The following is a 57671-nucleotide window of genomic DNA, read 5'->3' on the forward strand; positions in this document are numbered from 1 at the left end:
CCGCGGGATGGAGCAGTAGGTAGCTCGTCGGGCTCATAACCCGAAGGTCATCGGTTCGAGTCCGGTTCCCGCTACTAATATTTCTAAAATGTAAAAATCGGTTTAACAACAAGTTACACCGATTTTTTTGTCTTTACTTGAAATTTTAAAGACCGAATACAGTATTGAAATGCCCAGCGTACCCTATAAACTACCGAAGATGTATCACGGCGGAAAGGATTATAACCTTTCTCAAAGATGGTACGTTTACTACTCTTACGCAGATCCGAAAACAGGTAAAATGAAAAGGCAACCTCCAATTTACATGAATGTAAATAGAGATTATACAACTGTAAAAGAAAGGTTGGCCAGACTGAAAACAATCAGAAAAATTTTAGCAGAATTATTGAAAAAAGGTTATTCTTCATATCCGAGAGAAGATGTGAAAGATAAATCTACGATCAAAAGTGCTATTGAATGGGCATATAAAATAAAAGAAGCTACTTTATCAAAAACTTATATTCCATATTTCCGCTCAAAGAAAAACCAATTTATTAAATATATTGAGAAAAACGGATATGATGTTATTGCTGCAGATGAATTTCCCAAAAAGTATGTTTTGAATTATCTGAACGAAATAATATTGAAAAATTCCGGAAAAACACATAATAATCATAAATAGCATTATCTTCTCTTTTCAATGTCCTAAAAAGAAACGAAATGACTAAGAATAATTTTATTAAAGAAATTGGAAATCAAAGCTCTACGCCTAAAAAAAACAAATCTTATTCAAGCGGGTAGTTAGAAACTCTTTTGAAGAAATTTCAAAGGATGAAAATTTGTTATTATTCATTCAATTTGTGAGCTATAATTTTTTACGTTCCATTGAAGTGGTGAGGCTAAAAAATTCAAAGATCTCAAAATAAATGAACAACCGCACCTTACTTTCAGGTCAAAGCTAAAAATAAACTACTTAAAACGAAGTTGATTCCGAGTATTTTATTAAAAGACCTGGAGAAAATGAAATTTGGTGATCCTGATGAATTAATTTTTAAAACAAATGAAAAAGGGATTTTGACGAAAGAAGTAAATTGAAGAAATAATTTTTCTACAAAATTCAAAGAAATTAAGGATAAACTCAATTTAGGCGAGGAATATAAAATTTATTCATTCAGACGTACATTTATTACAAAGTTATTCCGGGAATTGAGAAAGGAAGGAACGGAGTTGGAAACTTATGATTTATTGATGAAAGTTACCGGACACACAACATTGAAGGCCTTGAAAGTATATTTACGTGATATTGATGCAGAACTGACGGAAGACTACTCAAAATTTTAGAAGAAAAAGAAGATGCAGAAACCGAAACTTAAACTGTTTTATGCTCCAACAGAGCAGGAGTAGTATATTTATTATTTATAAAGTGGAAAATATTAATCCTTTAAATATTTTACCTATTGATTATATTGGTGCTTCACATACAAGTGATAGAGAAATTGTAAAAGCAGTAGAAGAATTTGCAAAAGAAGAATTCAAAAGTTAGACAATGGGTAGTGTCTAAAAACGCCCTCAACTGAGAGCGTTTTTCTTTTTGGTAAGTCCTATAAGCCAAAATCAGCTTTATACTTACATCCTTGCGAAACACCGCTATTCACAGCATTTGCTAAATCATCAATAAAACCTTGATTTCCTGCCTGGTTTGGATAATCACTTGCGAAAGTTACAGTCATGTGACCACCACCACAAGGTAATTCAAATTCCACTGTGTAGAAATTTCTAAAAAGCATTGTAACTTTAAGATTCTGAACATTTGTTAACAGTTCAATCTTAGCAAAAGTTTCCTTTTTAGTTGTTTCCTTTTTTACTTCAGATGTGTTTGCAAATGTCAGAGAAGCAAATGCTAAAGCTCCGACTAAAAATAATTTTTTCATAGTTAAAAGTTATATTAATAAAAGTTTTTCATCAGTCTAAGAAAACATTTTGAGAATTCAATTCCTCCTTTCTCCTTTTGGTATAATCAGTTCCTCGATCATCTTTAATTATAATGTCGTCGCCGAAGGTATTAATGTTTGGATTTTCATAATATGTCTTACGAGCTTTTAAAAACTCCTCTTTAGATTTTAATTTAATGACTTTCCCAAGAGATATAGGTTCAATTATTTCAGAAGACTTTTTAATTTCAGCAGCATCGATTGTAATTGTATTGTTTTTATTATAAAGTTTTATAATCAGTCCAGGTAATCCTTTAAACCTGAACGGCCCTTCTGAAAATGGGTATTGTTGAGTGTACCAAGCAAAAAAAGTATCTCCCGTATCAGTTGTAGTTTTGGCTAAATTACACTTCATTCCATCAATGGTTTTTGTATCTTTCAACAATTCCCACTTGAGTTGAGGTTCTTCAAATGAATAGTTATATTTACTAACTGGTAGAGTAGCTGTTACCATATTGCCATTTTTATAAACATTTCCCCTTACTTTTGGATATGCCGGAAGTGAACCTAATTCAATTTTATGTCCTATCATTTCACTTGTTTTCTTGTATAAATAGTCATAATACTTCTTAGCATCCTCACTATAATAAAGTGATTCATTTTCATTACACAACAAAGTTACATTAGCATAAGATGCGTTATCTTTTTTAGTACTGTCAGGAACAAACTTCATATTATAACGAACTTCTAATTTTGCCGCACTTTGAGCAGAAAAAAAAAAGATATTAGTAATAAATAGTAAAGAGGTTAATTTGAAATTCATAATATTTTTGCAAAATGTGATACAATATTACAATTATTTTTTATTCACTGCTACAGGAAGTCATAATTTGTAAGACTTTTTTTTTATGTTAAATACAAAGTGTTTTACCAGGAAGCATAACCCGAAGGTCATCGGTTCGAGTCCGGTTCCCGCTACTAAACGAGAGAAGCAATACACTATTGCTTCTCTTTTTTGTTTTGGTAAATAAGATTCCAAATTTTGGAAGATTTTAATTATACTATTTTTATATAATTATAAAAAACGATCTTAAAAGGTAGTTTTTTGTAGCGTCTTTAATTCAGTTTGTCATATTTCTATTAAAGGCAAAGAGAGAGTAGATTATTCCAGAGTTATTTTTGTACAAAAATACTGTGCGGAATAAGAATGTCATCTCCTTCTCTACCATACTGTGGTACAATAAATCCTTTAGGTTCATATCGGTTGGTGCCGGAATTATAATACCAATTTGCACAGCCGCTTATCTGTAATTTTATGTGATGGATATGGTCATATGCCGCTTCCTGAAATTCTCCAAAATCGGGAAGAGATTGATGCAGATCGTCCAACTCCTGCCCATATGCATCATGTAATCTCATAGCTTCTATGCATGCTTCCTGATAAGATAATTTATACTGGTGACTTAGAATAAAGATGATGTTCAGACTTTCAGTCTCTATTTCAAGTTCTTTTTTTAAAGAGGCGAAATCATTCTGAATCACAATAATTAAGGACAGCAATTCTCTGCACCGTTGTATAATAGGATGGTTGTAAATATGAACAGGCAGTGCAAAATTAATGGCGGGATCTATCAGGTCGCCGTATGGCCACATTCCGATTGAATATTTCCGGAAACTAAGATAATGGGGAAGCAGAGGATAGCTTCTGGTTTCAGATTGTTTGAAAGGGATCTCTTCCGCCATTCCATACATGATAAATTCATAAAAATTGATAGAAACACGATCGATCCAGAATTGAGGCATTCCATTGGTAATCCATTCTTTTCTTGCCTGTGCCATTTGTCGCAAAATTCCGATTTCGTCAGGACGCGGCTCATCACCCATCATAACTTCATACACCCGATCAGCCATTATTTTTAGTTCTTTTGCAGGGGTCAGTCCAAAATAGTCATCGAAAATTGTGATATAGATCATTAGTCTGGCACAGGGGCGCATCCGTTCTATACTATCACAAGTTGGGTTCATATAAGTCGCTACCCGGGATAAGAACTGAGGTTTGCATCTTTTTATTCCCTCTTCAGAAATAAAAGTATAATCTTCATCATACCATTTTTTTTCTTCCTCATCAAAGGCATTAGCAATAGGACTGTTTACTGTTGGCCATGGGTAATGGCATTGAGGTACTATTAATTCTTCTCTCATGAATTTGACTTTTAATAAATTATTAATAATATTATAGCTGATTTAGTTTTTCTTTCAGTTCTTTTGCTTCCGGAAACTCCATAGCATTGTAACGATCCAGTTTTGTAGATATGTTTTTCCAGCCACTAAGTACCATACTCATATAATGGACCCAGTTGACGACAGCATCGTGCCATATCCCAAAATCTGGAAGAGAAGCTTGTAATTCTAAGAATTCTTTCAGGTCTTCATTGTGAAGCCGCAAATCTTCGAGGCAGGCCTCCTTCAGTGACATTTGATGTTCATGTTGAATGACCTTTACTATATTGTAATAAATACTATCGGTTGCCTCGTCTTTCAGTACAGACTGTACTTCATTGAAAAAAGTAACCAGGTGGCAAGCAAGTGTTTGTAAACGAATGATTACCGGATGATTATGTATTTCCGGAGGTAAAATGACTCCCGTTTCCAATTCTGTAAGCTGTAGGAAAGGATAGAGGCAGATAGAGTTTTCACGAAGAGCGATACATTCGGTCACACTGGGATAAACTTTGTGTTTCTTGTATTTTAATTCAGTTTCTAATCCTGTGAAATATCTGCTGATCATTTGCGTAAAGCGAGAAATTGATTCTTCTGGAATAAATTGTAGTAATTCCTGTCTTAAAGAAGCTAGCATTTTCCCTAATGGTATTCCTGAGTCTTCTGCACTTATCTCACCATTGAGTATGGCAACGGATTGAATACGTACATGTTCAATATCTTCGGGTTTGCTTTCTTCATAAAGGTCATCATTGTACAAGGTCCACAGCATTAGCCGGCAAATCGGTTTGAATCTTTCCGGTGGTGCGGTGGGAAACCATTGAGCGGCAATATGCGCTGTTTTAGTTTTTTTGTACTTTTTGCGAAGAGCAGGATTTTGCTCATAAATCCATAGATAATCACCATCTATCCATTGATTCTCAGTAATCTCCTGCAACTGTTCTGCATTCGGGTTTTTTAGGGTTGGGAAAGGATACCTGAATTGTTTGTGAAGGAGTTCAAGGGTGTTAAAATTTTCATTGTTCATGGTATTGAGTTTTGGTCTAAGACTAATATATCATTTTATTTAACATAATATATTATATTTCACATAATGTTGATATTTTATTTTACATATCCCGATATGATAATGGCAATAGTCACTTAAAAGCAGGAACGCTTCGAATTATAGTATGAAATTGACGATATCTCCACTTATTTTGAATAATTTTTGTATTTTTTATCTCCTTTTTTGACTGCAGAAATCTTCAGATAATAAAAATTTCAAAAAAATATGTGAAAATTTAAAATTCATTATCTGGGTTTAATTATCTCATTGATAAAATAGTAGATTGGTTTTTATTGAAAAATAAGACACCTCTGATTAATAATAATAGAGTAGTATAGCAGATATACAATAAAGCTGCTTAAACTTTTTTATTACACCACAAAATGCACAAAAGATTGAAATACTTAAGGGAGTATCCTGGCGCAGAATAAGTCCACATAATTTTCAAAAAATCTTTGATATTTTTTCTTTAGTGTACTTTTATGCTGTATTATTTTAAACTTTCTAAAGTGTACTGAAGTGTTTAAAAAAATAAAAACTTTTGTAACTAGTTTAAACAGAATTAATAAGAATATTCATACCATTTCTATTGGGAATGAAATGGTATGAATGGCAATAAGTCCGTACTATAATATTTTGAGATTTGTATAGTTTTAGTCATCTGATAGTATTCAGAAGAAATTACTTTTCCATCTTTTATACTCTTCTCTCATGCAATGTCCACAGGGACGATAATTGTTTTGCAGTGCTTCTTTTTCATCTATGAAGAAAACCCTGTTTTCCTTTTTCATTCTTTTTCCTGACCGGCATCTGAGTAATCCATAGATCTTCAGTTTTTTATTGCCTCCAAAACGAATTTCTCCGCTGTGAACTTTACTTCTTAGGCTTTCGGGTGATATTTGAGAATGCTGGAACATTATAATGAAAAGTTGATACTTAAAGGGTTAAAGTTATTGATAGAAACAATTCAGGTTCGTTATATGACTAGCTTACTGCATCATGGAAGATAATTCCTAAAGCATAACGGCTGCCTTCTTTTACCTCACTTACTCCATGTTTCATATTGACTCTATAGTAGCCTTTGGTTCCTTTTTCGGGTTTAAATTGAGTCGTAAAAATAAGTGCATCTCCTTTTTTAGGTTGTAAGACAATAGCTTTAGACTGCGCTCTTGGAATCTGCTGGGTAAGAACAAATTCTCCTCCTGTGAAATCCTGATCAGGCTCACTGAGCATTAATACGATTTGGATAGGGAAGTACAGATCACCATATAAGTCCTGGTGTAAAGTATTGAACCCTTTTTCTTTATATTTTAAAACCAAAACAGTGGCTTTATGCTGACCGTTCTCATGGCATTGCTGTAAAAATTCCTGATGATCTGATGGAAATTGGGTGTCAATATGCAAAGCTTTGAACCATGAATTAGCTATAGGAGCCAAATATGGATATATATTTTTTCGTACAGTCTGAATGATTTCAGGTAATGGATAGTTAAAGTATTTATATTTACCCAGGCCAAAACGATGCCGGGCCATGATAACCGTTTTGCGGTAAAGGGCAGGGGCATCATAATTTGACTTTATGATTTCACATTCTTCATCTGATAATAGATTGGGAATAAGAGCATACCCGTTTTCATGCATCATTTCTGAAATATGCTGCCAGTCTGTATTTTTAATTGTATGGATGATATTTTTCATTGTTTTGACTTTATACAACAAAAATCCGAAGTTGTTCAGATTGATAAAATCCAAAACATGCGGTATTTATCTTTTGTGAGTTGAAAATCGCCCAGTTTCCATTCTGGACTATGGAGATAAGATTAATCTGGATGACAATACTGGTCCTGTTTAAGGCTATTTTTGCCCTGTTAATCAAAATAAATAACGATGAATTACATTATTAAAAAGGCAAGCCTTGAGGATCTTAATGAAACGGCAGAATTATTTGATCTTTACCGTGTTTTTTACAGGCAGGAATCTGATATTGAAAAAGGAAAGGCTTTTCTGAAAGAACGATTTTTAAACAGCGAATCAGATATCTTTCTTGTCATAGCCGATGAAAAAGCTGTAGGATTTGTACAGCTTTACAAATTATTTCATTATACCAAATTAGAAAAGCAATGGCTGTTAAGTGATTTGTTTGTTCACCCCGATTATAGAGGAAAAGGACTTTCTGTAGCGTTAATCGACCGTAGTAAGCAATGGTGTGAAGAAACAGGAGCATGTGGACTAATGCTTGAAACAGAAAAGACAAATGACATTGGAAATACATTGTATCCGCGTTGTGGATTTGAGTATGATGGGCAGCACAATTATTACCATTGGTGGAAATAGGTTAAAAATATTTCAGCCCTAAATGTTGTCATAATAAATAATAAAGCACCTGAAAAACAGGTGCTTATTTAGTTTGTGTGCTAAAAAGTAGTATTAGTTCTACAACTATAAATACTTAATTCTACATGCATTTCCTATCATTAGTGGCGTATAGTCCTATTTTTGTAATGCTCTTACAGATCATGGGTAGGACAGTTGATCTGTAGAGTGTATGCAAAAAAATCTCTGCCTCATTTTCTACTTTTTCCCCAAGAGTTTTATGATTAGTACCACAAAACTGCTTTTTCCGGCGGAGATTTTTTGCTTTAAATAAAAAAGAGAACTGCAAATAGCGGTTCTCTTTTTTATGTGGTAAGGATCGTTTTATATTATTGAGCCAGTTGAGCGTAAGGAGTCAGTTTGTTATCATCAGACATGGTCTGTCCTAAAAACTCTCTTTTCTGATCGGCTTTCATTCTTCCTGCAGCGTCATTGGCATTAAAATAAGCTTCACTTAGTTTTGTAGCAATATCAGCAGGTTTAAAATCAAATTTTGTATCTCCTTCAACTCCTAAATATCCGTTCTTTCTTGTAAGATTAGAAATATAGTTGTTGTAATTGATGAATGTATTTCTCAGATACTGTGTGTGGTATTCCATACATTTTTTAGCTTTTTTAGAAGAATTGTTCAGTATACAATTTTTCATATTGTTTCTGTATAAGAACCATTCGGATTCTAAAATGCCATATTCTTTACCTAGAGCAATTTTCCCGTTGTTGACAATATTATTATCCCCTTCTTTTGTAGAAATAGTCTGAAGATGCTGGATAACTAATGGAACGGTAGCTTCGATTTTTGATTTTGTATCTTTTAACAAGCTAAGATCGGCAGCAGGAGAACCCTTCTTTTGAGCTGTAGTAACATTGAAAATAAGCAGTAATAGTACAATCAATAAATTATATCTTTTCATGAGAAATTTTTAAAGCACTAAAATAAATATAATTTCCCAGTTAAAACAAATACATTTTAATATTATTTAATAAAATTTAACAATTCTTTAATGTATGGTATTCATTGTTGTATAAATGGTGCGGTTAGGGTCTTTATTGAAGCGATTTTTATAATTGAATGTATAGATGAAATGCAATTTTAACTACTTACAATGCTCTTTTCCTGAAAATATCATTCTGAACGTTTCATCAGGATAGTTTGGGTGTTGTAGTAAAGCAATAATAATAAGGGTTAAAAAAAATCCACTACTATCATTTCGAAAGTAGTGGATTTTTAATTGATTGATCAATTTATTTAAAATAATGAGTAATCTTATCACTTTCAGGAACTACTTTAGAATCAAAATGTTCCAATAGTTTTCCTTCCGGGCTGATCAGAAATTTGTTGAAGTTCCAGCTTATCGCAGCATCCAGTACTCCATTTTGGGACTTGTGGGTAAGGTAGTCAAATACAGGCGTTATTTTTGAACCTTTTACGTTCACAGAAGTGGTAAGTGGAAAAGTTACGCCATAGTTTTTTTCACAAAAAGACTTGATCTCAACATTGTCATGAAATTCCTGGTCTGCGAAATTATCTGACGGGAAACCGATCACAACCAACTTATCTCCGTAATCTTTATATAGCTGCTCCAATCCTTTGTACTGAGGAGTATATCCACATTTGGATGCTGTATTGACGATAAGGATGTATTTACCTTTGTAATCAGAGAAATTGATTTTTCCTCCGTCAATGGATTCAATCTTAAAATCATAAATTGATTTTGCTGGTTTTGGACCTGTAGAATTATTTGATTTGATAAATGATGAAAGGCTTATAATTCCTATAAGTACCATTCCGATAAAAAGTATTTTTTTCATTTGAAAAAAGATTTTAATATTAATTTATAAAACTTAGATTATTTATTTAGGAGTATAGTTTGATCTGCAGCAAATACTTTGCCTTCTTCATCTTTAAAAATTTTTCCTTCATTTTCCATTTTTTTCAGCACTCTGCTTACATATACAGTATGAGTCTTGATTTCTTCCAGAAAGTCTTCACCCAAAAGCCAAATTTACGGTTAATAAACTTGCTAACGATATTATTTCTTGATCCATTTTATATTTCTAAATAAGACCAAACGTTACCTTTCTCCGATTATAATCAGAGAGTTGTTTTAATGAATATTTTTATAAGGATTGCTGTCTCTTTTACCGTTCTTCAAGCCATTGAAGGAATCGGGAAGCTTTATCTTTTGTGACGATTGGTTTTTCAGGAGTGGTAATCTTCAAACTGACAAGAAGCTTGCGGGAAAAATAATGTTCCCCCTCCACAATTGCTGTAAAGTTGATCAGATATTGTCTGTTGATTCTAAAGAACTGAATTCCTGAAATGAGCTGTCCAACCTCACCTAGAGATTGTGATATTGAATACGCTCTCTGATTGAAAGTTACCAGTACTGTACTTCCAAACTGACTATAAAAACAGACAATTCTGTGGATAGGAATATTATTGTATTTATTATTAGAAAACACCAGAAATTGGGTCTTAGCTCTGCCAGAAGTCAGATTATCCAGTATATCTTCAAGTTTCCGGTCCGGTGAAGGGAGTGCTGGAAGAAATTTTTAAGATTGTTGATCTTTTCAAAAGCCGACTGAATAGCTTTTTTCGCAAAAGGGTTTAATATATAATCTACTCCGTAACTTTTAAATGCTTCTATCGCGTATTTATCAAATGAGTACAGAAAACAACAGGAGCTTTTATACTGATCTGGCTGAATATCTCAAAACAGTTTCCATCTGCCATCTGGATGTCCATACATATAATATCCGAAGGTTCATTTTCTGAAAGATATTTCACTGTCATGACAACACTCTCAATATATTGCACTACAGTAGCTTCCGGTTGTACGGCAACAATCTAAAGCCTTTGCGGTTTTTATCCCATCTTCTATTACTAAAACTTTCATCCTACTATTGGTAATTTGACTGTGAAATTCATATCATTTTGCCGTAAAGTCAATTCTTTTTCAGCAATGTGCTTGTAACGCTCCCGAATATTTTCAATTCCTATGTCTGCGGAATATTTTTTGGCTGAAAATTGTTTTCAATAATAATATATTCTTGATCACTGTATAACTTTATGATTAATGGATGCGCCATTGATACGATATTATGTTTCATACAGTTCTCACACAACAGCTGCAGGGTAAATGGTGGGATATAAGAATTTAATATCTCTTCCTGAATGTCTATTTTAAACTCAATACCGTCTTCAAATCTTGATATCAGGAAAAGGGTATATGCATCCAGTATGGCCAGTTCTTTTTTAAAGGAATAAGATCCAGCTTTCTGTGATCTAAAGTAAAACGGCAGAAATCAGTGAGCCTGACAACAAAATCCCCAGAATTATCATCTTTTATATCAATCATAGACTTCAACGTATTGAGGCTGTTGAACAAAAAATCAGAATGAATCTGTTGTTTCAACAGTTCATTCTGAGTATGGAGATTATCTGTCCTGTTCTGTTCTGTTCTGTCCTGTTCTGTTCTGTTCTGTTCTGTTCTGTTCTGTTCTGTTCTGTTCTGCTCGAGCTCAAACTTGATCTGCTGAGAATTATAAGTCTATATAAAAGATACAAAAACATATAAATAGTCAGATTAATCAGTATTCCTCTGAATTCGTGCATCAATACCATGATATTGAACTCATATTTTGGAAAGATAATATGATGAATGAGTACTATTGCCGCCATCACTACAATTCCTATGGACAGACTGATTACAAACTTTTTATTGAAAAAAACGGGTTGATCTGGATAGAAAACTTGGGCAGACTATAAATATTAAAATACCATACAAACAAGGAGAATAGAAATGAGAGAGAAAAATAGATCATCAGTTCTCCTAATGTAATATGGATACGGAGTATTTTAGGTACCGAAGCCAGAATCCCCCATAAAAAGGGAGCTGAAAAGGATGATTTTCGCATCAATCCTGAATACCTTTCTTCCGTTTGTGTTTATATATTTAGGATAGACCATAAATAAAAATCAGGTGACAAATATACAAAAGCTAAATAACGGCATGGCAGCATGTCCGTTATTTAGCACAGAGATTTCTATAAAAACAAAAATTAAGGCATAGCTGCTGCCATATTCTTCACAGGAACAGGCCAGATACCGGGAGCAGGGAAGGAAACTCCTTTATTGGATCCCATCACCATATTATCCTGACCAAAGCGGTAAAGCGGCCATCCTTTATAAGTAAGCTGTTTTCTTCCAAATACAGTAATCGATCCGAAAAGTGATTTTTCCAAACCGGATGGAACCACTATTTTATCCGTTTCATAAATAGGCCATACTCCATTATTCGAAAAATCAGAAGCTGTAAAATTGTTTTTATTCTGCTTGTCATTTTTAAAAGCGTATAATGTTACCCCTTTAGCATCAGTAAAATATAATGTCTTTCCTGTGCCTTCTGTATAGGTTGAGGTATAGTTTTTCCCGTCATGTCCTACAAGCTGGGCATTGGTAAGCATAATTGTATAATCTGGTTTTGCTACAAACCATACGCCTCCGATATTTTCACCTCCGGTTTTTCCCGCATCTTCTTTTACATTGGTTCCGTTTACCAAAGGGGCATAGTAATAAAGAGGTCTTCCTTTGTAGGTTACCTGCTTTTTCCCGGAACCGGTTGTTATTGTTGTAAAATCAGAAAGTTCCAACCCTGTTCCCAGTTTTTTAGCAGAAAGATTATCTATATTGAAAATGGGCCATATTGGTTCACATCCTCCTGTACAGGTATTGGTAGCGGTAGCATCATTAGCAAAATAATAAAGAGTACGTCCTTCTTTATCTGTCAGAACAGTTCCAAAACTGGCATTATTCCTCAATTGAACTTCCTTTACAGTAGAATCGGAGTTTTCATCCTGATTATCTTTTGAACATGCAACGGAAGTAAAAAGTAGTAACGCCGCCGAAATGCATCCCGTTACTATGCTTGAAATGAATTTAACTTTTTTCATTTTTTAAATAGTTTAATGAATATTATTATTATTATTATTATATGTGATTTTGAAAATCGAACTTCTCTAAAGTTTTCTGATTAAAATACAGCTAAAAGCAATTAATTGAATACCTTAAATCCAAATAAGGGCTAAACTCTTTTTATTATACTTTTGCCTAACACAACTTTTTTGAAAGAATGATACCACTTTTTAGGAAATATCATTCTTTCTTTACTTTAGACAAGTTCAACTTTTAAATAAAGGAGATTTTTGAATATAATAGTCTTTCTGAGGAATTTTATAAGCTGGTATTTCCAATGTATAATCCAGAAAGAATTCTTTGAGAGATCTTGAGTTAAAAGATAGCTTAATGTCCTCACATCTACTTTTTTTTGTTAAAGTAGACGTTACATTATGATATATACTGCTTGCTTTTCAGAAGAAATACATCATCTTGTTTAAAATAGTATCTCTCTCCTGCCGCGTTTAAGGAAGTCTTTCCATCTATGATAAATACCAACTGATAATCTGTTATGTATTCTTCTGCTGGCTTAGCTGCCCTGGCTGTGAGGTAAAAAAAAGGATAAAATGCAATTTCCATATGCTTTGTGTTTTGTGAGGCTAATATCTTGGTATTACCAGAATTTTAGGTTTTCTATAAGGCTCAAATACATTCTATTATTTATTTCTAAACACCCACAAAAAAAAAAATCATAGATTATCCTCTAAAATCAATTATTAGAGGATAATCTATGATTTTTTTCAGATAAGTAGATAAGAGCCTTTCCGAAAAATTCGCTTTCCTTCCTTCTTACAACCTTTACTAAAGAATGATTATAGGGGGATATGTTTTAATTTTCGATACATCAATATCAACTTTTCAATTATTTTTTGAATACCCTAAATCCAAATAAGGGCTAAACTCTTTTTTATTATATCTTTGTCTAGCACAACTTGTTTGAAAGAATGACACAACGTTTTAAGAAATGTCATTCTTTCTTTTACTTTAGACGAGTTCTATAAAATAACAACCCTATTGAATGATTCTCTATAAAATAAACAGCAAATAATCTCATTCATTAAAAATTTAATAAATTTTAACTATTTTTATATCATTGATTTTCAAGTAATTATATTTTAGTATTGTTTATCACTAAAAAAATAGTTGTTTGATTCAATTTTATTTCTACATTTGTATAACTAATTTCTTAGTGATATAGAATTGGATACTTTATATCACAATAATGATAAAATGAACAGGATATGAAAATTCAGACTTTAACAAAAGCAGAAGAACAGGTAATGCAGTATGTATGGAAAATAGAAAGAGGATTTCTAAAGGATGTTCTTGATCTTTTTCCGGAACCCAAGCCGCATACCAATACGGTTTCTACCATTTTAAAAGTATTGAAAGATAAAGAGTTTGTGGACTTTCATGTTCATGGAAGACAGCATGAGTATTTTCCGCTTGTTTCACAAGAACAATATTCCGGGAAAACCATGAAAAGTCTTGTGAAAAATTATTTTAAGGGATCTTATAAAAGTGCTGTTTCGTTTCTGGTAGAAAAAAATGAAATGACCGTAGAAGATCTTGAGATGTTATTGGATGAACTCAAAAAGAAAGATTAATACTATGGAAGCAATACTTTTATACTTTGGAAAAACTATTTTATGTTCGGGTGTAACGTTTTTGTACTATCAGTTGTCTTTAAAAGACAAGACATTCCATCATTATAACAGATTTTATCTGTTGGCAGCGATTGTACTATCACTGTTATTACCGCTCATCAGAGTAGACGATTTTACAATAGAGGTAAATAATGATATGTACATGCTTCTTGACAAGATTCAGAATTTTAAAACAGAAAAAAACATAGACAATGGTAACCTTTATTTTAACATTATTTTTTCAGCTCTGGGACTGGTTTCTCTCTATTTTTTAGGGAAACTTATCTATGGGATTTTTAAAATCCAGCAGTTTAAAAAGCAGTTTCAGAAAGAGAGTTTTGACGGGATCAATTTTTACCGTACAGACCTTACCGAAGCTCCATTTTCTTACTTTAAAAACCTTTTCTGGAAGAATGCTATCACACTGCATTCGGATATCGGGAAACAGATTTTAAAGCATGAGATGGTACATATTGAACAGAAACATTCCTTTGATAAAATTTTTATCGAGATTATTACGTCTGTTTTCTGGTTCAACCCGTTCTTTCATATTATCAAAAAAGAAATTAGTTTAATCCACGAATACCTGGCTGATAAAAAAGCCGTCAAACAATCGGACACCAAAGCATTTGCGCAGATGCTTTTAGCAAGCCACTTTTCCGGAACACAGTTGGCCGTTGCCAGTCCGTTTCTAAGTTCAAACCTTAAAAAAAGACTTAAGATGTTACAAAAACCAAAAACCAAGTTCGGATATGCGCGAAGAATTTTTGCATTACCGGTTTTATTTTCAGTAGCCTTTGCTTATCTGGTAAATGCTAAAAACAGAGAAATTGAAGAAACAAACCTTTCTATTAAAAAAGTCGTTTCAGAAATCAAGAAAGATACCGTAAGACCTGAGAAATCTGGGCAGGAAAAAATTACAGAACTTAAACCTACATCACCGGAAGATCAAACAAAACTGACTGAACTTGATAAAAAGATGAAGGAAAAGGAGAAGGAGCTGAAGGGTCTGGACCCTGAAAGTGATGCCTTCGATAAAAAAATTGAGGAAATAAGTGCCTTGGCATCTGAGATAGGAGAGATTGCAGCAAACGTTGAAGTTAATGAATATTTCAATTCTGCTGAATGGAAAAATCAGATGAAGGAACTTGAAAATATGGACCCTCTTGATAAAAAAGAACTTCGTAAAATTGAAAGAGCGGCAAGAAAAGCAGCAAGGGCGGCTGCCAGAATAGAAAAATTGCCAGTTCCTCCTGCTCCTCCCAAAGAACCGAAAATAACGTATTTCAAAACTAATAAAACGGTCTACTATAAAGACCTAAGCGCTAAAGAAAAAGAAGAAGTACGCAAAGCAATGGCAGAAGCTAAAAATGCTATGAAAGAAGCAGCAAAGGCCAGAGTGGAAGGAGAAAAAGCAAGATTAGAAGGTGACAAAGCAAGAGCAGAAGGTGCTATAGCCCGAGCAGAAGGAGACAGAGCGAGAGCAGAAGGAGATCGCATCAGAAAAGAGGGTGCACTCATCAGAATTGATGGAGAGAGGATAAGAAGAGAGACTGAAAAAGCCCGCGCAGAAGCCGAGAAAAGATCAATCAGCTTTAAGGACGGAGCTTTTATCAAAGTTACCAGTGGTTCACCTGATATTATTGTAATGAATGCTGACTTTATCAAAAAAGACGGCAACGGAAACATCGCGATGAATGGGGTGAAAAAGTTCAGAATCAATGGTAGTGATGACGTAAAATACAAGTATTATATTGATGGGAGAGAAGTTTCTCAGAATGATGTAAACTCATTAGATTCAAATAATATATCGAGAGTCAATGTTAACACTCAGAAAAAAGGAGATTCTAAACAGGGAGAAGTAAGAATAGAGACAAAGAAATAAAGTTCCATCAGGCTTTGTCAATATAATTGGCAAAGCCTTTTTATTAATATTTAAATAAATTATGAGGAAAAAATATTTGATTTTATTAGCATTTTTGGGTGTGTTTGTAAACGCACAGGTCAACAGATTCTTTTATGACTATAAATATATCTCTGATTCTACCAATAAAGCAGATGTGAAAAGTGATGTTATGTTTCTGGATATTGATAAAAACGGATCCAAATATTACAGCCGCGAAAAATTTGCTTCAGATTCTGCAACAAGAGCAGATATTGCTAAGCAGATGAAAGGAGGATTCGGAGGCAGTATCAATATCAAAAGAAATATAAAGCCAGGAACAATTTCCTCAACTGTTATAAAAAAGTACCCGGATTATAGTGTTTCATTCTCTGAAAATATTGGCAATACTGCCTATAAAATGGCAGAAGATCAAAAGCCAGAATGGAAAATTCTTCCTGAAAAACAGAAGATCGGAGAGTATAATACCCAGAAAGCAACCACAAATTATGGAGGAAGAAACTGGATAGCATGGTTTTCTACAGATATTCCACTTCAGGATGGTCCTTATAAATTCTATGGATTACCAGGCCTTATTGTTAAAATTGAGGATACAACAGGCTCTCATATCATGACTCTAATTGGTAATAAGAAAACGGAAGCTACATCGCAAGAGGATATTCAAATACCTGGCCTCACTACAATAGGTTTAGGAGGTAAAGAAATAGAGATCAGCAAAAAGCAGTTTAAAAAAGCATGGAAAGATTATCTGCTTGACCCTACAAAAGATATGAAGCAGACGATGAGTACTCTTCCTGCAGGAGCTGTTGTAAATATGAGAAACCAGGATGGGAAAAGTATTGATATGAATGAAATGTATAGAAATATTGAAAAAAGAGCAAAAGAAGAGCAGCTAAAAAATAACAATAAAATAGAACCGGAATTATATAAATAATAACCAGTTTCTATTTGATTAAAATACAGCAAGATTAGTACTAATCTTGCTGTATTTTTTTGTATTATGTATCTTTAGTCCCAGAACTTACAATTCCAGATTATGACAGAAAAGGAAAAATGTGCGGCCGGACTTTTGTACGATGCCAATTATGATAAAGAGCTGATTCAGGAACGTATTGCCTGCAAAGATTTGTGCCAGGAATATAATGGACTGAAAAATTCTGATACAGAAAATAGATACAGGTTACTCAAAAAAATAATTGGAAGTATCAAAGAAAATATCTGCATAGAACCCAGCTTCTGGTGTGATTACGGGTATAACATACAAGTAGGCGAGAATTTCTATGCCAATCATAACCTTGTCATTTTAGACTGTGCAAATGTAGAGTTTGGAGATAACGTGTTCATTGGGCCGAACTGCAGCTTTTATACTGCAGGTCATCCGCTGGATGCAAAACAGAGAAATGAAGGCCTGGAGTATGCACACCCTATCAAAGTAGGAGATAATGTGTGGTTGGGGGGCAATGTCGTAGTACTTCCCGGAGTTTCTATTGGAAGTAACTCTGTGATTGGTGCAGGAAGTGTAGTAACGAAAGATATTCCTGAAAATGTAGTGGCGGTGGGAAACCCCTGCAAAATTGTTAAAAATATAAAAGAAGAAAACTAAAACTATATCAAAAACTAACCATGAAAAAAATTATCATTTTATTCAGTCTCGTAATGGCTATGATAACGAATGCCCAAAATCAAAGATTTATTTATGAATATAAATTTATCATCGATTCTACGGCTAAAGACAAACAGGAAACCGAAACTATGCTATTGGATATTGCTCCAAAAGGTTCCAAATTTTACAGTAAAGATTATTTTGAATCAGATTCCATCATGAGAGCGATGATTGACAAACAATCTCAGAGCTTAGATATTAATCTTTCAGGATTTAAATTTAAAGGTAAAATACGGTATAGTATAGAAAAAATGTACCCGGAATATTCCCTTAACTTCTTTACCACGCTTGCTTCTGATGAATATCAGGTACAGGAAAGCAGAAAACAGGACTGGAAAATTCTTCCTGAAAAAGAAAAAATTGGAGAATTCAATGCACAAAAAGCTATTTGTGATTTCGCTGGCAGAAAATGGACGGCATGGTTTACAACAGATCTTCCCATTCAGGACGGGCCCTATAAATTTCATGGACTTCCGGGGCTGATTGTAAAAGTTGAAGACAACACTCATTCTCATTCATTCGAATTAAAAGGAAGTAAAAAACTTCAGGCCGGATATGAATGGAAAAGTACAAAAGATAAAGAACGCTATAACCCTCTCATCACAATCAATGAGACAAAATATAAAAAAGCTTTTAGTGATTACCGTAAAGATCCCATGAAGAGCCATAGACAAATGCTGGCACAGGGAGTTATCATGGAAATGAGAGACAATTCCGGGAAAGTGTTGGATCCGGTAAAGGCAAACAGAGATCAGGAAGCTGTGGCCAAAGCCAATATTAAAAAGCAAAATAACATCCTTGAACTGGATATGTTGAAATAACATTCCAATACATCATACAATGTCTGAAACATAATTTCAGACATTTTTTATTTTAAAATCTTATCCCAGAGTTCTCTGTGGAATTTTATCATATTGCTGTATACATTCGGATTTTCCCCCATTCTTACAATAATAAGATTCTTGCTGGGAACAATATCGAGGATTTGCCCGTTTTTACCCAATGCACAAAACATATCTTTAGGAGCACCAGGAACCAGTGACTGATGGAACGATTGTTCAAATCCGGGAACCCTTGCTTCGTCTTTTCCGTTAAGCCACCAAAGGTAGCCATAAGAAGGGTTGAGGTCCTGCGAAGTATCAGTCATTTGTTGAAAATAGCTGTCGTACTTGTAATAGATCTTTTCATTCAGTTTCCCCTTATTTAAAACAAGTTTTCCGAATTGTAAAAAACTCTTTGCAGTACTTGAAAATACAAGCCCGTTCTCATAAGGAATCCATTTTCCTGAAATACCCGAGCCTGAAAGCTTTTCAGAAGTATACTCATCCATGCTTTTATGACTTGCCTTTTCAATCACTTTTGCCAGCTGGGAATAGGCTGAAGTATCATAATACCAAAAATTCCCAGCCGGATTTTTAAAAACAAAGCAGTTTCCATATTCACAGACCTGATCTTTAGAATAATCAAGACCGGAAGTCATGGTCAGAAGATTTCTGATGGTAATTTTATCTTCAGCACTTTTATCCATTCCGGTCCATTTTCCAAGGTATTTTGATACCGGATCATTGATATTGAGCAAATTTTCCTGTTGAGCAATTCCGATAAGAACAGCGGTCAGGGATTTTCCGGCAGAAGCCCAGTACCAATTGGAATTTGCATCGAAAGACTGTTTGTCAATCATCTTTGTTCCAAAATATTTTTCATTAATGATTTCTCCATTCTGAAAAATGATAAAAGCCCGGCTCTTATTTTCAAGATTAAACTGATTAAGCTGTTCCAGTTTTTCCTTTGAAAAAATGATGTTTTGAGAGAACCCGAAAACAAAAGAAAATAGGGTGAATAGAATGATATTTTTTTTCATGGCTCTTTTTGTTTTTGGATTCAGATATTGTAAAGTAGTTAAATCAAGAAATCCCGAAACTTTGTTTCGGGATTTTTATATCTGAATAAGAGTCAGTTATTATGCTAGTTTCTGAGAATCTGCAATAAACTGAGCCAAACCACTGTCTGTTAATGGGTGCTTCAATAAGCTCAAGATCGGAGGAAGTGGAGATGTAATTACATCAGCTCCGATTTTAGCACAATCGATGATGTGCATAGAATGACGGATAGAAGCTGCTAAGATCTCAGTTTCGAACATATAGTTATCGAAAATCAATCTGATTTCTTCAATAAGGTTCAGACCGTCTGTAGAAATATCATCTAATCTTCCTAAGAATGGAGAAACATAATTAGCTCCTGCTTTAGCTGCTAAAAGAGCCTGTCCAGCAGAGAAGATCAATGTACAGTTCGTTTTGATTCCTTTATCAGAAAAATATTTTAAAGCTTTGATACCGTCCTTGATCATAGGGATCTTTACAACGATATTTGGGTGAATAGCGGCCAATTCATCTCCTTCTTTAATCATTTCTTCATAGGTTGTAGAAAGAACTTCAGCAGAAATGTCTCCATCTACAAGCTCGCAGATCGTTTTATAATGGTTTTTGATTGCTTCAGCTCCCTGAATACCTTCTTTTGCCATTAATGAAGGATTGGTGGTTACACCATCTAAAATTCCAAGGTCTCTTGCTTCCTTGATTTGCTCTAAATTAGCTGTGTCAATAAAAAATTTCATTTTGTATAAATAGATTTATTGATACAAAGATAGGGAATTAATTGGGTTCTGAAGTATGAATTTTGAGTTACGAGGTTCTGTATTTTGGGGTAAACAGGTTTGAATGCAGGTGAGTTTCGGAGCAAAAGGGGGGGGAGGGTTTGAGGTGAGAGGGTTTTAGAGAATGAAAGAATAATTTTATGCTGATCTTAAATCAAATAGTTATTTTTGCTTCTAGCTTCTAGCTTCTAGCTTCTAGCTTCTAGCTTTTAAATTTGTTATCCATGAAAGACAACCGCTTCACCGCCACATTAGACATTATAGGAATTAATCCTTTTGTATTTGTTCCGGAAGAGATTTTGGACAAAATTTTTGACGAATCAGGGAGAAATAAAAGCCCGATTCCTGTAAAAGGAACTGTAAATGGAAAGAAATTTACACAAAATCTAATGAAATATCTGGGTGAATGGAGGTTGTATATTAATCTGACGATGTTGAAAAATTCCCCAAAGAGAATCGGCGAAGTCATAGAAGTTGTCTTGGAATATGATGATTCTGACAGAAGTATTCCTATTCACCCCCAATTGGAAAAGTCAATCAGAGAAAGTGCCTTAGCAGCGAAAAACTTCGAAAACCTGATTCCATCAAGAAGACATGAGCTGATTCGATACATCAATAATCTAAAAACTGAAGCCAGTATCCAACGGAATATTGAGAAAATAATGAAGCATCTGCATGGGGAAACAGATTTTTATGGAAAGAAGATTGAGTAGATGGGAAAGAATCAAGATGTTGCATTTCAAGCTTTTATAATAAAAAAAAAAGACCGGAAAAGTTTCCGGTCTTTTTTTTATGAATTTAAAGCTTTGCTAAGCTTTACAGCATCCTGGTTGGTTGGGTCATACTGTATTGACTTGGCGATATGCTCTTTCGCTTTATTAGGATCAGTTTGCTGTTCTGAAAAGGCAAGATAGAAATAAGCATAAGCAAGATTCTTCTTATTTTGCTCTACTTCTTCTGGTTTTACAGTTGCAATGTACTTTTCATAGGCAATTTTTGCATTGGCATCATCTTTTGAAGCCTGATACACATAGGCCTGACTGTAATAAGAAGGTGCCCAGTCTGGCAATAAAACGGAAATTTTCTTCCAGGTATCAATGGCATTAGTCCAGTCTGATGCTTCCTGATAGGCATTAGCCAATTTTGCTAATGATTCTGTATCCTTTGGATTGGCCTCAATTTGTTTTTTAAGACCTTCAATCGTTGGGTTGGTCGATTGACTCGTTGAAGCCGATGTTTCCGGCTGAGTCGTCTGTGCATTTACAAGACTTACGCTTCCTGCTAATATTAAACCTAAAAACAGGTTTCTACTATTAATTTTACTCATTTTCATAATCTTATATTTTAAATTCATAATCTAAAATTCAATAATAATTCCACAAAAGCATAAATTTTAGAGGCTTTAAGGTTTTTTAGAAAATATTAACGGGATTGAGGTTTTTTTTAGATTAATTTTTGATTCCTTACTGTTTGAGGTTATCTTTGTGATTCACTTTTTTAATAATAAATATAATTTCGTGGTATGAATATCATATTAGCCTCAACATCCACAATTTTTGGTGGAGAATATCTGGAATATTTAAGAGAAGAATTAATCCAACTATACAAAGGAATTGACGAAATTGTGTTTATCCCTTTTGCAAGACCAGGGGGAATTTCCCACGATGATTATACTGCAAAAGCACGTTCTTTTTTTGAAACCATCAATATAAAAGTAAAAGGACTTCATGAATTTGAAGATAAAACAGAAGCCCTAAATCAGGCAAAAGGTTACTTTACCGGAGGGGGTAATACTTTTTTATTGGTTAAAACATTACACGAAGAAGGTCTGATGTCTGTATTAAAAGAAAATGTATTGAACGGAAAAGCATATCTTGGATGCAGTGCAGGAAGCAATATCGGAGGACAGAATATGAAAACGACCAATGATATGCCGATTGTATATCCGCCAAGTTTCGACTGTATGGGACTGGTTCCTTTTAATATCAATCCTCATTACCTTGATCCTAATCCGGATTTGAAACACAACGGAGAAACCAGAGAAACCCGTATTCAGGAGTTTCTTACTCAGAATGATATCAAGGTGGTAGGTCTTAGAGAAGGAAACTGGATCAGAAGAACAGATGATTCAATTACTGTAGAGGGAAGCGAACTGACAAGGATTTTTGAAAAAGGTAAAGAACCTTACGAAATAGAAGCAGGCAGCAGACTTTAATGAACAAAGAAGAAATCAATCATTTTATAGAAAGAAATCTGACCAATTTTTCAGTGAACAGTACCGGATGGGATGACCTGATCCGGAAATTACTGTTTGAATTTGCCATTGCAGGCTGGAATATAGAAAATAGTGTCTTTGGAAAGGAAAAATTTGGCCAACTGAGATGTTACACTTATTCTGAGGACGAAATCCTCAATACTCAACTTAAAAATATCAAAGACAAATATTCAGAATTGTCTGTGAAGATTTGTGAGATCTGTGGCAGTGAAGGTAAAATGAGGACCATAGGTTCCTGGCAAACTACCTTATGCTTAAATCATTTTCTTGAACAACATCATATTATTGAAGTTGATGCAGATCAGAATATCAGACTTAATAACAAAACTGTTCTGAATATTAAAGACATCTGTAAAGCGGAACTTGAATATGATCTTCAGGAATTGTGGATTTCCAGAAAGGGATATGACGATCTGGAAGAAAAAAAATATTTTTCATGGAGGGATCCTAATTACTATCTGCTTTTAAAAATGATTCCACTCACCCTTTTTCCGGAAGACAGGCAAAATGAAATTTCAATGTTGTTTCAAAATTTGCAATATTGTGAGATATGCGGTCATAAAGCTGTTCATGAAAGAAGCTGTCTACGCTGTCATCAGGAGCCCTGGAATGATTCAGGCTATTTTATTGAGGACTACGGCGAAAAATCAAATTATATAAAAGAATGCCAGATGGATATTTTTATAGATGAAGATGATTACGAGAAATATTTTAAATATGACCGTTCATTTGAAAAGTCTCCTGACCATCAGATTCTTTTCAGCCCCGATGACCTCAGGGAGTATGAAAAGCTTTTATTTTAACTATATTTGATTAGAATTTAAATAAATGAAAAGGTAAGCTGTTACCGGTCAGTATTACTATTGCTGTGGTGAGTGATACTTGAAACCTATCCATTTAAAACAATAATGCAATGAAAAAAACACTTGCTGTTCTCACACTTTCTGTACAGATGGTTGCTGCGCAGAATATGGCCCAGAAATTAGATAAAGTAACCAAGGATCTTATGGATTCTTCGGGAGCAGTTTCTTCGAGTTTATCATTTTATGTTTCAGATGAAAACGGCAACTTTATATATGAATATCAGGGAAGCAAAGGACTATCCACTGCTTCTACACAGAAAATTTTTACCGCAGCTGCTGCGTTGGAAACGTTAGGAAAGAATTATACGTATACAACAACTTCCAGCTATTCCGGAAATATATCAGGAGGAACGCTTAGCGGAAACCTTTTCATTAGTTCCAATGGTGACCCTACATTGGGAAGCTGGAGATATGATGCTTATAAACCTGAAAATTTTAAAAAGAAGCTGATTGATGCCATTAAAAATTCGGGGATTACAAAAATATCCGGAGATCTGGTCATTGATGATTCTTATTTTGACCATCAAACCATTCCGGGAGGCTGGCCGTGGGATGACCTTGGAAATTACTATGGAGCCGGTGTATGGGGAATCAACTGGAAAGAAAATCAGTTTGATATCAATATTAACGGAACAGATTTTAAAAGCTTTTCTTATCCTTTAGAGGGTGTACAGTGGCTGAATGATCTGAAAACGGGTGGAAGTTCAGATCAAAGTCTGATTTTCACTGCTCCCCATTCAAATGTTGCATTGATCAACGGAATGCTTCCGGCAGGGAAAACGGTAATGGTTTCCGGTTCTACTCCAAATCCACCTTTACAGCTGGCGGTAGAAGTAAAACAATGGCTGAAAGAATCAGGAATTGAATTTTCAGGAAAAGCTGTTACCAATTCACAGCTTGAAATAGAAGGAAAAAAAGCTTTAGAAGCTCCGAAAAATACGATTATTCTGACGTACCAATCTCCAACGCTGGATAAAATGGTGTACTGGTTTCTGAGAAAAAGTGTTAATCTATATGGAGAAACATTTATTAAAACCCTGGGGAAAGAGAAAAAGGGAAATCCAGGTTTCAAAAGTGGAGTTGCCTACCTGAAAGAGTTCTGGAAATCAAAAGGAATCAATCCTAATATGATCAATTTTGCTGACGGAAGCGGACTTTCCCCACAAAATTATGTAGCGGCAAAAGCAGAAGTACAGGCTCTTTTATATGCTAAAAAGCAATCATGGTTTGAAGCATACTACGATGGATTCCCGGTTCAGGATAATGGAATGAAAATGAAAAGCGGAACCATGAGAGATACCAAATCTTTTGCAGGATATCACACCGCGAAAGATGGTAAAAAATATGTATTTTCGATTATTATCAACAACTATCAGGGAAGTGGAAGTGCAGAGCTGCAGAAAATCCTGAATGTTTTAAAATAAAATACCTTTGAGAAAATCCATACTCACCAGGCTGAATAACTGGATCATTTTTGTTGTTATGACTACTTTGGTTATTGCCATTGTAGCGGCTTCAACATCGCTTATTAATTTTCTCAGAAAAGAGGAAATCAAAAGGATAAGCCTTCTTTCCAAAGCGATAAGAATACAGCAGGAAGTAAAAACTCCGGATACAGATGTTCTGGATCTGCTGCCGGATATCCTTAATATCAATAATACCATTCCGTTCATTGTAACAGATAAATATAAAAACCCGATTCTTGATCTTGGATACTACCGGAATATTCCTGAAAGTACCATAAAAGATCCTGAAAAACTTCAGGGCGTGATCCTGAAGATGGAGAAGAATTATGATCCTATTGAAATCAAAGTACCCGATGGAAATAATCAGTTTGTGTACTATGATAACTCGCGTATGCTTAATAATCTTCAGTATTCGCCTTATATTTTAGGCCTGTTTATTCTGCTGTATTTTGGTTTTTCGTTTTGGTTTTTCAGGACCATCAAAAAGACCGATGAAGGTTATCTTTGGGCAGGTTTGGCTAAAGAAACGGCCCATCAGATCGGAACTCCTTTATCTTCCATGATTGGCTGGATAGAAATAATGAAGTTGGATGATCCGAATTCGGAGGGGGTACATGAGATTGAAAAAGATATTGAAAGGCTTAGAACCATCTCTGAAAGATTCTCAAAAATAGGTTCTGTTCCTGAGCTGAATGATAGAAATTTCAATGAAACGATTCAGCAGAATTATGATTATTTAAAGACCCGTATTTCAAGGAAAATCAATTTTACGCTGAATCTTCCTACTTATACTGTTTTGGTTCCTCACAATAAAATTCTGATGAGCTGGGTGATTGAAAATCTGGTGAAAAATGCTGTAGATGCCATGAAAGGTGAAGGCGCTATTACCATGTCAATTTTTGAAAGAAACAAAAATATTCTGGTCGAAGTAAAAGATAATGGAAGTGGAATGACAAAGCAGCAGGCGAGAAATGCTTTTAATCCTGGATATTCTACCAAAAAAAGAGGATGGGGACTGGGACTGTCGTTAGCAAGAAGGGTAATCCATGAGTACCATAACGGCGATATCAAGATTTCTCAGACTGAAGTAGGAAAGGGAAGTACCTTTAGGATAACTATTAAGAAAGAATAAAACCTTAACTGGAAATTAGTTTTATAAACAATAAACCTTATAGGTTTTTAAAACCTATAAGGTTTAAATATATGAGAATACAAGATCAACTTGAAATAAATAGAAAAGCGGGGAAAATTTCCCCGCTTTTCTATTTATTTTTTACCCGTAAGCCACTGTGTTTGTAGTTTCAGTTCTTCCGGCGTTGGATTCGCCTTAAATGAAGGTGTTTCCAATATCATTTTATCCAGAATAGCCTTTCCTTTCAGGTTCATTTTCTCTTTCTTACCGGCATTGTCTCTTAAAATAGTTACCGTAACGTCTTGTCCGTCTTTGATGGTTCTTGTATAGGCAATAAAATCCTGTACCTTTTTGATGTCTACTGTTTTTCCATCTATAGCAAGTACCTGGTCGGTGATTTTAAATCCTATGCTTTTTGCAAATGGAGACAGGGCAGAATGGTCATCAAAAGCAAATGCATTGTTCTTTTCATCAAAACCGGTTTGGTTCGGGTCTTTGATAAACCAGAAAACGGGCTGGCTTTCCTGCTTTTTGATATCCACGCCTACCATGCTTAGATATTTTGCATAAGGAGTTGGCTGGTTTCCTGCAATATATTGATTATAAAAATCTTTCACCTGAGGATATCCGGTTACTGTTACCAATTCATCAATCAGTTTATCATCTTTGAAAGGTTTGTTTTCTCCAAATCTTTGAGACAATTTTCTGATCATATCACGGTATCCCATTTCTCCGTTAGAAAGCTTTCTAAGCTCAATATCAAGACACATTGCCAAAAGAGCACCTTTCTCATAAACATTTCTGTATTGGTCCTTATAAGGCTCCACCAATACATTCTTACTCATTACCGTAAATGGCATCGTATCATCGTAGCTCTTGGAATTAGCAATTTTCTCTGCCATTCTTTGAAGGAACTGATCTTTATTGATCAAACCTTCCTGAATCTGGAATAGATTGGCAAAATATTCTGTACCCCCTTCATACATCCATAAGTGCTGAGACATTTTAGGATCTGCATAGTCGAAATAATGGATCTCTTCCGAGTGGGTTTTCAGAGGGTTTACCGTGTGGAAAAACTCGTGAGAGACCACGTCTGTAATAGTATTATCAATAGCCTCTTTCGGCATTCCTTCCGGAAGCACTACACTTGTAGATTCATGGTGTTCCAGAGCTCCGAAACCTTTCACTTTAGGTCCGTCACCACCAGAAAGATAAAGCATGATTGCATACTTTTTATTGGTATTCATATCCCCCAGGAATTTCTTCTGAGCGACAACCATTTTTTCCAGATTTTCTTTGAAGTCTGCTGCTTTGTATTTTCCTGTTGGAGAATATACGCCCAGTACAAGATCCATTCCTCCTGCATTGAAGGTAATATAATCCGGTTTTGTGTACATTAACGGAGAATCGGTTACCTTAGCATAATTAGCAAGAGTATACGTATCTGTAGATTCAGATTTATCCTGATCTACCAAAGCTGTTGTTCCGTAGAAGTCAGTGGGTTTCTGAACTATCAGCTGATAAGGAACATCCTGCATATTTTCAATATATCCGATAAACCCATGGGTATTGATCATATATACTTTTCCTGCTTCAATGTCAGTTCCTGACGGAGAAAATACCGCTTTATGCTTTGACGTATCATTTTCTTCATCAAAGCTGTCATTCACAAGATAAGAGATTTTGGAAAGGCTCTGGGCATTTTTCAATGAATAGGTGTTGTCATTTACTTTGGTATAAGTAAGTTCTTTGCCTTTATTATCATAAAATTTGATCCCTTCGATGAATCTTCCATAGTCGTCTACAGAATAAGTACCGGGAACCGTTTTGGGGAAATGAAATTTGATATCCCCGGATTTCATTTTCGGAAAATCCATGGTAACGGCTACTTTATCATCTTTTACATTGACAAGATCAATGGTTGTTTTTATAGACTGAGCATTTGCTAAAAAAGCAGCAAAAATACTTAGACTAAATACTGTTTTTCTCATTAGGTTTATATTAATAGTTAAATAGTTGCTTTTTTTGTCACTTTGTTACGGAAGAAGTATTAAACTTTTCTTAAAATTTTAAATTTAAAAAGCGAAAAGGCAAATTTGCTTGATCTGCGAATTTGCCTTTTTCTTTATGTAGTGCTGTAAAAATTAATATAATAGTTGGGGTTAAACTCAACCGGAGTATTCTTTTTAAGCTTTACTGTCTGCCAGTTTTCTGTAGGATTTATAGTCTGGTCACCGTTAATAATGATAGGTAATTTAAGGTTTTTTACCCCATCTGCATATCGGAACTTTAAAGTATCACCATTTTGAGTATACTCAAGGGTTGGGATTTTTATTGTTCTCAGATATTGATCAAAAACTGTTGAGAAATCGATTCCTGATTTTGATGAAATATATTTTTCGATCTGTTGGGTGGTAACGGTCTGATGGTAAAAATCTTCGTTCAGTCCTCTCAGAATCTGTCTGAATTTTTCATCATTATTGATCACTTGTCTTATCGTATGAAGCATATTGGCTCCTTTTGGATACATATCTCCGCTGCCTTCATTTCTTACTCCATACTGTCCAATAATAGGGATGTCGTTATTAATAGTATTTCTAAGGCCTATAATATAAGTTTCTGCCGATTTTTTATCCAGATATTTTTCTGTGAAAAGAACTTCAGAATACATGGTGAAACTTTCATGAATCCACATGTCGGCCTGATCTTTTGCCGTAATATTATTAGCAAACCACTCGTGACCACTTTCATGAATGATGATGTAGTCCCACTTCATCCCAACTCCAGTTCCGGAAAGATCTTTTCCACGATAGCCATTCTGATAGCCGTTTCCGTAAGCAACATTGCTTTGATGTTCCATTCCTAAGTAGGGTGAATCAACCAGTTTATAAGAATCCTCATAGAAAGGATAAGGTCCAAACCAGTACTCAAAAGCAGAAAGCATAGGTTTTACCTGCTGAAACTGTTTCTTTGCTTTATCCAGATTATAGTCAAGTACCCAGTAATCTAAATCAAGTTTACCTTTTTCTCCATCATAAGTATCCTTGAAATTCACATATTTACCAATATTGGGAATAATAGAGTAGGCATTGATAGGGTTTTTTACTTCCCATGTATATGTCGTTTTATTCCCCTCCGTTTTTTGGTTGGTAAGTCTTCCATTTCCAACTCCTACAAGATTGCTGGGAGTAATGATGTTCATAACGATGCCATTATCAGGTTCGTCACTCCAGATATCTTTTGTAGGAAGCCAGATTGAAGCACCTATTCCTTCATCAGCAACGCTCATCCATGGATTTCCGTTTCTATCTTTAGTGAAAACCCAGCCTCCATCCCATGGAGCATTTTTAGCAATGGTAGGTTTTCCGGAATACATAACGTTGATGGTATATTTTTCTCCTTTTTTGAATTTTTTATTGGTTGTAATTAAAATAAAGTCTCCATCTTGCTTGTAATTTACAATAGGAAGGCTTCCTTCTATTTTATCAGCTTTCATGGGCTGCTGAAGGTCAATCTGGAAAACAGGATTGGTAACATCTTTGATGATCTCAAAGCTGATTGTATTATTTCCTTTAATGCTTTTTTGTTCAAAATCAGGCTCTACAGAAAGATCATATTTTTTGACATCCCAGAAATTTCTGAATTCAGTATTGGAACCTTTTAAAATATCCTGCTTAGTGAAAGTCTTATCTTTCTCAAAGAACTGCCCGAAAACGATCCCTGATGCAAATAAGAGTGTATATGATAATTTTTTCATTACAATTTTTATTAATACTTCTCAAAAGTATAAAATTAAATTAATAGGCACATGTCGGAGTTCAAATTAAATATAAATTTTTGGAAGGCATAAAAAAGCCCGGTTATTGCCGGGCTGTAAATACTGATAGGTTTTATTTTTTGATGAATTTCAGATTTGAAGTAGTTCCTTTATCTTCAATTGAAATGATATAAGCTCCTGTAATCAGTTTTGATACAGAAATTTTATTGTCATTAATCTGGCCACTCATTACAATTTGTCCTGCTGCATTAGTAATGATAAACTGAGCTTTAGAGGAAACTTTAAGCACATTCAGAACATCAGTTGCCGGGTTAGGGAAAATCTGAATGGTACTGTTATTTTGTGTTACATCTTTTGTACTAAGTGCATCCTGTATAAGGATAGGGTAGTCTTCAGTTTCTCCATATTCCGGGCTGGTACATGCATCCAGAGGCTGGCTGTTGTAAGCCATCATTACTCTCATGATAATATTTCCTCCGGTATATGCATCATTAGGAACAGAGAATGATCCTGAAACAGGAGTTGTTTTATTAGGAGCACTGGTGTAGATCTGTTCAGAACTTGAGAATACTCCGTCTTTATTAAAATCTATCCATGCAGTTACCCCTTCATTGTATTTGGCGCCCGACCATTGTTTTGCTATACTGATGGTGTTACCCGAAGAACCTTTTTTAAGAGTAATTAGTTTTGTAGGATCTGTAGTGTAATTGGTGTAAGCTGATGCGGCACTGTTGTTCGAAACAGCTGCCATACCAGTAGGAGTTACAGTAACGTTCGATATAAACTCATCCGAAGAATCTGAAGAAACAGCACATACACTAAATGAAAGTGTTGTGAAATTAGTAAATGTGGAATAGGTTCCGGTTGTGGATGCGCATACGTTGGCTACTTGTACTTCATACTGTGTGGCTTCTTCTAGTCCTGTAATAGCATAAGAATTTGTAGTGACCGGAGTGGTAGTCCATGCAGAGCTTCCTGTTTTTCTATATTGTAAAGAATAAGTAGCTCCCTGTACACCCGGCCAGCTTACAGTAGCAGAAGATTTGGTTATTCCTGAAACAGAAACTCCCGTTGGTGCTGTTGAAGAACAGGTAGAAGCAGCTGAAACAGTAGCATTTCCAATAGCATAAAATACATTGTCAATAGCACTTACCCTTATCTTTACATTGGCACCAGCAGCAAGTGTCGAAAATGAATACGGCTCTACTCCGTCATTAGGTGTTGATGGTGTGATAACGGTCCATGTATTTCCATTATCAGTTGTATAATCTATCTTAACATTTGCTACGTTATAAATAGTATTATTTGTATTGGCTACGTCCCAGGTAATAGCCCCTGACGTGTTATTATATACTGTAGATGATGATAGTTTAAATGGTCCGTCATTTCCTACGTTTATTTTGACCAGGCTGCTCTGAGTTTGTTGTTGGGCAATATCAGGATTATTATCTCTTACAGTAACTTTAAAGTTCATTTCCCTGCTCACATTAGACACTGTTTCCCAGTCCTGAGCATTGGTAAGATTTCCATTAAGAACACTGGATAGCTTCGGGAAATAACGTGTTGGAGAATTTGTAGGAAGCAGTGACCTGAAGTTAGCTCCATTAGTACGATTGGCATCCACATTATTAAATTTAGCAGTTGCGATGTCATATTGCTCCCAGGTATACGTCATAGGATCGTTTTGGGCATCTGCAGCGCTTGCAGTCAGTACGAAAGCTGTTCCTTTGGGAATAGTTTTCGTAGGAATTGGCTGTATTACCGGTGGAGTATTGGCAACCGGAATAGTAATACCACAGTTTTGAGAATTTACATATTGTTGTATTTGTTCAATATTGAGTACGTGGAAATAGGCATCAGAATGCATTTGAACATTTGCTGCAGTAATTCCGGCATAGCCCATAATCGTAGATCCTGATCCTGGTTCTATTGGACGATCGGTCTGAGGATGAACGACAGACATCGTATGGCGCCCTCCAAACTGATGTCCCAGCTCATGAGCTACATAATCAATATCAAAGGCATCACCAAAAGGTTGATCATTGACACTAGGAGAAGTGATTCCTGCCCCTTTTGAAGTATCATCACTATTATTGGCGGGGTTTCTACATACATTTCCGATATCACCGGCTGATCCACCACCCCCTCTGTGTCCGAAAAAATGGCCAACATCATAAGCCCCATTCCCTACACCGGCAGTATTCGTTAAAGTTTGTTGAACTTCCAGATTCCATGCATCAGGTGCAGAATAAGAACCGTTAGGATTTTGAACAACATTTGAGTAGGGGTCCGTTGCGGGATCTGTAAAAATCAGTTGTGGTAAATCCTGTACCACCATATGAATTCCTAAATCCTTTTCATAGACACCGTTTACCCTGTTTATAGTAGCGTTAATGCGGGCGGCGGCTCCGGGAACTCCTCCTGCTAATTGGGTATATTCACCATTTACAGAAACAGCTAACCTATACGTTCTGTATTTTTGATCATTACTTTTTTTTTGACTTCCGGCTTTTTCCAAAGTAGTTTTTGAATTGAGCAGCTTTTTCATCTGCTTTTTTGACTGCTCGGTTTCAGATACTTTACATTCAAAAGGATTGCCGTCTGATGTTTTGTTGGATTTAAAGAAAACCCCGAATACATCCTTTTCTTTATTAATTGGCTCTATGAATTCATATTGACCTGTTCGAGTATCAAAAAGCATCGATTGGAAATCATTTGGTGCTGTACTGAATCTTACCTGCTTGCTGGGATTATCCAGACCTACACCAGAGTAAGCGCCCAATTGATATCTTTCTGCCATTGATTTTTCAACAACAGGCGAGCTGTACACAGAGAATCTTTCAACTCTTCCATCAGTAGTAGGTAAAGAGACGACTACCGGACTTCCTTTTCCTGCTTCCGGAGCATTTCTTAAAAGTTCTCTTAGTGAATTAAGATCAAATTTGTAAGCGTAAATAACATTAACTTCTTTCCTGATCGGAATGATTTTTTGGGATACAGGTTCCCAACGCTGTGCTTGTAAACTTGTCAGCCCAATTGCTAACGCAAAAACGAAAATAATTTTCTTTTTCATGAAATAATGTAGTTGTTTTGGTTTGTTTGTGAATTTTTTGTAAATCTAATAAATTAAATAGGAATAATGAATCAAATGTATTTATTTATTGATTTTAATTTAAAAAACGAAATGAAATCTTTAATTAGTCTTATTTGTGAAAAAAAATTTAACGAATGGCGATATTTTAAGAAAAATATACATGGTTTTTTTGAAGGGAACAATAAAAAAGCGCTGGTTTTGCATTGCAAAACCAGCGCTTTTTTATTGTTTATTTATTAATTTATTTCTGTACTACCGGAAGGTTTCCGTTATTTTTCTGTGCTTTTTTATAAGTGAATGTACACATCATAATACTGAATTCATATAGGACAAGCAGCGGTAACGCAGCCATTATCATACTTAAAACGTCTGCCGGAGTAATGATTGCAGCAACTACCATAATCAAAACAATAGCATGACGGCGATAGGTTTTCATAAATGCAGGGGTCAGAATTCCAATGCTGGTAAGGAAATAGATCAAAATAGGGAAAAGGAAAATAATTCCCATACCTAAAACCACCTGTAAAAATAGAGTCGTATAATCACTTAAGTCATACAGCGGAACGATAATATCTGAGATTTTAAAAATAACCCCAAAATTAACCGCAAATGGAAGGATTAAAAAATACCCGCATAATACTCCGGTCATGAAAAGCATCCATACCGCATTGATGATATAAATAGAATTTTTTCTCTCTTTGGGATGTAAAGCCGGACCAATAAAACGCCATAATTCCCATACAATATATGGAAATGCAGCCACCATTCCTCCAAAAATAGAAACAGCCATCATCACATTGAACTGCTGATACAATCTCTGTACACGCACAGGGAATTCTTTTGGAAGGTGAATACTATCTTCCCCCAAAATCATTCTTGAAAAATGATTGACAACTCTGAATGTAGGGAAGTCATTTCTGGTAGGCCCAAAAAAGATGTGGTCCATAATCCAGTTGATATTAAAGCCCACCACAAATGCCGCAATTATGATAGCAATAATCGAACGGATCAGGTGTCCTCTTAATTCTCCTATATGCCCAAGAAAGGACATGTCTTTACCATCACTCACAGAATAAAATTTTTAATGCGCAAATTTATATAAAAAAATGATAGAAGTGAGAGTCTGTACATCATTAGTTAGATTTTACTTTTAATCCAAACATTATATAACCATACTTTTCCATCTCCTTCCGGTCTTTAGTATCTAGTTAATCCCTTCGTCCAGAAGTTTATGCAGATCAATAATTCCGAAATACTTCCCGTTTTCCGTTACAATCAGCTGGCCGATATTATTTTCTTTCAGAACTTTCATAGCTTCTTTGGCAAGAGCTTCCTTTTCAATCGTTCTTGGATGGGAAGACATAATATCTTTAGCCAAAACTTTATTGATGTCTTCTCCTTTCATCAGCATTCTTCTCAAATCTCCATCTGTGATGACCCCGATGATCTGATCTCCATTGGTGACCACTGTAATTCCGTGGCTTGAAGCACTGATCGAGATGATCACATCCCTTATCGAAGCATCTTCTGCAACCTGAGGCTTTTGAGAAGAAAGGAACTGCTCTACGGTGGATGTAAGGTTCTTTCCTAAGCTTCCTCCCGGATGGAATTTGGCAAAATCATTGGCCTTGAAATCGTTCAGTTCCATTAAAGCAACCGCCAATGCATCTCCCAATGCCATCTGAATTGTAGTAGAGCTGGTAGGAGCGAGTTTATTGGGGCATGCTTCAACGTCAACATGTGTATCTAAAATAACTTCAGAGAATTCAGCCAGTTTGCTGGTTTTATTTCCGGTCATTCCGATTAAAGCTGAAGAATAACCTTTTAAATAAGGAACCAGATTGGCGATTTCGGGAGAATTTCCAGAATTGGAAATACACAAGACCACATCCTGCTTCTGAATAACCCCAAGATCTCCATGGATCGCTTCTGAAGCATGTAAAAATTGAGAAGGAGTACCTGTAGAATTCAATGTAGCTACAATTTTGTTTCCTACATGGGCAGATTTCCCTATTCCTACTACGATGAGCTTTCCTTTTGCCGAGTGGATGATTTCTACGGCCTGGGCAAATTGATCGCCAATTCTATTTTTTAATTTTTCGAGCTCAGAAATCTCTATTTCTAAAGTGTTTTTTGCAATTGATATAATGTTGGTTCTATCCATTTTACGATAATAAGGTATACAAAAAAGTTCTTAAAAAACGTTATATTTTAAAAAGAATATTTAATATAAATTTTATTTTTATAAATTCGTTCGCTTTTATTTTAAGCAGAATTTTTATAACTTTGGGTGAGTTGCAAATTTAGCAATAGAAAATTAGATGAGCGCAAAAAAAGCCAATTTATCAGGCGAATTGAAAAAGTATTTTGGGTTTTCTACATTTAAGGGCCAGCAGGAACAAATTATAGAGAACCTATTGAATGGGAAGGATATATTTGTTTTAATGCCTACAGGAGGTGGAAAATCATTATGTTATCAACTTCCGGCACTTATTTCGGAAGGCACAGCAATAGTTGTTTCGCCCTTAATAGCGTTGATGAAAAATCAGGTAGATGCAGTGAACGGCCTTTCATCTGAAGACGGGGTAGCACATGTATTGAATTCATCATTGAACAAAACGCAGACCAAACAGGTTTTTGACGATATCAAAAGCGGCAAAACCAAACTTCTGTATGTAGCTCCTGAATCATTGATTAAAGATGATTATCTGGAATTTTTGAAAGATGTGAAAATTTCTTTCTTTGCTATTGACGAAGCCCACTGTATTTCAGAGTGGGGACATGATTTCAGGCCTGAATACAGGAATCTGAAACAGATTATAGACAAAATTGCCAATGTACCGGTGATTGCTTTGACAGCTACTGCCACTCCTAAGGTTCAGGATGATATCCAGAAAACGTTGGGAATGACCAATGCATTGGTATTTAAGGAAAGTTTCAACCGTCCTAATCTATACTATGAAGTATGTCCGAAAATCAACGTAGATAGGGAGATTGTTAAATTTATCAATCAGCATAAAGGGAAATCAGGGATTGTATATTGCCTGAGCCGAAGAAAAGTTGAAGAATTTGCCCAGCTTCTGCAGGTAAACGGAATCAATGCACTTCCTTACCACGCCGGTCTTGATCAGAAAGTCAGGGTGACCAATCAGGATAAGTTTCTGATGGAGGACGTGGATGTAATTGTGGCAACCATTGCCTTTGGGATGGGAATTGATAAACCGGATGTCCGTTTTGTGATCCACTATGATTTTCCAAAATCACTGGAAAGCTATTATCAGGAAACCGGAAGGGCAGGAAGAGATGGTGGTGAAGGCCATTGTCTGGCATTCTACGATCCGAAAGATATTGAAAAATTAGAAAAATTCCTGGCGCAAAAACCTGTTTCTGAAAGAGAAATCGGATTACAACTTTTAAATGAAGTGGTAGGCTATGCCGAAACTTCTATGAGCAGGAGACAATACATTCTGTATTATTTTGGAGAAACTTTTGATCCGATAAAAGGAGATGGTGCCAATATGTGTGACAACTCTTCCAATCCGCCAAAATTAAAGGATGCAACTGCTGACTTGAAAAAAGCGCTGGAACTGATTAATGATACAGGAGAAAAATTCAAATCCAAAGATTTGATTTCTGTCATCGTAGGAAAAGAAACTGCAGTGACGAAATCATACAAACTAGAGCAAACTTCTCATTTTGGTTTTGGAAAAGATGAAAAAGATAATTATTGGAAAACAATCCTTAGACAAGCTACTGTTCAGAACTTTTTACAGAAAGATATTGAAACCTATGGTGTTTTAAAGCTTACAGAAAAGGGAAAAACGGTTCTGAATGGAAAATCTAAAGATCTCTTTTTAATTGCTGAAGACAAAGAATTTGATCTTACCCAGGCAAAAGCTGAGAGCGATCAGATACAGCAGCAAGCTGGAGGAGGGTTGGATCAAAAACTTTTTAACCTGTTAAAAGAACTTAGAAAGAAAGTAGCCAAGAAACATGGGATTCCACCGTATACTGTATTTATGGATCCTAGCTTGGAGGATATGACGGTTCAGTATCCGATTACAGTAGATGAGATCACTAAAATTTATGGAGTAGGAGAAGGAAAAGCCAAAAAGTACGGTAAAGAATTTGCGGATTACATCAAAACATATGTAGAAGATAATAATATAGAACGTACTCAGGATATGGTATTGAAGCAGGTGGCCAACAAATCGAGCCATAAAGTTTTCATTATCCAGAGCACTGATAAAAAAATTGATCTTGAAGACATAGCAAGAGCTAAAAATCTTTCTATGGATGAACTTTTGAAAGAAATGGAAAGGATTGTCTATCAGGGAACAAAACTGAATATCGATTACTATATTGAAGATAATTTTGACGAAGATATTGTAGACGGCTTCATGGAATTTATGAACGAATCTGAAAGTGACAGCATGAAAGTATTGCTGGACGAGTTCGGAGATGAATTGTCTGATGAGGAGGTGAGGATGCTGAGGATAAAATTTATCAGTGACGTAGCGAATTAAAATTTCATTATAATAAAAAATACATTAAGCCCATCAATTGATGGGCTTAATGTATTTTTTCGTTTGTTATGTTTAGAATAAATACAAAATAAATTCCTCTTTTAAAGTTTAGTTAATTTCTGTTAATAAGTATCGATACACGCTGGCTTCATTTTAAACATAACCAAACTTTTTATTAACTTTACAGTGATGAAAAAGATATCTGTCATATTTATTCTGCCGGACTTAGAAACCGGGGGAGCAGAAAGGATTGTTACTACTATAGCAAATCATCTCTCAAGAGATCGGTTTGAACCTAAGATTTTGCTGTTACGTAAACAAGGCGGATATCTGAATTTTCTGAAAAAAGACGTTGAAATTATCGACATCAATACTGAAAGAATAAGGCATTCATTAAAGCCTATTTTAGGAGAAATCTACAGAAGAAAACCCGATATTGTATTCTCCGGTTTTGGGGAAGTAAATGCTTATTTGTCTCTATTTATAAAGCTTTTTCCAAGAACAAAATTCATTGCCCGTGAAACCAATGTGGTGACGCAGCATGTCACACGGAAAGAAATTAAATTTTTCTATAATTTTTACAATAACTATCAAAAAATCATTGCTCAAAGTGATGATATGATGAAAGATCTTGTCGATAATTTTAATATTAAAAAGAAAAGAATTGTTAAGATCAATAATCCTGTAGACTTTGATTTTATTGAAGATAAAATGGCATTATCCTTAAAGCCTGAATGTTTCAAATACAACTATAAGAATGTAGTAGCAATTGGCAATTTATCATCCAGAAAGGGATTCGATAACCTGTTGAAAGTTTTTTCAAGACTGAAAAATGAAAATATTATGCTTCATATTTTAGGTGATGGAAAAGATAAAGATCTTCTGCTTCAGACAAAAGAACTTTTAGGACTGAAAAAAGTCATCTTCCATGGGAGACAGGAAAATCCTTATCAATATCTGAAATATGCAGATTTATTTGTCCTTTCTTCAAGGTATGAAGGTTTTCCAAATGTCCTTCTGGAAGCAGGTGCATGTGGAATTTATTCTCTGGCCAATAACTGTCCGGGCGGGATTAATGAGATTATCCAGCACAATGTAAACGGTGAAGTTTCAAATATTGAAAACTATGATGGGTTTGCCCATCAGATTGTAAGAGTGCTGCACAGCAATTATAATCGGGATGCTATAAAAAACTCGATTAAATCCAGGTTTTCGAAGAATATTATATTAGACAAATATGAGCAGGTTTTGCTGGATTTAATGAAATAGTATTGTCCTATTGTTTGTCTGATGGGGTTTTATTTTCTTAGATTTGGCCCCGTATAAAATAAATGTCAATGAATAAAATTCCCAAAATAGGATGCTCTTGTGAAAAACCCGATTCTAATTATACTGAATATAGAAGTTCAGAATTGGGTATAGATCATACTAACGGAAGATATGGAGAAGTAAGCATTCAACAGTGTAAATTGTGCCAAAGAATATGGATTCGTTATTTTGTTGAATATGAAAGTTTTTCAAAATCAGGAAGATGGTACAAAGGAATTGTTTCGAAAAAAGATCGTTTACAGATAACCCCGGAAAATGCAGTGGAGTATTTGGAAAACCTTGAATGGTATGTGTATGGAGGGTCATTTTTTGAAAGCACAGGTGAATTTGGGCAAGGAAAATTAAATATATAGTATTTGATGCTGATTTAATAAGTAAAACAGTACAATTAAATATCATATCAATGAAACCATTTATAACTGCTATTTTGATACTGAATGCTGTTGTAATAATGGCTCAGCAGAAGACGATCTCCAGAAAAGAATTATTAAAAACGGCTATTGATCAGACCATTAGATCTGCAGAAATTCAGGAAATAACAATGGCTGCAGGTCAGGGAGCTCCCGAACATCTGCATCCTTGTCCCGTTTTAGGAATGATAAAATCAGGGGAAGCTGTTTTTCAGATAGAAGGACAGCAGAAAGTGATACTTCATGAAGGCGATGCTTTTTATGAGCCTAAAAATGTAAAAATTCTTCATTTTGACAATACCTCAGCAGAAAAGCCACTTGTCTTCACCGCAATTTATCTGAAAGAAGGGAATGAAGAAAATATCAAGTTCATAAAATAATATTTTTCATAAAACTAAAGCATATAATTATCATTTTTAAAATTGATAAAACTCACTTTGGTGCTTGGTAATTTATATGTAAATTTGTGAGAATTAAGATAGATAATAATAAACAAATTCATACAATAACATGAGTCAATTCGATGTTACCGTAATAGGTTCTGGTCCCGGTGGTTATGTTGCTGCAATCCGTGCCGCACAGTTAGGTTTCAAAACAGCAATTATTGAAAAATATTCAACTTTAGGCGGAACTTGTCTTAACGTTGGATGTATTCCGTCAAAAGCACTTCTTGACAGCTCTGAGCATTTCGAAAATGCAAAACACAATTTTGCAGGTCACGGAATTATCATTAATGAGCCGCAAGCAGATATCGCAAGAATGATTGCGAGAAAAAATGAAGTAGTAGAGCAGACTACAAAAGGAATCAACTTCTTGATGGACAAAAACAAAATTACTGTTTTTGAAGGTCTTGGAAGTTTTGAATCTGCGACTCAGATTAAAGTTACAAAAAACGACGGTTCTACTGAAACCATCGATTCTAAATATACAATCATTGCAACAGGTTCTAAACCTTCATCTTTGCCTTTCATCACTTTAGATAAAGAAAGAGTGATCACTTCTACGGAAGCTTTAAATTTAAAAGAAATTCCTAAGCATTTAGTAGTAATCGGAGGTGGAGTAATCGGACTTGAATTAGGTTCAGTTTATCTGAGACTTGGAGCTCAGGTTACTGTTGTTGAATTTATGGATAAAATCATCCCTACAATGGATGGAGCTTTAAGCAAAGAATTGACTAAAGTTCTGAAAAAGCAAGGTATGAAATTCATGCTTTCTACAGCAGTTTCTGCAGTGGAAAGAAATGGAGATACAGTAAAAGTAACTGCAAAAGACAAAAAAGGAGAAGAAGTTTCTGTTGAAGGAGACTACTGTTTAGTTTCTGTAGGTAGAAAACCTTATACAGACGGTCTTGGATTGGAGAAAGCTGGTGTAGAACTTGACGAAAGAGGAAGAGTAAAAACAAATGATCATTTACAGACCAATGTTGCAAACATTTATGCAATCGGTGATGTAATTAAAGGAGCGATGTTGGCTCACAAAGCTGAAGAAGAAGGAGTTTTTGTTGCTGAAACTTTGGCTGGACAAAAACCTCACATCAATTATAATTTAATTCCTGGAGTGGTATACACATGGCCGGAAGTTGCTGGAGTTGGTAAAACTGAAGAGCAATTGAAAGAAGAAGGTGTAGCTTACAAAGTTGGGTCTTTTCCGATGAGAGCTTTAGGAAGAAGCCGTGCAAGTGGCGATATCGATGGTTTGGTGAAAATCATCGCTGACGAAAAAACTGATGAAGTTCTTGGTTTCCATATGATTGGAGCAAGAGCTGCAGATTTAGTTGCTGAAGGTGTAATTGCAATGGAATTCCGTGCAAGTGCAGAAGATATCGCAAGAAGTTCTCACGCCCACCCTACGTATGCAGAAGCGATTAAAGAAGCTGCATTGGATGCTACGGGAAAAAGACCAATCCATATGTAATATTTGATTAAAGATTTAATCATTTAAATATTTAAAAATAATAGGCTGTTTCTTTTGAGACAGCCTATTTTGCGCTATTTATGGCATGAAAATGGAGATAGATTTTTGAAAATTTAATAGATGAAAAAGATTTTTATCAGTTGGATGCTTTTGGCAGGGATCAGCTCATTGGCCCAGGAAGCAGGAAAGGCAGGAGAATTATTAAAAAATGAAGCTTCTACCACAGAAATGAGAGCTTCTAAAAGCCCGGATGAAAAAAATAGAACTTTTGATCAGTCGAGATCAGGAAATACTCCGATTCCTCAGAGAAATAGAAATGAAAACAGAATAAAAAGCCCTAACTATCAATGGAACAGAAATTACGGTTATGCCGAAGTTTTTCTGAGAATTCCTGAACAGGGCTTTTTTACAGTTGAGGTTGGTGATCAGATGATGGCAAACGGCTCCGGAAAATACAGATTTTTTGATTTGTCTTCAGGAAGAATGCCTATCTCCATCTACGAGAATGGTTTTCTGATTTACAGAACCACCTTGATGCTTCGCAATAACAGTAGAGTGGTACTCGATTTCTTCACCAATGAAGGTTTGTATCTTCTGGATTCTTATCCTGTTCAGGGCCAGTATGGCTTTAATGACTGGAATGATGTATGGAATAATCCGTACGGAAATCAGTCAGGAGACTGGTCTCATCAGGGAAATGTAATGGATAATAATTCTTTCCGTCAGTTTTTTGATATGATGATGAGGAATGAGAAGTTTGACGATGGGAAAGTTGCCATGATCAATCAGCAGATGCGGACTTCTATGTTTACTTCTGCACAGATCAGGGACCTTGTAAAAGCGATCAGTTTTGATGATAAAAAACTGGCATTAGCAAAATCTATGTACCGCAGTTGTGCTGATAAAAATAATTATTTCGTGGTCTATGATGCTTTTGATTTTGAAAGCAGCAAGCGGGAACTGATGGATTATATTTCTAAATTATAGTATCGAATAGGAACGGGCTTTTAGCCCGTTTTATTTTTTACATAAGTTTCATTTTGTCATAAAACTTTGAATATTTCGGGGTAATGTTGAATTGTATTCCAAAAGTTACTCCTTTAAAATACTTTTCTTTATGAATAGGGAAAGCGTATCCTGTATTGAGAAAGATTGCATTAAATAATGAAAATCCCACCCTTGGTTCCAATGAATACGGATTGCCTGATATTCCAAACAATAGTCCGGCGCGGATAAAATTAATATTCACCTCCGGAATGAATTTGTCCGTCTGATTGACATGGGTGTAGAGTAAGGAAGGTCCCCAAATAATAGATCCATCATAGGTTTCACCGAATCTATATTCTAATCCTGCCTGCAGGACATTTCTTCCGGTATACCGGTACGAAAGGTTAATTGCTGTTTTTTCCAATAATTGAGCTTTTGAAAAGGCAGCAGAGAGAAGGAGGAGTAGAATGAAATGTTTTTTCATGTTTTGTTTTTTGTTCAAATGTACAGGTTTTACAACCTTTATTAAAGATTAAAAAAGATCTTCAAAAGATTATAGTTGTATTGACTAGGTTGGCATCTTCAAATTTCCGTACCTTTGTCAGCTAATTTTATCATCAATGCAACTCGGAAAAACTCAAACTTTAACAATTTCAGAAAAAATTAATTCAGGATGGTTCCTCGCGGACGAATCCGGTGAAAGAGCCTTTCTGCCTAAAATTTTCATTCAGAATGAAAAAGAAATAGGCGAGGAGGTTGAAGTTTTTGTGTATCAGGATGATGATAAATTGAAGGCAACTACTGAAATTCCATTGGCAGAAGTAGGAGAATTTGCAGTAATGAGCTGCGTACAAAGTCTTCCGAGCGGAGCATTTATGGATTGGGGAATCATTAAAGATTTATTTATCCCTTACAAACAGCAGAAAACCAAAATTTTAGAAGGAAAAAGGTATCTGGTTTATCTTTATGTAGATGAAGATATGGAGCTGATCACAGGAACTACAAAATTCAAGAGAAACCCGCAATATGAGGATCTTGAGTTCAAAAAAGGAGATAAGGTAGACCTGATCATGATGAATGAAAGTGAGTTGGGCTGGAACGTTATCATCAACAAACAGTACATTGGTTTGATATACGCTTCAGATGTTTTCAAAAAACTATATCCTTTATCGGAAGAAAACGGGTATATCAAAACAATACGTGAGGACGGGAAAATAGATATTTCCTTACAGCCGGAAGGGTTTGAAAATATTGACGAGTTCAAGCAGAAAATCCTGAACAAGCTGGAAGAAAATTATGGACTTCTGTATGTTTCAGATAAATCTTCTCCTGAGGATATTCAGGCTGAACTTCAGATGAGTAAGAAAAACTTCAAAAAGGCGATCGGTGGACTATATAGAGATAAGGTTATCGATATTTTGGAAGATAAGATCAAATTATTATAAAATAAAAAACGAGCAGAAATTTCTGCTCGTTTTTTTGTTACTCTCTGTTTTTAATCAGAAGCCATCCGTTGTAGATTCTTCCGTCAGAAACTTTTATAGTATACCAGTAATTTCCTGTAGAGATGGGTTGAGATTCATATCTTCCGTCCCATTGGAAAGGTTTCTTTTTAATGACTTCTTTATAGATTATAGCTCCTTTCCTGTCATATAAATATACTTCTGTTCCAGGATAGTTTTCCAGTCCGGCTATTCTCCATGTATCATTAATTCCGTCGCCGTTAGGACTGATTGCATTAGGGATATTGAATATCGAGAAGTTTTTCTGCCCGATAATACATCCGGATTTTGTTCTTACATACACCGTATATTCTCCCATATTTAGATTGGTGAAAATATTAGAATCCTGCCATGTGAAATTATTTAAAGAGAATTCGTAGTTTCCACTCTGAGAAAGAATAACTGTTGCTGTATTATTGGTAATATTCACAGAAACAATATGGGCTAAAACAGAATAGCTTACCTGAGTAGAACTGGTACTTTCACATCCGAAAACATTGGTTACTTTCACGGTGTAAGTTCCCGGAGTAGATACTGTAATAGTTGGGGTGGTTGCTCCGGTATTCCATTCATAAGATTTGAACCCAGGTCCTGCATCCAGAATGACCGATTTTCCTTCACAGAAATCAAGTTGATTAGGAAGCTGAACAAAAGGTTTGGGATTAAGGGTAAGATTGAGTCTGACAACTTTAAAACATCCGTCTGGAGTTGCTACTTTAACGTGGAGAAGGGTTGTTCCGACATTTAACACATACGCTGAAGGATTGGCAATAGGATTTCCTGACGTATCCGTATAGGTGAAAATATAACCGCCAGGATTATTAATAATACCCGCTTCATACGAATGAAGGTTGACTACCATTGAAGTGGCAGTAGTAGTATTACACTGTACATGTGTAACATCTTTAGCGGGAACATTATCTATAGATAGAGTCACGGTTATAGCCAATTTTTCAGACTCACAGTTGTTTAATGTTTGCGTTACGTAATATGTTTGTCCATTTACAAGAGGAGTTGTCATAGGTATTACAGCTCCGGCTGCATTATAAAATATCAGTGAGTTTCCTGTTACAACTAGTTTATCCAAAGTAGGATTGGCAGAAGCACAGAAATCCTGGTTGGCATTTGCTGTTGGTTTAGGAGTACTGTTTACTGTGGCCTGAATAGCTGTTTTATTACTTTCACAACCATTAATAGTCTGAGATGCATAATAGGTTTGTCCATTAACAAGAGAAGTAGTTGCCGGTAAAATGTTTCCTGCGGTGTCATACCATTTGATATTCTGCCCTGTGATCTGAATGTCAGAAACTTTTGGGTTGCTGGTAGCGCAGAAAGTTTGCTGGATATTTACAGCAGTTGGAAGAGAGGGTGATATTACAATCACATTCTGATTTTGGGTAGCTGTATTTCCATTTCCGTCATTATATATCCAATGAATGATATAGGTTCCAGGAGTTGAATAAGATAAAGGGTCTGTAGTTGTTGCAGTAACTGTACCAGCACAGTTATCTGTAGCAACAGGGAAATTGGTAATTGTGGTATGACAGTCTCCTGTAATATCTGCTAGAGTAGCAATATTCGGAACCGGAGCGATATTGTCACCCACAACAACGTTTACTGTAAAAGTGCCGTCGCAGGCTCCCGATCCTGAAACCTGACATGTATAGGTGCCTGCATGAGCTATTGTTGCATTAGGGATAGTTGGGTTTTGCTGGTTAGAAGTGAAACCATTTGGACCCGTCCAGTTGTATGTTGTTCCTCCGGTAGCATTAAGTTGGATTGTATGGTTAGGACATACGGGAGAATTAGACGTAACAACAGCTGATGAAGTACAATCCTGAAATTTAGCAATGAAAATATCATTTCCACCTCCAGGTGACTGCTGAAATGTACCGGTTGTTGCAATACCAGATGTATTTCCACCTGACATTCCCGTCAGATAAATTGCTCCATCATTATCTTTTGTAACTTCTCCTTGCTGTGTAGCACCGTTTCCTGTATAATAAGTACCCCATTCTTTTACATCATTTGGACTGTATTTAATTAAAAATGTAGCATTATACATTGCAGGCATACCCATATATGCTCCGGGAGTAGATATGTCAGGCTGCCCACTTGAATGTAGTCCTGTAAAAAAAACGTTTCCGGAAGTGTCGGGATATGCCAATAATTGAAAAGAACCTGTAAAATCGAAATAGCTTTTTGTAATAGCATGCGTGGCTAAGTTTACCCGCCATATTCCTGGCTGTCCCATGGGAAAAGCAGTCGTAGTATACCTCCCTGGGAGAATTAAAGTATTATTTACAATTCCCGCCTTCCATATTTGTTCTGAGCCAGCGTTCCCATAATAGCTTGATTTGAGAATATTATTTCCTGATTTTGAGAGTCTGAGATATATTCCGTCTGATTCACCTCCTTTTAAAGGCTGAAAAGCATTCACCATAGGAATGGTTGAAGATTGTGTTGCTCCAATTATTTCAAGATTAATGCTCGAGGAGAGAATCTGAAAAATAGAAGTAGAGCCGTCACTTCGTCCAAAATATGTTGCCCAGTCAATATTACCAGTTGTTGAATTTAAAGATGCTAAAATACCATCTGTATATCCGATAGGCGTTGACTTTGCGGGTTGCATTGCATTGACAGTAGGAAAGTCAAGGCTAAAGGAATCACCACCAATATATACATGATTTTGATTGTAAGAAACAGTATACAGTTTGCTTTGCCTGCTTGAAACAAATTCTTTTTGAAAAGCAAAACTCCCGTTATTATTAAATTTTACTAAAATAATATTTTCATTGTATTGCCCTCTTTGAACGGTTCCACCAGCATAAATATTAAAGCTTTCATCAAAATCTACATCTGCAAATACATCAGTCAATCCAAAACCATAATAGGTTCCCCAAAGTTTTTGTCCATTTTTTGTCAGCTTCATCAGGAATGCATCAAGAGCGCCGGCCACGTTTTGTTGATAGGTGCCGGATGTCGCAAAATTAGTACTACTATTGGTTGTACCAAATAAGTATCCTGTACTTTGAGAATCTGTTTTGATTCTCCCGTAGTCTTCTCCATATCCTCCTGCATAACTTCCCCATATCCTTGTAGGTACAGGATCTATGATAATTGTTTTATCAGAAGTATTCAATGGAGCATTAAATCCAAAAGTACGATCCCCAAGATTTTTAAAAGAAACATCAATGCTTGTTTTTGTATTTCCCATAATCCAGCTGTTAGGAATATTTTCATAGATTTCTCCAAAACGTACATTCATGGTTAGTTTTCCCTCTTTGATCAGAGTAGGAGCCCCATTAAATTTCATTTTAATATCTGAAACTTTTCCCCCAGGATTGATGATGAAATTATATTCGATAGGTTTTATCGTGTCGTTGGGTTTGAAGAAAACCAGATCTATATGAGGGTATATATTCTTGTATCGGATTTTTCGATACCGGTAAACGTTGGCTACTCCTTTTGGATGATTGGGCAGGTTGTAATAATTATCATAATCAGAAGATTTTCCTTCTGATGAAATGGCTGCTTTTTTATTAGAATCTACAAGTTCAATATCTACTCTGTGTATAAGCTTTTCATAAATATATTCATCAATATTATAATGACTGGGGCTTGAAACTGTATTTTCTGTCTTTTTTGAAAAATTAGGATTTGCCGTTTTCTTGGTTTCATAAATATCATAAGAAAAACCATTAGAACGAAGCTGTACATTCAGGCCATTAGAATGGAAAAGATATTTGACATCTTTATTTTCTTTCCCGTCCTGATCAATAATCTGGCCTTTGTTTTCGTAGAAATAATAGGAGTTGTTGTCAGTAATCTTTTTTTGTGAAAATAGAAGGACTGCGCTCAAAACCGAGAACAGCGAAAGAATTTTCTTCATCAGGTTATTAATTTTGCGGCAAAGATATAAAAATAGCTTTCTCGATAGACATTAAGTAATCACAATGTTAAATTCAAAAAATATGATGGATATCATAAAATGAATGTTTAATTTTTTTGTTTAACAATTTTGTCAAAAATAAAATTTAATATAAATTTGCACAAATTTGTTTAACAAAAATGTCAAATCAAGCAAAAAAAGACCAAACACAGGAATTGATCAAAGAGACAGCGAAGAATTTGTTCTTTGTGAAAGGAAAATTTGATGCTACTACGCAGGAGATTGCAGATGAAGCAGGGGTGAACAGAACCCTTATTAATTACTATTTCCGTTCAAGAGATAAGCTTATCCAGATCATCTTTGACGATGCGCAGAGAGTAGAGCAGGAAAAATCGAAGATCATTCAGAATTCTGATCTGCCTTTTAAAGAAAAGATCGGCAAATTTATAGAAAGCAGTCTTTCTACAAGTCTTCAGTACCCGTATCTGGAAACGTATATCGTATCACAGATCAATAAAGGGACCTGCCATCACAGAGAAATTGAAGAAGATATCCTGAACGAGATGTATAGTGATATCGAAAAAGAAATGGAATTGGGAAATATTGAGAAAATGGCTCCGGTTCAGTTTATTCTGAATATGGTGTCGTTATTGGTGTTCCCAAGCGCCATAAGACCATTATTTATGGAGAATTTGTTAATTAATGATGAAGAATATGATAAGATAATTTCTGAGCGAAAAGAGATTATTATCAATATGTTGTTCAAAAACTAAAAAAAACTAAAGTATTTCTCAAAGTAATTCGTCATTTAGAAATAAATAATGACTGAAAAAAATTAAGTAAAAAAATAAACGAAGTATAAAATTATGAATAGAAAACGTATAACTGCTACAAAGCTAAAAATTGGGATAGCTTCAGCATTTATGATTTTCGGCTTTTCATTAGTATCTGCACAACAGCAGGTCTCCTTGCAAGAGGCCATCAAGCAGGCACTTCAGAATAAGGCAGAAGCTAAAAAAGCAGCCTTACAGATCAAAAAAGCTGAATATAAAATAGATGAGGCCAGAGCAGGAGCTTTACCTCAGATAACCGGTACGGCAGGTTTAACTTACAATCCGATTATCCAGCAATCATTACTGGAGTTTGGTGGACAGAGAATAACTGCTCAGCTGGGACAGCCCTGGAGTACTAATGCAGGGGTAAATGTTCAACAGGCAATATTTGATCAAAGAGTTTTTACCGGCCTTAAAGCAGCAAAGTCAACAAGAGAATTTTACATCCTGAATGCTCAGCTGACCAATGAACAGATTATTGAAAATGTAGCAACAGCTTATTATCAGGTATTTGTACAGGAAGAAAATCTTAAAACAGTTGAGGTAAGCTATACAAATACTGAAAAAGTAAGAAATGTGATCAAAAGTCTTGTAGACAATGGGCTGGCAAAATCTATAGATCTTGATCGTACCAATGTACAGTTGACAAATATTGGATCAAACAGACAACAGCTGATCAATTCAGTTGAACTTTCAAAAAATGCTTTGAAGTTTTATATGGGAGTTCCCATTGATTCCAGTATAGAGCTCGAAGAAAAAACTATTGAACCGAGACCTGAGCTAATGATCAGCAATGTGGACCTCAATAACCGATTGGAGATGAAAGTGAAGAATAAGAACAGAGAACTTCTTGTGTTCAATAAAAAAGCGACAGAAGCCTATCTTTATCCAACCGTAAGTCTGCAAGCCAATTATGCCTGGGCAGCTACAGGGAAAAAATTTCCTCTTACCAATGGTTTGAGCAATGGGGTACTTTGGAGTGACTATTCAGCAATAGGATTAAATATTAATGTACCGATCTTTACGGGAGGAGCTACAAAAGCTAAGATACAACAAGCTGAAATTGACATTCAGGATTTGGATTTGGATATTCAGAATACCCAATTGACTTTAAATCTGGATTATAAAAATGCGATTTCAAATATGGAAAATTCCATTATCAATATCCAGAGCATGAAAGATAACGTAGATCTTGCAGAAAGAGTTCAGAAGAATACTCAGGCAAACTATCAATATGGTTTAGCAACCCTTACAGAAGTATTGGATTCTGAAAATGCTTTGACGCAGGCAAAACAGAACTATTCTAATGCATTGCTGGATTACAAACAGGCAGAGATCAAGCTGATAAAAGCTAAGGGTGAACTAAACACACTACAAAACTTATAATAAACTAAAATGAAAAAAACTTTAATATATATCATCGTAGCAGCTGTACTTGTAGGTTTAGCCGCTTATAAGATTGCCGGTAACAAAGAAAAGCAGACTAAGGAAGTACAAGAGGTTGCCAAGCAGGTAGATAAAATCAACGTTAATATTGTAACCGTTACAAGAGAAAATATTGATACAGACTACTCAGCCAACGGAACTTTTCTTCCAAAACAGGAAATGAACCAGTCTTCTGAAATTGCAGGACGTATTGTAAATGTTTTGGTTAAAGAAGGTTCAAGAGTTTCAGCAGGTCAGGTCTTAGCAACCATAAAAAGAGATGCTATCGAAGTTGATGTTAGCCAGGCTCAAAACAACTTACAGAATGCAATCATTGACAACCAACGTTATGAAAACGCATACAAAACAGGTGGAGTTACAAAACAACAGGTTGATAACTCAAGATTACAGCTGAAAAATATGCAGGCTGCTGTTAAAGCTCAGGGAGTAAGAGTAAATGATACAAGTATCCGTGCAGGAATCAGTGGGACGATCAATAAAAAAATGGTTGAGCCGGGAACAGTAGTTTCTATAGGAACTTCCATGTTTGAAATCGTTAATATCAACAGCCTTAAACTTTCTGTGTTGGTAGATGAAAGTCAGATTGGCAGAATTGCACTTGGTCAGGAGGTTCCAATTAATGTGAACGTTTTACCAGAAGATTCTTTCAGTGGTAGAATTACATTTATTGCTCCTAAAAGTGATGCTACTTTAAATTTCCCGGTAGAAATTGAGGTTCAGAATAAAGGAAATTTAAAAGCAGGGATGTATGCAACGGCTACATTTAAAACCAATCATGGTGCGGAAACCCAAAATATGTTGACTGTTCCTGCAGAAGCTTTTGTAAACGGAGTAAGTTCAGGTCAGTTATTTATTGTAAACAATGGTACTGCTAAATTAATTAAGGTTCAGACCGGAAAAGTATACGGTGACAAAGTTCAGATCTTAAGCGGACTGAATGGAGGGGAGCAGGTAGTTACCAGCGGACAGATTAACCTTGATAATGGTTCGAAAATCAATATCGTAAAGTAAGCAGAAGATGAAGTTAGCAGAAATATCCATTAAAAGACCATCGCTGGTTATCGTACTATTTACGATACTTACGCTGGGTGGTTTATTAAGTTACTCCATGATGGGGTATGAGTTGATTCCAAAGTTTGAAACCAATATGGTAACCATTTCTACGGTATATCCGGGAGCTTCGCCTGCTGAGGTTGAAACTTCGGTAACCCGAAAAATTGAAGATGCTGTTGGTTCTTTGGAAAACGTGAAAAAAGTAGAATCTTCATCTTACGAAAGTTTATCAGTTATCATGGTGCAGCTGAATACAGGTGCCGATGTAAACTATGCTTTGAATGATGCACAGAGAAAAGTAAATGCTATTTTGGCAGATCTTCCTGACGATGCAGATCCTCCTTCTTTGCAAAAGTTCTCATTGGATGATCTTCCGATTATGACTTTGAGTATTTCCAGTGATAAACTGAATAATAAAGATCTCTATGATCTTTTAGATAAAAAAATAGAGCCTATTTTTTCCCGTGTAAACGGTGTTGCTCAGGTAGACCTTGTAGGAGGGCAGGAAAGAGAAATTCAGGTCAATTTAGATGAAAAGAAAATGCAGGGATACGGTCTTGCTATTGCAGATGTACAGCAGGCAATTCTTTCTTCCAATCTGGATTTCCCGACGGGAGCTTTGAAAACAAGGACTTCAAGATCTACGATCAGACTTTCTGGAAAGTATAAAAATGTTGCGGAGATGAATAACCTTGTCGTTTCCAATAAAAATGGAGCTCAGGTTCGTTTATCTGATATTGCAACCGTTTTCGATACACAGAAAGATGTAGAGAAAGTGGCAAGATATAACCAGAATTCAACGATTTTACTTCAGGTTAAAAAACAATCTGATGCCAATGCGGTTTCAGTTTCAGAATTAATTAAGAAAACAATCGCTGATGTTCAGACCAATTATAAAACTCAGGCGATTAAAATAAATATTGTAGATGATACAACAGACTTTACGCTTGAAGCTGCAGACCATGTAATTTTCGATTTATTCTTAGCGATTATCCTGGTAGCGGTAGTAATGTTATTGTTCCTTCATAACATCAGAAACGCATTTATCGTAATGGTTTCTATTCCGATGTCATTGATTGCAACGGTGATTGGAATGTATCTGATGGGGTATACCTTAAACCTGATGAGTTTACTGGGACTTTCATTAGTGGTTGGTATTCTTGTGGATGATGCGATTGTAGTTTTGGAGAACGTTTATCGTCACATGGAGATGGGAAAAAGCAGAATTCGTGCGGCATATGATGGAGCTTCGGAAATTGGATTTACCGTAACGGCGATTACATTGGTAATTGTGGTGGTATTCTTACCAATTGCAATGAGTTCAGGATTGGTTGCTGATATCCTGGCACAGTTCTGTGTTACCGTAGTTATTGCGACAATGTTCTCGTTATTGGCGTCATTTACGATTATTCCTTGGTTATCTTCAAGATATGGTAAATTGGTACACCTTTCAGGTAAAAACCCTTTTGAGAAGTTTATTCTTTGGTTCGAAAAGCAATTGGAGAAATTCACACACTGGATTACAGGAATTCTGGAATGGTGTTTGAAAACGACATTAAGAAGAGTAATGACGGTTATTATAACATTTATTATTTTGATCTCTTCATTTATGTTGGTTGCATTTGGATTTATCGGAGGTGAATTCTTCCCTAAAATGGATAGAGGACAATTCCTTGTTCAGATGGAATTACCAAAAGATGCTTCTGTAGAAAAAACCAATCAGGTTACTCTTGCCGTTGAAAAATATCTGAGAGAAGACAAAGATGTTGTCGATATGATCACGACAGTTGGTCAGCAGTCATCAGGTTTTGGTGGGGCACAGGCTACATTGTATCAGTCAGAGATTCAGGTGATTTTGGTAGATAAATCTGAGCGTAACGAAAGTACAGATATCAAGTCTGCAAGAATCAAGAGAGCTTTAGAAGAAAAGTTCACAGGAGTTGAATTTAAAACGGCACCGATTGGATTAATGGGAGCAGATAATGCACCTATTGAAATGGTAGTGACAGCTCAGGATAATGAAACAGCAAATAAAGAGGCCAACAGAATTCTTGAGTTACTTAAAAAAGTTCCTGGTTCTGTAGATGCCGAATTATCAACTGATGCTGGAAGTCCTGAAGTACAGGTGAATATCGACAGAGATAAAATGGCTTCTTTAGGCTTAAATCTTTCTAGTGTAGGACAAACAATGCAAACTGCATTTAACGGAAATACAGACGGAAAATTCAGAGCTGGAGAATATGAATATGATATTAATATCCGTTTTGGAGATGCGAACAGACAATCTATTGAAGATGTAAGAAATCTTATGTTTACCAATCCTAAAGGAGAGCAGGTAAGATTGAGCCAGTTTGCAGAAGTAAAAATGGGTTCAGGACCAAGTTTGTTGGAGCGTAGAGATAAAGCACCTTCTGTAAAGGTAAAATCTAAAGTAGTAGGTCGTCCTGTAGGGGATGTTGCCAATGAATGGGCTGCTCAATTTATGGACAACGAAAAGACCAAACCGGCAGGAGTAAGCTACATCTGGAGCGGTGATATGGAAAACCAGACCGAAGGTTTCGGTACTTTAGGGATTGCATTGATGGCTGCTATTGTATTGGTTTATTTGGTAATGGTTTCATTATATGACTCATTTGTATATCCGTTCGTGGTATTATTTTCCATCCCTCTGGCATTGATCGGGGTAATGGTGATTCTTGCCATCACCGGAAATTCATTAAACATATTTACGATGCTGGGGATGATCATGTTGATTGGTTTGGTCGCGAAGAACGCCATTATGATTGTCGACTTTGCGAATATGAGAAAAGAGGCGGGTGCAAGTACGCATGATGCTTTGATTCAGGCAAACCACGCACGTCTTCGTCCGATCCTTATGACCACTATTGCGATGATCTTCGGTATGATCCCGATTGCAATTGCAAAAGGTGCCGGAGCAGAAATGAACAACGGATTAGCTTGGGTAATTATCGGTGGTTTGACATCGTCATTATTCCTGACGCTAATTATTGTACCGGTAGTTTATTCATTATTTGACTCTATCTTAAGAAGAATGGGCAAACATGAAAAAGTAGATTATGAAACTGAAATGAAAGCTGATTATGTGCATAGAGAGCTAAGTGAAGATGGATTTACTACAAAACATGTAGACTAAAATATAACAACCTTTAATTAACCGAAAGCGCCTCAGATTTTCTGAGGCGCTTTTTTATATCTATGTTTTATCAATTGGGTGACTTACTTCTGGTTGTGCCGCCAATGGATAAATTTCTGGATTGATTGTGGATCATTTTTGAACCAGAGATCCATATCCTTTAAAAGTTCTCCCTTTTCTTTGGAGATGATCATATTGTTTTTCAGAATTTGTTCCTTATATTCTTTCTGAGTTTCTGCTTTTGCTTCTGCAGTTTTGGAGTAGACGAAAAAGAAGACTCCAAAGCTGATGATAAGCATTGCGAAAGAAGAAATCCATACATATAAACTCAAGCGCGGAACCAGTAATCGCGAATTAAGACGCTTTATGTTTTCTTCAGTCTTTGTCTTGTAAAAAGAATTTAAATATCTTAAATCAGGCTCTATGTGCATCGTTTTAAGCTCTGTAATTTTATATTCAAGCTGTGTTATCGCTTGCTCAATCTCTATTGCGATTTTCTCTTCTCTTTGAATGTTGGAATTTATTTTCTCAGCATTGGAAGATATAATTTTTACTAATTCCTGGTGGGTGTATTCTGTCATTTGCAATTTTTTAAATAATAATTTATTCGGATAATAAAATCTTTTTACGAATTATTTTTTATAAACATTCAAGTGTTCAAGATTTTTTATTGAATATGTATTTAATTCGTTTAAATGATGGATTTTCAATCATTTAACATAATAAAATAATTCTCCTTTGGGTTGAATTATTTGATATTTTTAATTCAAATTTAAAACTAATTATCAACGATTTAAAAAAACAATTATGAAAAAAACAGTTTTATTAATTACATTATTAATAGCAGGGGTAGTAAGTGCATTTCCTTTCAGAACTTCTTGTGGGAAAGTTCTTCAAGTTAGTCAAACTATAGCTAATAATATGTCACAGAATCAATTATCAAATTACCTTACTGACTTGAATGGTGAAACATGTCCTCAACATTCAAACTCTACAGTAATAACTGTGATTTACAGTCACTAATTAAAAAATAGCTAATAAAACCGTCATAAGTTTGACAGTTTTATTATAATTAAAAAGAGATGAAAAAAATTATATCATTGTTAAATTTATTATTAGTAACATTTGTTTTCTGTCAGAAAAAGTTTGATGTGGTTTTTGAAGCTGATTATAAATTAAACTATAAGCTTAGTCAATCCAGTAATTATAAAAAAATGACAACTTTTGCTCTGTTAATAAATCAGGAAGCTTCTTTTTTTAAAAATATGAATAAATATATAGCAGATTCTCTGGAAATAGAAAAGGTAGACATTCCTTTAAATGAATCAATGAAATATGTAACCGATTTTAGGGAAACAATTGGAACGACGTCTGCCAAACTGTATGTTACAACAGAAATTAATTATGCTGATTATTCTTATGAAGAAATAAACAGTATTAATTGGAAAATTAAAAATGAGTTCAAGACGATATTAGGATTTAAGTGTCAAAAAGCAGAAACAACAAAATATGGGAGAACCTGGACGGCTTGGTTTACAAATGATATTCCATTTCAATATGGTCCTTATAAATTTAATGGACTTCCAGGTTTAATCACAGAATTGTATGATACTAAAGATGATTACCATTACACATTATATTCTTTCAGAAAAAGAAAATATACTTGCAAGTCTGCTAATATTGCTCTGAAGGCAAAGGTAGCTACAAAAGAAAAGATCTGGGGGCTTTTAAAAAATAAAATTGCCGGCAGAATGCAAATTCATGAACAGTTTATTGAAAATAAAGAGGATTTGGAAATGATTAGAAGAAATGCCATAGAGGCTGAAAAAAATTTAAATCCTATCGAATTAAGCATATACTGAAAACACCTTTTTTAAGATATTTCTTTTATAAAAAAAGCTTCCAGAATACACTGAAAGCTCTTATATATTGTAATAAAAAAAATTAGTCTGCCATTGCTTCTCCGGACTTTCTATACACGAAATTTCCGTAGATATGTCTTCTTGCAAAACGGCTTGGTGAATCAGCGTTGACCATTTTGATGTAGGTATTTCTTGGAACTCCAATATACTCATACATGTTTCCATTCAAATGCTGAACAGTCAAAATCGATTTTTCAAGATAAAAATCCTGAATGTTAGATTTTGTAGTCGTTTCTGTGTATTCTTCTTTATATTTTTCCTGTGTTTCGGTATTAATGCTCACCAAAAAATGGTAAGCTTCAATTACAGACTTGCTTTTTTCTTCAGCTTCAAGTTTTCCAGCCTCATCATTTATGAATTTATCAGGATGTGTATCCTTCATCACATTTCTGTAAATTGTTTTCAATTCTCTTAAAGTAACATTTTTATCTACCCCAAGAAGTGTTCTGTGCTCACCAATTTTTTTCATATCTCTAATCCTTATTTTCGGGGTGCAAAATTAAGGATTTTAATTTGATAAACCATAACTTATTCATTATTAATTTATTTAGCACGTTATAAGATGATAATATGATTGTGACTATAGACGTATGAAATTTGTACAATTAACTTTTACAATTAGTTAAACTGCGAGTACAGGTTTTTATTCAATTTAAAATAAATAAAACCGTTCTTAAAATCAATTACAGTATTGAATCTTTTTAAAAACTGATTTCCAAAAAATCCTGCCATCTTTACTGTAGAATCAATTCCTTCTGTCGAGCCGGAAAGGGTAATCGGCAGGTTATAAAGATATTTCTGAGCGAATTTCACAGCCGGGCAAAGAACAACGGGCATTTCATATACAGAGCCATCTGAACCCTGGGCAGTAGCTTTTCCTATGGTTTTCATGGTTTTGGACAAAGCATTGTTTTTCGCAAAAGGAGAAGCTATAGTAAGCGCATCATCCGCACCGCTGTCGAGTCCGAAGAGTCCAGAATATTCTTTGCCATTCACAATAATACTGCTTTCTACAGAGGGGTAGTTGTCCACCATGTGAAGTTTCATTTTCTCATATCCAGCCATGTCAATGGAAAAATTACTTTCTTCATAAAACCGGATTTCGTTTTTATGGTAATCAACTTCAATGATTTTTCCCTTCATCATATCTGTTCCGAAAACCCCGTCAAAATTGGCAGAATCATAGGGGATAAGAGTAAATTGGATATCGTTTTTCTGGATATTTCCGAACTGTACTGTATTGTGGCTGCTGTATTCCACGATATTCACACCGTTTGACCCCTTGTTTTCAGATTTTCCGTCAATTTTCAGCGGTACTTTTTTCTTTGAGTTGATATTGATAACAGAACCATCAGCACCCGTATCAAACAGGAATTTAATGCTGTCGGTTTTATTCACTTTACAATACACATAAATGGAATTGTTTTCCAGCGAAAAAGGAATGACAGTTGGTGATTTTTGAGCAGATATTGCGGTACAAAATAGCGATGTCAGGAAAATAACAATGAGTTTCATGTAAATAGTTTTTAGATGGACGAAAATAAATGGAATTATCGCTTTTCCAAAGAAATAACAGACCATTAACCCTCCTTTAACCGTTCCTTAACTGTTCTCATTCTATTATCCCACAACTTATTCTCATAAAAAAACAGTACCCAATCCGGATACTGTCATTATATTTTAATAATTAAATTTTACAATCAACTCTAAGGCTCTTCGCAA

General features: G+C 35.2%; 54 protein-coding genes and 1 tRNA gene (1 of these 55 cut by a window edge). 28 read left to right on the forward strand and 27 right to left on the reverse strand.

Annotated elements, in window-relative coordinates:
• Window position 1: 1 nt before the first annotated feature.
• The 4 genes from AC07UM_RS15195 (at window position 2) to AC07UM_RS15210 (ending at window position 1522) form a co-directional block, all read left to right on the forward strand.
• Window positions 2-74: transfer RNA gene (locus AC07UM_RS15195), tRNA-Met, on the forward strand.
• A 53-nt stretch (window positions 75-127) separates the two neighbouring features.
• Window positions 128-661, forward strand: a complete 534-nt coding sequence (locus tag AC07UM_RS15200) for a hypothetical protein (RefSeq protein ID WP_494683953.1) — start codon at window positions 128-130, stop codon at window positions 659-661.
• A 524-nt stretch (window positions 662-1185) separates the two neighbouring features.
• Entirely contained in the window at window positions 1186-1320 is a 135-nt protein-coding gene (locus AC07UM_RS15205) for a hypothetical protein (protein ID WP_494683954.1), read from the forward strand.
• Between the two features lie 40 nt (window positions 1321-1360).
• Complete coding sequence (locus tag AC07UM_RS15210; RefSeq protein ID WP_494683955.1) at window positions 1361-1522, forward strand: hypothetical protein; 162 nt, start codon at window positions 1361-1363, stop codon at window positions 1520-1522.
• A 58-nt stretch (window positions 1523-1580) separates the two neighbouring features.
• Here the strand turns inward: AC07UM_RS15210 and AC07UM_RS15215 are convergent, their stop codons facing one another.
• The 6 genes from AC07UM_RS15215 to AC07UM_RS15240 all read right to left on the reverse strand — a co-directional run bounded on the left by AC07UM_RS15215 (window position 1581) and on the right by AC07UM_RS15240 (window position 6876).
• On the reverse strand, window positions 1581-1910 hold the full coding sequence (locus AC07UM_RS15215; RefSeq protein WP_494683956.1) for a hypothetical protein: 330 nt from the start codon (window positions 1908-1910) through the stop codon (window positions 1581-1583).
• A 31-nt stretch (window positions 1911-1941) separates the two neighbouring features.
• Entirely contained in the window at window positions 1942-2733 is a 792-nt protein-coding gene (locus AC07UM_RS15220) for a GLPGLI family protein (RefSeq protein ID WP_494683957.1), read from the reverse strand.
• A 350-nt stretch (window positions 2734-3083) separates the two neighbouring features.
• Window positions 3084-4112, reverse strand: coding sequence for a terpene synthase family protein (locus tag AC07UM_RS15225; RefSeq protein WP_494683958.1), 1029 nt, complete (start codon window positions 4110-4112; stop codon window positions 3084-3086).
• Between the two features lie 31 nt (window positions 4113-4143).
• Window positions 4144-5157: a terpene synthase family protein gene (locus AC07UM_RS15230; RefSeq protein WP_494683959.1), complete on the reverse strand. Its 1014-nt coding sequence runs from the start codon at window positions 5155-5157 to the stop codon at window positions 4144-4146.
• 692 nt (window positions 5158-5849) lie between these two features.
• Window positions 5850-6095, reverse strand: a complete 246-nt coding sequence (locus tag AC07UM_RS15235; RefSeq protein ID WP_494683960.1) for an Ada metal-binding domain-containing protein — start codon at window positions 6093-6095, stop codon at window positions 5850-5852.
• Window positions 6096-6162: 67 nt separating this feature from the next.
• Complete coding sequence (locus AC07UM_RS15240) at window positions 6163-6876, reverse strand: 2OG-Fe(II) oxygenase (protein ID WP_494683961.1); 714 nt, start codon at window positions 6874-6876, stop codon at window positions 6163-6165.
• 189 nt (window positions 6877-7065) lie between these two features.
• Between AC07UM_RS15240 and AC07UM_RS15245 the strand changes: the two genes are divergently transcribed.
• The gene (locus tag AC07UM_RS15245; RefSeq protein ID WP_494683962.1) at window positions 7066-7512 is read left to right on the forward strand and encodes a GNAT family N-acetyltransferase; all 447 of its coding nucleotides are present in this window, start codon (window positions 7066-7068) and stop codon (window positions 7510-7512) included.
• Between the two features lie 368 nt (window positions 7513-7880).
• Here the strand turns inward: AC07UM_RS15245 and AC07UM_RS15250 are convergent, their stop codons facing one another.
• From AC07UM_RS15250 to AC07UM_RS15280, 7 genes are all read right to left on the reverse strand, one after another.
• A complete protein-coding gene (locus AC07UM_RS15250; protein WP_124532018.1) occupies window positions 7881-8462 on the reverse strand; it encodes a hypothetical protein in 582 nt (193 codons plus the stop codon).
• 331 nt (window positions 8463-8793) lie between these two features.
• Window positions 8794-9360, reverse strand: a complete 567-nt coding sequence (locus tag AC07UM_RS15255) for a glutathione peroxidase (RefSeq protein WP_494683963.1) — start codon at window positions 9358-9360, stop codon at window positions 8794-8796.
• 330 nt (window positions 9361-9690) lie between these two features.
• Window positions 9691-10014 (reverse strand): LytTR family transcriptional regulator DNA-binding domain-containing protein, encoded by a 324-nt coding sequence (locus AC07UM_RS15260; protein WP_494683964.1) that lies wholly within the window; start codon window positions 10012-10014, stop codon window positions 9691-9693.
• Window positions 10015-10766: 752 nt separating this feature from the next.
• The gene (locus AC07UM_RS15265; protein WP_494683965.1) at window positions 10767-10967 is read right to left on the reverse strand and encodes a histidine kinase; all 201 of its coding nucleotides are present in this window, start codon (window positions 10965-10967) and stop codon (window positions 10767-10769) included.
• The gene (locus tag AC07UM_RS15270; RefSeq protein ID WP_494683966.1) at window positions 10964-11233 is read right to left on the reverse strand and encodes a hypothetical protein; all 270 of its coding nucleotides are present in this window, start codon (window positions 11231-11233) and stop codon (window positions 10964-10966) included. Before AC07UM_RS15270 ends, AC07UM_RS15265 begins: the two co-directional genes overlap by 4 nt.
• 380 nt (window positions 11234-11613) lie before the next feature.
• Window positions 11614-12504 (reverse strand): hypothetical protein, encoded by an 891-nt coding sequence (locus tag AC07UM_RS15275; protein WP_494683967.1) that lies wholly within the window; start codon window positions 12502-12504, stop codon window positions 11614-11616.
• Between the two features lie 394 nt (window positions 12505-12898).
• Window positions 12899-13087, reverse strand: a complete 189-nt coding sequence (locus AC07UM_RS15280) for a hypothetical protein (RefSeq protein ID WP_494683968.1) — start codon at window positions 13085-13087, stop codon at window positions 12899-12901.
• Between the two features lie 662 nt (window positions 13088-13749).
• Between AC07UM_RS15280 and AC07UM_RS15285 the strand changes: the two genes are divergently transcribed.
• The 5 genes from AC07UM_RS15285 (at window position 13750) to AC07UM_RS15305 (ending at window position 18541) form a co-directional block, all read left to right on the forward strand.
• Window positions 13750-14115, forward strand: a complete 366-nt coding sequence (locus AC07UM_RS15285) for a BlaI/MecI/CopY family transcriptional regulator (protein ID WP_494683969.1) — start codon at window positions 13750-13752, stop codon at window positions 14113-14115.
• 4 nt (window positions 14116-14119) lie between these two features.
• Window positions 14120-16039 carry a M56 family metallopeptidase gene (locus AC07UM_RS15290; RefSeq protein WP_494683970.1) on the forward strand — a complete coding sequence of 640 codons (1920 nt, stop codon included), beginning with the start codon at window positions 14120-14122 and terminating at the stop codon, window positions 16037-16039.
• 61 nt (window positions 16040-16100) lie between these two features.
• A complete protein-coding gene (locus AC07UM_RS15295; protein ID WP_494683971.1) occupies window positions 16101-16991 on the forward strand; it encodes a GLPGLI family protein in 891 nt (296 codons plus the stop codon).
• A 102-nt stretch (window positions 16992-17093) separates the two neighbouring features.
• Window positions 17094-17660, forward strand: coding sequence for a sugar O-acetyltransferase (locus tag AC07UM_RS15300; protein ID WP_494683972.1), 567 nt, complete (start codon window positions 17094-17096; stop codon window positions 17658-17660).
• Window positions 17661-17680: 20 nt separating this feature from the next.
• Window positions 17681-18541 carry a GLPGLI family protein gene (locus tag AC07UM_RS15305; protein WP_494683973.1) on the forward strand — a complete coding sequence of 287 codons (861 nt, stop codon included), beginning with the start codon at window positions 17681-17683 and terminating at the stop codon, window positions 18539-18541.
• Between the two features lie 47 nt (window positions 18542-18588).
• Here AC07UM_RS15305 and AC07UM_RS15310 read toward each other — a convergent pair whose 3' ends face one another.
• Together AC07UM_RS15310 and fsa are read right to left on the reverse strand one after the other, a co-directional pair.
• Complete coding sequence (locus AC07UM_RS15310) at window positions 18589-19581, reverse strand: serine hydrolase domain-containing protein (protein ID WP_494683974.1); 993 nt, start codon at window positions 19579-19581, stop codon at window positions 18589-18591.
• 99 nt (window positions 19582-19680) lie between these two features.
• Entirely contained in the window at window positions 19681-20334 is a 654-nt protein-coding gene (gene fsa / locus AC07UM_RS15315) for a fructose-6-phosphate aldolase (RefSeq protein WP_103234673.1), read from the reverse strand.
• A 263-nt stretch (window positions 20335-20597) separates the two neighbouring features.
• Between fsa and AC07UM_RS15320 the strand changes: the two genes are divergently transcribed.
• Window positions 20598-21086, forward strand: coding sequence for a YdeI/OmpD-associated family protein (locus AC07UM_RS15320; RefSeq protein ID WP_494683975.1), 489 nt, complete (start codon window positions 20598-20600; stop codon window positions 21084-21086).
• A gap of 77 nt (window positions 21087-21163) precedes the next feature.
• Here AC07UM_RS15320 and AC07UM_RS15325 read toward each other — a convergent pair whose 3' ends face one another.
• Window positions 21164-21700, reverse strand: coding sequence for a tetratricopeptide repeat protein (locus tag AC07UM_RS15325; protein ID WP_494683976.1), 537 nt, complete (start codon window positions 21698-21700; stop codon window positions 21164-21166).
• A 195-nt stretch (window positions 21701-21895) separates the two neighbouring features.
• Here AC07UM_RS15325 and pepE point away from each other — a divergent pair, with 195 nt between their 5' ends.
• From pepE to AC07UM_RS15345, 4 genes are all read left to right on the forward strand, one after another.
• Window positions 21896-22588, forward strand: a complete 693-nt coding sequence (pepE, locus tag AC07UM_RS15330) for a dipeptidase PepE (RefSeq protein ID WP_494683977.1) — start codon at window positions 21896-21898, stop codon at window positions 22586-22588.
• Entirely contained in the window at window positions 22588-23451 is an 864-nt protein-coding gene (locus AC07UM_RS15335) for a hypothetical protein (RefSeq protein WP_494683978.1), read from the forward strand. Before pepE ends, AC07UM_RS15335 begins: the two co-directional genes overlap by 1 nt.
• Before the next feature lie 110 nt (window positions 23452-23561).
• Window positions 23562-24935, forward strand: coding sequence for a D-alanyl-D-alanine carboxypeptidase/D-alanyl-D-alanine endopeptidase (gene dacB, locus AC07UM_RS15340; RefSeq protein ID WP_494683979.1), 1374 nt, complete (start codon window positions 23562-23564; stop codon window positions 24933-24935).
• 7 nt (window positions 24936-24942) lie between these two features.
• Entirely contained in the window at window positions 24943-26109 is a 1167-nt protein-coding gene (locus AC07UM_RS15345) for a sensor histidine kinase (protein ID WP_494683980.1), read from the forward strand.
• Between the two features lie 134 nt (window positions 26110-26243).
• Here the strand turns inward: AC07UM_RS15345 and AC07UM_RS15350 are convergent, their stop codons facing one another.
• The 5 genes from AC07UM_RS15350 to AC07UM_RS15370 all read right to left on the reverse strand — a co-directional run bounded on the left by AC07UM_RS15350 (window position 26244) and on the right by AC07UM_RS15370 (window position 35145).
• Complete coding sequence (locus tag AC07UM_RS15350; protein ID WP_494683981.1) at window positions 26244-28100, reverse strand: M61 family metallopeptidase; 1857 nt, start codon at window positions 28098-28100, stop codon at window positions 26244-26246.
• Between the two features lie 134 nt (window positions 28101-28234).
• Entirely contained in the window at window positions 28235-29866 is a 1632-nt protein-coding gene (locus AC07UM_RS15355; RefSeq protein WP_494683982.1) for a M1 family metallopeptidase, read from the reverse strand.
• Between the two features lie 133 nt (window positions 29867-29999).
• Window positions 30000-32960: a reprolysin-like metallopeptidase gene (locus tag AC07UM_RS15360; protein WP_494683983.1), complete on the reverse strand. Its 2961-nt coding sequence runs from the start codon at window positions 32958-32960 to the stop codon at window positions 30000-30002.
• A gap of 262 nt (window positions 32961-33222) precedes the next feature.
• On the reverse strand, window positions 33223-34050 hold the full coding sequence (gene tatC, locus AC07UM_RS15365; RefSeq protein WP_494683984.1) for a twin-arginine translocase subunit TatC: 828 nt from the start codon (window positions 34048-34050) through the stop codon (window positions 33223-33225).
• A 135-nt stretch (window positions 34051-34185) separates the two neighbouring features.
• Complete coding sequence (locus AC07UM_RS15370) at window positions 34186-35145, reverse strand: KpsF/GutQ family sugar-phosphate isomerase (protein ID WP_494683985.1); 960 nt, start codon at window positions 35143-35145, stop codon at window positions 34186-34188.
• A gap of 157 nt (window positions 35146-35302) precedes the next feature.
• Here AC07UM_RS15370 and recQ point away from each other — a divergent pair, with 157 nt between their 5' ends.
• From recQ to AC07UM_RS15400, 6 genes are all read left to right on the forward strand, one after another.
• Window positions 35303-37507, forward strand: a complete 2205-nt coding sequence (gene recQ / locus AC07UM_RS15375) for a DNA helicase RecQ (protein WP_494683986.1) — start codon at window positions 35303-35305, stop codon at window positions 37505-37507.
• Between the two features lie 189 nt (window positions 37508-37696).
• Window positions 37697-38776, forward strand: coding sequence for a glycosyltransferase (locus AC07UM_RS15380; protein WP_494683987.1), 1080 nt, complete (start codon window positions 37697-37699; stop codon window positions 38774-38776).
• Window positions 38777-38844: 68 nt separating this feature from the next.
• Window positions 38845-39189 carry a hypothetical protein gene (locus AC07UM_RS15385; protein ID WP_494683988.1) on the forward strand — a complete coding sequence of 115 codons (345 nt, stop codon included), beginning with the start codon at window positions 38845-38847 and terminating at the stop codon, window positions 39187-39189.
• Window positions 39190-39239: 50 nt separating this feature from the next.
• Window positions 39240-39626: a cupin domain-containing protein gene (locus AC07UM_RS15390; RefSeq protein WP_494683989.1), complete on the forward strand. Its 387-nt coding sequence runs from the start codon at window positions 39240-39242 to the stop codon at window positions 39624-39626.
• A gap of 130 nt (window positions 39627-39756) precedes the next feature.
• On the forward strand, window positions 39757-41160 hold the full coding sequence (gene lpdA / locus AC07UM_RS15395) for a dihydrolipoyl dehydrogenase (RefSeq protein ID WP_236854236.1): 1404 nt from the start codon (window positions 39757-39759) through the stop codon (window positions 41158-41160).
• 120 nt (window positions 41161-41280) lie between these two features.
• Window positions 41281-42147, forward strand: coding sequence for a proline and serine-rich protein 1 family protein (locus AC07UM_RS15400; RefSeq protein WP_494683990.1), 867 nt, complete (start codon window positions 41281-41283; stop codon window positions 42145-42147).
• Between the two features lie 37 nt (window positions 42148-42184).
• Here the strand turns inward: AC07UM_RS15400 and AC07UM_RS15405 are convergent, their stop codons facing one another.
• On the reverse strand, window positions 42185-42631 hold the full coding sequence (locus AC07UM_RS15405; protein ID WP_494683991.1) for a hypothetical protein: 447 nt from the start codon (window positions 42629-42631) through the stop codon (window positions 42185-42187).
• Window positions 42632-42767: 136 nt separating this feature from the next.
• On the opposite strand from AC07UM_RS15405, the gene AC07UM_RS15410 reads away from it, so the two are divergent.
• Window positions 42768-43592 (forward strand): CvfB family protein, encoded by an 825-nt coding sequence (locus AC07UM_RS15410; RefSeq protein ID WP_494683992.1) that lies wholly within the window; start codon window positions 42768-42770, stop codon window positions 43590-43592.
• Between the two features lie 37 nt (window positions 43593-43629).
• Here the strand turns inward: AC07UM_RS15410 and AC07UM_RS15415 are convergent, their stop codons facing one another.
• Window positions 43630-47541, reverse strand: a complete 3912-nt coding sequence (locus AC07UM_RS15415) for a DUF7948 domain-containing protein (protein ID WP_494683993.1) — start codon at window positions 47539-47541, stop codon at window positions 43630-43632.
• A 179-nt stretch (window positions 47542-47720) separates the two neighbouring features.
• Here AC07UM_RS15415 and AC07UM_RS15420 point away from each other — a divergent pair, with 179 nt between their 5' ends.
• The 4 genes from AC07UM_RS15420 to AC07UM_RS15435 all read left to right on the forward strand — a co-directional run bounded on the left by AC07UM_RS15420 (window position 47721) and on the right by AC07UM_RS15435 (window position 54027).
• Window positions 47721-48314, forward strand: coding sequence for a TetR/AcrR family transcriptional regulator (locus tag AC07UM_RS15420; protein ID WP_494683994.1), 594 nt, complete (start codon window positions 47721-47723; stop codon window positions 48312-48314).
• 93 nt (window positions 48315-48407) lie between these two features.
• On the forward strand, window positions 48408-49760 hold the full coding sequence (locus AC07UM_RS15425; RefSeq protein ID WP_494683995.1) for a TolC family protein: 1353 nt from the start codon (window positions 48408-48410) through the stop codon (window positions 49758-49760).
• A 9-nt stretch (window positions 49761-49769) separates the two neighbouring features.
• Window positions 49770-50831: an efflux RND transporter periplasmic adaptor subunit gene (locus AC07UM_RS15430; protein WP_494683996.1), complete on the forward strand. Its 1062-nt coding sequence runs from the start codon at window positions 49770-49772 to the stop codon at window positions 50829-50831.
• A 7-nt stretch (window positions 50832-50838) separates the two neighbouring features.
• On the forward strand, window positions 50839-54027 hold the full coding sequence (locus AC07UM_RS15435) for an efflux RND transporter permease subunit (RefSeq protein WP_494683997.1): 3189 nt from the start codon (window positions 50839-50841) through the stop codon (window positions 54025-54027).
• Between the two features lie 83 nt (window positions 54028-54110).
• Here the strand turns inward: AC07UM_RS15435 and AC07UM_RS15440 are convergent, their stop codons facing one another.
• On the reverse strand, window positions 54111-54608 hold the full coding sequence (locus AC07UM_RS15440) for a hypothetical protein (protein WP_494683998.1): 498 nt from the start codon (window positions 54606-54608) through the stop codon (window positions 54111-54113).
• 226 nt (window positions 54609-54834) lie between these two features.
• On the opposite strand from AC07UM_RS15440, the gene AC07UM_RS15445 reads away from it, so the two are divergent.
• On the forward strand, window positions 54835-55050 hold the full coding sequence (locus AC07UM_RS15445; protein ID WP_494683999.1) for a hypothetical protein: 216 nt from the start codon (window positions 54835-54837) through the stop codon (window positions 55048-55050).
• A gap of 59 nt (window positions 55051-55109) precedes the next feature.
• Entirely contained in the window at window positions 55110-55889 is a 780-nt protein-coding gene (locus AC07UM_RS15450) for a GLPGLI family protein (RefSeq protein ID WP_494684000.1), read from the forward strand.
• Window positions 55890-55971: 82 nt separating this feature from the next.
• Here AC07UM_RS15450 and AC07UM_RS15455 read toward each other — a convergent pair whose 3' ends face one another.
• The 3 genes from AC07UM_RS15455 to AC07UM_RS15465 all read right to left on the reverse strand — a co-directional run.
• Window positions 55972-56418, reverse strand: coding sequence for a KTSC domain-containing protein (locus AC07UM_RS15455; RefSeq protein WP_124531942.1), 447 nt, complete (start codon window positions 56416-56418; stop codon window positions 55972-55974).
• A gap of 149 nt (window positions 56419-56567) precedes the next feature.
• Complete coding sequence (locus AC07UM_RS15460) at window positions 56568-57464, reverse strand: retropepsin-like aspartic protease (RefSeq protein WP_494684001.1); 897 nt, start codon at window positions 57462-57464, stop codon at window positions 56568-56570.
• Between the two features lie 191 nt (window positions 57465-57655).
• Window positions 57656-57671, reverse strand: partial view of a hypothetical protein gene (locus tag AC07UM_RS15465; RefSeq protein ID WP_494684002.1) — the end only. 749 nt of this gene lie beyond the right edge of the window; 16 of the gene's 765 nt are visible here — the last part of the coding sequence; its start codon lies beyond the right edge, outside the window — the gene reads right to left on this strand; its stop codon occupies window positions 57656-57658.

Source organism: Chryseobacterium sp. GW821-FHT04C04 (assembly GCF_059420365.1).

What these genes read in the sequence shown, in the direction of transcription:
- AC07UM_RS15210 (WP_494683955.1), top strand. Translation starts at nt 1,361, where the DNA reads ATGCTCCAACAGAGCAGGAGTAGTATATTTATTATTTATAAAGTGGAA.
- AC07UM_RS15215 (WP_494683956.1), bottom strand. Translation starts at nt 1,910, where the DNA reads ATGAAAAAATTATTTTTAGTCGGAGCTTTAGCATTTGCTTCTCTGACA.
- AC07UM_RS15220 (WP_494683957.1), bottom strand. Translation starts at nt 2,733, where the DNA reads ATGAATTTCAAATTAACCTCTTTACTATTTATTACTAATATCTTTTTT.
- AC07UM_RS15225 (WP_494683958.1), bottom strand. Translation starts at nt 4,112, where the DNA reads ATGAGAGAAGAATTAATAGTACCTCAATGCCATTACCCATGGCCAACA.
- AC07UM_RS15230 (WP_494683959.1), bottom strand. Translation starts at nt 5,157, where the DNA reads ATGAACAATGAAAATTTTAACACCCTTGAACTCCTTCACAAACAATTC.
- AC07UM_RS15235 (WP_494683960.1), bottom strand. Translation starts at nt 6,095, where the DNA reads ATGTTCCAGCATTCTCAAATATCACCCGAAAGCCTAAGAAGTAAAGTT.
- AC07UM_RS15240 (WP_494683961.1), bottom strand. Translation starts at nt 6,876, where the DNA reads ATGAAAAATATCATCCATACAATTAAAAATACAGACTGGCAGCATATT.
- AC07UM_RS15245 (WP_494683962.1), top strand. Translation starts at nt 7,066, where the DNA reads ATGAATTACATTATTAAAAAGGCAAGCCTTGAGGATCTTAATGAAACG.
- AC07UM_RS15250 (WP_124532018.1), bottom strand. Translation starts at nt 8,462, where the DNA reads ATGAAAAGATATAATTTATTGATTGTACTATTACTGCTTATTTTCAAT.
- AC07UM_RS15255 (WP_494683963.1), bottom strand. Translation starts at nt 9,360, where the DNA reads ATGAAAAAAATACTTTTTATCGGAATGGTACTTATAGGAATTATAAGC.
- AC07UM_RS15270 (WP_494683966.1), bottom strand. Translation starts at nt 11,233, where the DNA reads ATGGCGGCAATAGTACTCATTCATCATATTATCTTTCCAAAATATGAG.
- AC07UM_RS15275 (WP_494683967.1), bottom strand. Translation starts at nt 12,504, where the DNA reads ATGAAAAAAGTTAAATTCATTTCAAGCATAGTAACGGGATGCATTTCG.
- AC07UM_RS15280 (WP_494683968.1), bottom strand. Translation starts at nt 13,087, where the DNA reads ATGGAAATTGCATTTTATCCTTTTTTTTACCTCACAGCCAGGGCAGCT.
- AC07UM_RS15285 (WP_494683969.1), top strand. Translation starts at nt 13,750, where the DNA reads ATGAAAATTCAGACTTTAACAAAAGCAGAAGAACAGGTAATGCAGTAT.
- AC07UM_RS15290 (WP_494683970.1), top strand. Translation starts at nt 14,120, where the DNA reads ATGGAAGCAATACTTTTATACTTTGGAAAAACTATTTTATGTTCGGGT.
- AC07UM_RS15295 (WP_494683971.1), top strand. Translation starts at nt 16,101, where the DNA reads ATGAGGAAAAAATATTTGATTTTATTAGCATTTTTGGGTGTGTTTGTA.
- AC07UM_RS15300 (WP_494683972.1), top strand. Translation starts at nt 17,094, where the DNA reads ATGACAGAAAAGGAAAAATGTGCGGCCGGACTTTTGTACGATGCCAAT.
- AC07UM_RS15305 (WP_494683973.1), top strand. Translation starts at nt 17,681, where the DNA reads ATGAAAAAAATTATCATTTTATTCAGTCTCGTAATGGCTATGATAACG.
- AC07UM_RS15310 (WP_494683974.1), bottom strand. Translation starts at nt 19,581, where the DNA reads ATGAAAAAAAATATCATTCTATTCACCCTATTTTCTTTTGTTTTCGGG.
- fsa (WP_103234673.1), bottom strand. Translation starts at nt 20,334, where the DNA reads ATGAAATTTTTTATTGACACAGCTAATTTAGAGCAAATCAAGGAAGCA.
- AC07UM_RS15320 (WP_494683975.1), top strand. Translation starts at nt 20,598, where the DNA reads ATGAAAGACAACCGCTTCACCGCCACATTAGACATTATAGGAATTAAT.
- AC07UM_RS15325 (WP_494683976.1), bottom strand. Translation starts at nt 21,700, where the DNA reads ATGAGTAAAATTAATAGTAGAAACCTGTTTTTAGGTTTAATATTAGCA.
- pepE (WP_494683977.1), top strand. Translation starts at nt 21,896, where the DNA reads ATGAATATCATATTAGCCTCAACATCCACAATTTTTGGTGGAGAATAT.
- AC07UM_RS15335 (WP_494683978.1), top strand. Translation starts at nt 22,588, where the DNA reads ATGAACAAAGAAGAAATCAATCATTTTATAGAAAGAAATCTGACCAAT.
- dacB (WP_494683979.1), top strand. Translation starts at nt 23,562, where the DNA reads ATGAAAAAAACACTTGCTGTTCTCACACTTTCTGTACAGATGGTTGCT.
- AC07UM_RS15350 (WP_494683981.1), bottom strand. Translation starts at nt 28,100, where the DNA reads ATGAGAAAAACAGTATTTAGTCTAAGTATTTTTGCTGCTTTTTTAGCA.
- AC07UM_RS15355 (WP_494683982.1), bottom strand. Translation starts at nt 29,866, where the DNA reads ATGAAAAAATTATCATATACACTCTTATTTGCATCAGGGATCGTTTTC.
- AC07UM_RS15360 (WP_494683983.1), bottom strand. Translation starts at nt 32,960, where the DNA reads ATGAAAAAGAAAATTATTTTCGTTTTTGCGTTAGCAATTGGGCTGACA.
- AC07UM_RS15370 (WP_494683985.1), bottom strand. Translation starts at nt 35,145, where the DNA reads ATGGATAGAACCAACATTATATCAATTGCAAAAAACACTTTAGAAATA.
- recQ (WP_494683986.1), top strand. Translation starts at nt 35,303, where the DNA reads ATGAGCGCAAAAAAAGCCAATTTATCAGGCGAATTGAAAAAGTATTTT.
- AC07UM_RS15380 (WP_494683987.1), top strand. Translation starts at nt 37,697, where the DNA reads ATGAAAAAGATATCTGTCATATTTATTCTGCCGGACTTAGAAACCGGG.
- AC07UM_RS15385 (WP_494683988.1), top strand. Translation starts at nt 38,845, where the DNA reads ATGAATAAAATTCCCAAAATAGGATGCTCTTGTGAAAAACCCGATTCT.
- AC07UM_RS15390 (WP_494683989.1), top strand. Translation starts at nt 39,240, where the DNA reads ATGAAACCATTTATAACTGCTATTTTGATACTGAATGCTGTTGTAATA.
- lpdA (WP_236854236.1), top strand. Translation starts at nt 39,757, where the DNA reads ATGAGTCAATTCGATGTTACCGTAATAGGTTCTGGTCCCGGTGGTTAT.
- AC07UM_RS15400 (WP_494683990.1), top strand. Translation starts at nt 41,281, where the DNA reads ATGAAAAAGATTTTTATCAGTTGGATGCTTTTGGCAGGGATCAGCTCA.
- AC07UM_RS15405 (WP_494683991.1), bottom strand. Translation starts at nt 42,631, where the DNA reads ATGAAAAAACATTTCATTCTACTCCTCCTTCTCTCTGCTGCCTTTTCA.
- AC07UM_RS15410 (WP_494683992.1), top strand. Translation starts at nt 42,768, where the DNA reads ATGCAACTCGGAAAAACTCAAACTTTAACAATTTCAGAAAAAATTAAT.
- AC07UM_RS15415 (WP_494683993.1), bottom strand. Translation starts at nt 47,541, where the DNA reads ATGAAGAAAATTCTTTCGCTGTTCTCGGTTTTGAGCGCAGTCCTTCTA.
- AC07UM_RS15420 (WP_494683994.1), top strand. Translation starts at nt 47,721, where the DNA reads ATGTCAAATCAAGCAAAAAAAGACCAAACACAGGAATTGATCAAAGAG.
- AC07UM_RS15425 (WP_494683995.1), top strand. Translation starts at nt 48,408, where the DNA reads ATGAATAGAAAACGTATAACTGCTACAAAGCTAAAAATTGGGATAGCT.
- AC07UM_RS15430 (WP_494683996.1), top strand. Translation starts at nt 49,770, where the DNA reads ATGAAAAAAACTTTAATATATATCATCGTAGCAGCTGTACTTGTAGGT.
- AC07UM_RS15435 (WP_494683997.1), top strand. Translation starts at nt 50,839, where the DNA reads ATGAAGTTAGCAGAAATATCCATTAAAAGACCATCGCTGGTTATCGTA.
- AC07UM_RS15440 (WP_494683998.1), bottom strand. Translation starts at nt 54,608, where the DNA reads ATGACAGAATACACCCACCAGGAATTAGTAAAAATTATATCTTCCAAT.
- AC07UM_RS15445 (WP_494683999.1), top strand. Translation starts at nt 54,835, where the DNA reads ATGAAAAAAACAGTTTTATTAATTACATTATTAATAGCAGGGGTAGTA.
- AC07UM_RS15450 (WP_494684000.1), top strand. Translation starts at nt 55,110, where the DNA reads ATGAAAAAAATTATATCATTGTTAAATTTATTATTAGTAACATTTGTT.
- AC07UM_RS15455 (WP_124531942.1), bottom strand. Translation starts at nt 56,418, where the DNA reads ATGAAAAAAATTGGTGAGCACAGAACACTTCTTGGGGTAGATAAAAAT.
- AC07UM_RS15460 (WP_494684001.1), bottom strand. Translation starts at nt 57,464, where the DNA reads ATGAAACTCATTGTTATTTTCCTGACATCGCTATTTTGTACCGCAATA.